This is a genomic window from Leptospira tipperaryensis (genome assembly GCF_001729245.1).
GTDB classification, from domain to species: Bacteria; Spirochaetota; Leptospiria; order Leptospirales; family Leptospiraceae; genus Leptospira; species Leptospira tipperaryensis.
Map to the genome: position 1 here is coordinate 2,275,344 of NZ_CP015217.1, position 57,004 is coordinate 2,332,347.

A 57,004-nucleotide genomic window follows, 5' to 3' on the forward strand; every position below is an offset into this window, starting at 1 on the left:
GGATTGGATCGAGATTCATAAAAATAGAATTCGATTCTTAAATTTAGAAGCCCTTCGAGGAATTTCAAACTTAGAAACAAAAACCCATTCCTGATGGATTCTGAGAAAGAATCTCAAAACCTTTTCTCATTGGAATAACCAGAATCCTCCGATCCCTTTTTCCCTCAACTCCAAGCGGATCTTCAAAGCTTGACAATTATCATGCCTTAGATCAGGGAAACCCCGCTGGGATTTCTTTTCTTTCCAAGTCGGTTTTCATATAAGGTAAAATTATAAATCTCTAAATTAAAAAGAATATTCTATTTTTCTAAAATAGTATATAATCTTTTGACTTTGAGAGTTTAGACCGAAGGAATAATCGAATCAGGAGACAAAATCTCATGAGCCAAACGAACGCCAAATACAACGATTCAATCGTAAAAGGGTTCATCATATCGGCTATGGTTTGGGGAGTCGCATCCATGTCAGTGGGTGTCCTCGCCGCATTTCAAATGGTTTATCCGGAACTGAATTTCACGCAGTATTTCAGTTTTGGTAGAATCAGACCCTTGCACACAAACGCAGCCATCTTCGGATTTGCATTGAGCATCATCTTTGCAACCGCGTATCACCTGATCCAAAGACTCTGTAGAGTCAGAATCTGGAGCGACTCTCTGGCAAAGATTCATTTTGTTTTATACAATCTGACAATCATCCTCGCCGCGATCACTCTTCCTTTAGGACTCAATCAATCTAAGGAATACGCAGAGCTGGAATGGCCTCTGGATCTTTTGATCGTTGTCTGGTTCGTGATCTTTATCGTGAACTTCTTCGCAACAATCTTTACAAGAGAGGAAAAACAACTCTACGCGGCGATCTGGTTTTACATCGCTTCATTCGTAACGGTTCCGATTCTTTTTATCGTGAACAACCTTTCCGTTCCCGTAGGACTTACCAAGTCTTACTCGATCTTCTCCGGTGTTTACGATGCGAACATTCAGTGGTGGTATGGACACAACGCGGTAGCGTTTGTTTTAACTACACCATTCTTAGGTTTGATGTATTACTACTTTCCAAAACATATCAAACAACCCATCTACAGCCATAGATTGTCTATCATTCACTTCTGGTCTTTGATCTTCATCTATATCTGGGCGGGTCCTCACCATTTGTTAAACACTCCGCTTCCGGAATGGCTTCAAACGACAGGGATGGCGTTTTCGATCATGTTGTGGATGCCCTCTTGGGGAGGAATGCTCAACGGTTTTCTTACCTTAACCCAAGCCAAAGAAAAAATCAAAACGGACGCTCTTCTTAAAATGATGCTCGTCGGGATTACCTTCTACGGTATGTCGACTTTCGAAGGGCCGCTTCTTTCGATTCGTTCCATCAGCGCTCTCGGTCACAACACGGACTGGATCGTCGGTCACGTTCACTCCGGAACCCTAGGTTGGGTGGGAATGATGTCTTTCGCGGCCATCTACTATCTCGTTCCAAGAATGTGGGATACGAACCTCTATTCCGAAAAACTCGCGAACACTCACTTCTGGTTGGCGACTCTCGGGATTCTTCTTTATATCGTTTCGATGTGGGTTTCCGGAATCACGGAAGGTTCTATGTGGAGAGCCGTGGATTCTAAAGGATTTCTTCAGTATCCGAACTGGGTACAAATCACCGAGGTTCTCAAACCTTTCCGCTTCGCAAGAGGTGTGGCCGGCGCTCTCTACTTGAGCGGAGTTTTTGTTATGATCTATAACGTGATCAAAACGATTCAAACATCCGGTTCCGGCTTTCAAGAAGTGGACCTGAGAGTGAAAGAACAAGGAGGAAACGTATGAAATTATTCGACATACTTCTGGATTGGTTCTCTGGTTTCACCGATCAGTGGGAAAAACAAGGAGTTAAGTTTACGGTTTATACTACGATCGCGGTTTTGATCGGCGGTATCTTCGAGTTGATTCCTCCCTTTTTCATTTCCAGAACCGCGGTTCCGATTCAAGGAGTAAAACCGTTCTCCGCTCTGGAACTCGCAGGAAGAGACATCTATCAGAAAGAAGGATGTAACAACTGTCATACGCAGATGATTCGTCCTTTTAAATGGGAAGTGGATCGTTTTGATCCTTCTAAGTCTTACGGAAGAGACGGTTATTCCAAGGCTGGAGAATTCGTCTACGACCATCCGTTTCTCTGGGGATCCAAAAGAACCGGACCCGATCTGGCTCACGAATCTCAGATTCAACCTTCTTACGCTTGGCATAAGACTCACTTGATCAATCCAAGAGATACTTCTCCGGGTTCCGTTATGCCCGCTTATCCTTGGTTATTCGAAGAAGGAGCTAAGGTCAACGCGGAAGAAATCGTGAACCACATGAAAGGTCTTTCCAAAGTGGGAGTTCCTTATACGGACGCGGATTATCTTTCTGCTGCTAAAGAATTGGAAGGTAAAACCGAAGGAGACGCGCTCATCGCTTATCTTCTTAAATTAGGCAAGGACACAGCCGAGTTGTCCAAGTCGATTCAGTGAGGCAATTATGGAACTGGAACTGATTCAAATCTACAAGTTTGCAAGACTACCAGTTCTTGTTTTAGCGATCGGTCTCATCACCGCATACGTTTACAACAAGAAACGCAAGGTACAAATGGAAGATCCAAAGTATAGAATGCTGGAGGAGGACTGATCCATGACGCACGATTCAAATAAAGATTTCGACGGTATCAAACAATCGGACAATCCGATGCCGGAATGGTGGAAATGGATCTTCGTGATCTGCATCGTCGTCGCAGTCGGATATTCGATTTACTTTCACAAATTCTCAAGTTGGGAACAAGACGTCGCCTACGAAAACGAGGTGAAAGAATACGAAGCGAAGTATCCGAAAGCGGTCGCGGTGGCGACTAACGATGGTAGCAATCCTCTTCGCGGTAATGCCGAAGCGATCGCAGAAGGTGAAAAAACTTTCAAAACGGTTTGCGCGGCTTGCCACGGTCCGACCGGACAAGGTTTGGTTGGTCCGAATCTAATCGATGCGGAATGGATTCACGGATCCTTGGATTCGGAAGTCTATGCGACGATCATGAAAGGGATCGCCGTAGACAAAACAAAACTGGGAAGAGGACCTATGCCTCCGCATGAGAATTCTCTCGGTTCCGAAAAAGTATATCAGGTGATGGCTTGGCTTGCGACTCAGAACGCAAGCTTAAAGGCGTCGAAGTAATTTATGAAATTCTTGGATGACTCTTTGCAAAGAATGTCATCCAAGTTTTGGATTGTATTAACTCCGGAGAGAATGTAGAATGCAAATCGTGTTTTGTTTCTCATTCTTTCCAGAGACCACTAAGGAGGACTTTTGTGGTCATCTCCAGGCACATTACTGGTAAGATTCGTTCGGCGAGATACATAGTAGAGGCGATCTTACTTCCCATTTATTTTCTTCTTCCCTGGCTTCGTTGGGGAGAACATCCCTTCATCCGACTCGACATTCCAAACCGAAAGTTTTATCTTCTTGGAAATATTTTTACTCCGCAAGAAGGATACTACCTTCACCTTTTCCTGATCGGAATGGGACTTTCCTTATTTTTCTTTACGACTCTGATCGGAAGAGTCTGGTGCGGATGGGCTTGTCCACAGACCGTTTTCACCGATGTCTTTGACTGGATCGGAAGAACGATCCTCGGTTCCAAATACGGAAAAAAAGACGCACCTACTTTCGGAAAAATCCTTGTACACTTTCTCTGGATTCTCGTGAGCGTTCTCGGTGCACTCGCCTGGGTTTCGTATTTCGCGGATCCGTACGAAATGTTAAGCGAAGTCCGATCTTCCGCGTTTCTGTCAAGTCCGCCGGTATGGACCTACTTCACCGCATTCTTCACGGCTACCTTGTATCTGGACATGGCTTTTGTTAGAGAACAGTTTTGCAAATACGCATGTCCTTATGCGAGATTCCAAACGGTCATGATGGATGCACATTCCGTAAATGTAACTTACGATCTAAAACGCGGAGAACCCAGACGAAAAGCAGGAGTTCAGGAAGGAGATTGCACGGCGTGTAATCTTTGTTTGGTGGTCTGTCCGACTGGAATCGATATCCGTGAAGGCACCAACGTCGGTTGTATTGCTTGCGGAAAATGTGTGGATGCTTGTACAAAAACCATGGGAAAAGAAGGGAAAAAAACTCTTATCGGATACATGTCCGAAACCCAGGCGAATCAACCCGGCGCCAAGGTAAATTGGATCCGTCCAAGAAGTTTGGTCTATGGAACTCTCCTACTTTGTGTGTTGGCGGCGGCGGGAACGCTCCTTTACAATCGGGTTCCTCTCTACGCAAACATACTTCCGGATCGAATCATCCAACCGATGGAAGTTCCCGGAGGTTTGGTAAGAAATTTTTACAACGGACATCTCTTGAATCTAACGTTTGAAGAGCGGGAACTCAAAGTTGAAATCGCAAACAGCACCCTCAGCTCTCCCGTACATATATTGTTAGGCGGAACGGAAAAGCCTGCGATTCAAGTTTTAGGAAACGATTCACAGGATTTTAGAATCATCTTAGAAACGGTGGCTCTTCCACAAGACCAGTCTAAACCGACACATCAAATTTCTCTAAGAATCACCGATTTAAAAAATCCGAACTTTCAGTTACAAAAGACGATTCCCTTTCGAATCCCGATCAAATAAGGTCAAAATCAGGAAAACTAAAATGGCATTACACAAAAGTATGAAACTCGCCTTTGTTTGGATCGGGGTCGCATTTGTTGCCTTGATCGCCGCGACCGTAGTCACGATACGATACGCAAGCGAAGGATATACCGGACCGATCGAAAAAGGATATTATGAAAAAGGATTGAATTACGAAAAGTCGATCCTCGAACAAAGAAAGATGATCGCCGAAGGATATTCGTACGAGAGTAAACTTTTTACGTCTTCTCCGGACTTAAAAAAAGGAAAAAACTTAGTTTCGATTCAATTCCGAAAATCCGGAGCGCCGATCACCGGAGCCAAACTTCAGATTTTGATCGAAAGATCCGCGACGGATGAGTGGAATCGATCTCTGAGTATGATCGAAGATCCAAAGAACAAGGGAAACTACCAAGGATCGATCGACATTCCGGAAGAAGGACTTTGGATTCTCAGTCTTCAAGGTGAGACCGAAGGAAGAATTCTTCAAAAAACCGTGGAAGTAAAAATTCAATAGAACTTATGGAAACGTTGTTTCAAGTTACAAACTGCTATCATTGCAATACTCCGATCCGTACGGAAAAAGAGCTGATCCGAGGAGAACTGGGTGGCCGTACGGAATCGTTTTGTTGCAGCGGATGCAGAAGCCTCGCGACCCTTTTGGTAAACAACGGTCTCACTCAGTTTTATACTCTGAGAGGTTCTGAAAAACTCGAATCCGTAAATACCGAAAGAAAAAACCGAGAAAACTTGGAAACCGAATCCATATATCAAGAATATGTAATACAAAAAAAAGAAGGCATCTGCGAAACGTTCATTACCATCGGAAAAATTCACTGTTCCGCCTGTGTCTGGTTAAACGAAAAGGTTCTCGGCGATCACAAAGGAATTCTCGAAGCCAGAATCAATTTTGCGACCGGAAGAATGAAACTCGTTTACGATCGAAGTTTAGTCGACCTCAATGAGATATTTTCGGTTATCACGAGCATAGGCTACGAACCTTCTCTTTATTCTCCTCTCAAGGCGGAAACAGGAGTTTCTCGATTTTCTAAAGATTTATTTTACCGCATGGCCCTCGCCGGTTTTTCTTGGGGCAACATTATGCTCTTTAGCATCGGATTGTATGCGGGTTATTTTTCGGGAATCGAAATCGAATTCAAACGACTCTTCCATTACGTTTCTTGGATATTCGCGACGCCGGTTTATCTCTACTCGGGTTATCCTTTTTTCAAAGGCGCGAAGGAATCGATCAAAAGAAGAATGCTTACGATGGACACTCTTCTTTTTTCCGGGGTTTCTCTCGCCTATTTCTACAGCATCTACGTGACGTTAACCGATCATGGAGAAGTCTATTTTGATTCCGTCTGTACGATTTATTTCTTTATTCTGATCGGAAAGTTTTTAGAATCCGCGATCCGTTTGAAAGCGGGAAGAAAGGTCGGAGAACTTTTGTCCACCCTTCCTCAAGAATATACGGTCCTACGCAACTCCGTCGAAACTCAGATTGCACCGAGCGCGATTCAAGTGGAGGAAAGAATTCTTCTTAAAAACGGAAACAGAGTTCCCGTGGACGGTATTCTACAATCCGCTACCGCCTACTTTGACGAATCCTTTTTAACGGGAGAATCCAAGCCGGTCACGCATAAAATCGGAGATATGATCCTTTCGGGTTCTTTGTGTCTTAGTACAAACGCGGAGCTCCTCGCGACTACGACCGCAAAGGAAAGCACGCTTTCAAGAATCTCAGCGCTCATCGAATCCTCGCTTCAGGCAAAACCCGGAATCCAAAGAACCACGGATCGATTTTCAACTTATTTTATACAGATCGTTTTAGGAATCGCAGTTGCAACTTTTTGCATATACGGATTCTATTTTCAAAACTGGGAAGCCGCGGTGCTCAATACGATCAGCGTCCTGATCGTCGCGTGTCCTTGCGCGCTCGGGCTCGCCGTTCCAGCGGCTTACGTGGTGAGCAACTTACTCCACAGTTCGAAAGGAATCCTCGTAAAAAATCCGGATTCTTTGGAAATCCTGAGCCGAGCGGACCAGATCTATTTTGATAAGACTGGAACTTTGACAACGGGAAAACTTTCCATCCAAGAAGAACGTTTTTTAAGTCAGGACGAAAGACTTCGAATCTATTCCCTCATCCTTTCTTTGGAATCCGGTTCCACACATCCACTCGCGGAAAGTTTAAAAAAAGAGATCGGAAAAAAATTAAAAAACCAAAATCAAGAACCGATCCAATACACTTGGAAGGAAATTTTAGAAATCCCAGGATCCGGAATGGAAGGCAGACTGATCGGAGAAAACGTTTCGTATCGAATCGGAAATCTTCATTTCGTATCGCAAGGATATCTCAAACAAGACGGTAAGATTTATCTGGGCAAAGAAGGAAATCTTCTCGCGAGTTTTGTATTGGAAGATTCGGTTCGTCCGGAAACAAAAAGTACGGTCGAAAGATTAAAACATACTTTTGGTTATCTCGGAATTCTTTCAGGAGATTCCAAATCCAAAGTAGAATCCTTGGCGACCGCCGTGGGAATCGATCATCCTCTTTTCGAACTCAAGCCCGAAGAAAAACTTAAGGTGATTCAAAAAGCTCAAAACGAAGGAAAAACCGTCGTCATGGTAGGAGACGGAATCAACGATTCCGCGTGTTTGGCTGCGGCCAATCTCGGAATTTCCATGGGAATCGCCTCGGATCTTTCCATCGATAAATCCGATCTGGTTCTGATCAGCAATCAATTGGATTCGATCATTTCGGCCGTGAAAATTTCCAAAAAAACAAGAAATATCGTATTTCAGAATATTCTAATTTCATTAATTTACAATTCGATCATGTTGCCCCTGGCCGCTTTCGGCTTTATGCTTCCGGTTATCTGCGCCGGTTTTATGACCTTGAGCTCCCTTTCCGTAGTTTTGAATTCGATCTCGTTACAGTGGAGAACCAAATTATGAACGCACTCTATCTTACGATTCCACTCGCTATGCTCATCGCACTCGGGGCCTTGGTAGTATTCTTCTGGTCCTTAAAATCCGGTCAGTATGAAGACATCGAAGGTCCGAAATACAGAATGTTATTTGACGACGACGATGAAAAAAAACCGGTTTTGAAAGAGGGAGAACACAAACATGCAGAATGAATTGTTTTTAACCACACTCTCCATCGCCTTTATCCATGGAATCACGAGTTCGTTACACTGTCTCGGAATGTGCGGTCCTTTTGCGGGAACTCTAAACCTCGCCAACCGGGATCAAAAATACAAAACTAATCTTTTTTACAATCTGGGAAGATGGATCTCCTATTCTACGTTAGGCGCCATCTTTGGAATTTTAGGCTCTGGTTTAAACCTCGCCGGAAAGTTGATCTCTCTACAGGAATTTGCCGCCGTGATCTCCGGAATCTTTATCATCGGATTCGGGCTCAGTCTGATTCAAAACGGAACTCCGGAACGATCCGGCTTCTATCAGAAAATTCTAAATCGATTTGCGGGACCGTTACTCGCTTCTCTAAAACAAGGAAAGAACCTTCCCACGACTTCGATGGCTTTCGGAATGGTAACCGGGCTTTTGCCTTGTGCGGTTTTGTATCCGGCGTTTAGTCTTGCATTGGCGACCGGAAGCGCGAGCTCAGGTTGGCTTGTGATGTCGATTTTTTTCTTAGGAACGTTTCCCGCTCTTTTTTTGTTCGGAGTCGGTTTTCGAAACCTGCTCGTTAATCTTCCGCAGAGTATCATTCGTTACGGAGGGATCGTCATCGTCTTTGTCGGAATTTCGATGATTTTCTTTAGACTCGGACATTCGCACTCCGAACACGAACATTCTCCGAATTCTCACTCGATGGAAGAACATTCTTCTCCGAAAGAGGATCATTCTCATCATCATTAGAAGAAATTTCTTTCCAAACATTCAAGTTTTTCCGGGAGATTTCGATTGTAAAAAGGAAGATGATTTCTATACTGAAACCCCGGATGAGCGACTCTCTCAAGAATTTCACGGATTTTCTCTTAAAGGATCTGGAAGAAAACGAAAACGCATTCTTCAAAATTGAAAATGAAGACGGACTCGCCTATCTCTCCGTCTTTCCGGCGGGGAAAAAAGGGAAATCCCTCGATTCTAAAGAGATTCTAAGAAGAATCGAACTCTTTCGGATTTCGGAAATCTCTCATACCATCATCAAAGACCTAGTCCTCAAATCCGACGGACTTCCTCATCTCATCGGAAAATGGCCCGGAAAACCGGAAAGTTCCCGAATTGAGATCGATATCTCAGAAGATAAGATGAAAGCTTTCATCACCTTTCATCCTCCGAAATACGGCGGAAAACTTTTGAGCTCCGAGCAGATCCAAGAATCCATTCATCTGAGAGGAATTTCTTACGGTGTTTTGCAAGAAACCATCGATCGTCTTTCCGCGGAACCCGAATACGGAAAAAAAATACAGATCGCGGAAGGCTCGGCTCCAATCCCGGGTAAGAATGGAGATCTCAGAATTCTTTTCATACATCCGGCGATTCCTCATCTCGAAGAAGACGAGTTTGGAAGAGTCGATTTTAAAAATATTCAAATTATCCAAAGCGTAGCCAAGGATCAGAAGCTCGCCGAAAAAATATCACCGACTCCCGGAAAGGAAGGCAAGAATGTCTTTGGAGAAATTCTTCCTTACGAACCCGGAAAAGAAGCGGATTGGAAACTCGGAGCAAACGTTAGACTCTCATTGGATGAAACCACAGTTCATTCGCTCATCAGCGGAAGACCGATCCTTGATCGACAAGGAACGATCCGCGTAGACGAGGTCTGTCATTTAGAGAACGTAGATTTTTCCACCGGAAACGTGAGCTTCCCCGGAACGATCATCGTGGAAGGTTCGATCGCAGACGGATTTACGCTGGAAACCGAAGGTTCCATCATCGTAAAAAAATCGGTAGGCAAGGTTTTTCTCAAGGCAGCCGGGGACATCGTTTTGTCTGGCGGTTTTATGGGAAGAAACGGTGGTTTGATAGAATCCGGAGCCGATATCTACACTCGCTTCGTGGAACAAGGAAAACTCATTTCTAAAAATACGATCTTTATCGAAGAGGCTTCCATGCACTCCGAACTCGTCGCAGGAGAATCCGTAGTTATTCGAGGTGGAAGAGGAGAATTGATCGGAGGAACCTGCGTCGCCGGAAAAGCGGTCATCTGTACCAAGTTAGGCGCCATCGCGGAAACTAAAACTTCAGTATCCGTCGGGATCCGTCCCGAACTTTTGGAAGATTTGGAAAAACTACGCTCCGAAGTTCAGAAGAATCAGGAGATTCTTAAAAAAGTGGAACTGAGTCTTGTAAAACTCAACGAAGATTCTCAGAGAAGACAACTCACTGCGGAAGAAAAGGAAAGTCTTCCCAAACTCACTGCGATCAAACTGAAATATTCAGGAATTCTAAATAACTTACTCGGCCAAGAACAATCCATGATTATGGGTTTTGAACCCGACAAGGATTCTTACGTCGAGGTGGAACAGGAAATATTTCCGGGTGTGGACATCTACCCTGGAAAGGGAAAAAATTTCAAGGTTCGTCTCAAAGAAATTCCGGGCCCCTCCTTTGTATTTCTTGGAAACGACGGAAATCCTCAGATCACAAAGGTAAGACCAAAACGTCTTGGAATTCTCCAAGAAGATCCCTGAATTTATTTTTGGGGAATCAATCCCACATAACGCGCCCTCGGTCGGATCAACTGATCAGTCTGATACTGTTCCATCGCGTGAGCAATCCAGCCTGCGCACCTTCCGATGGCGAACAACGCAAGTCCCGCTCCTTTCGGCAAACGTAACGTATAACTTACCGCCGCGAGTCCCATATCAATCGTGGGATAGTCCCCTAAAAGATGAATCGCTTCTTGTATTAGATTTTTTGCAAATAAGAATTCTTTGTTTTTTGGAAAAAGCCTCTCCGTCATTTCGAGCAATTTTTTTCCTCTTGGATCTCCGTTTTGATAAAACGGGTGCCCAAATCCAGGAATTTTTTCTCCCCTTCTCAAACGTTCCGTAAGAAACGATCTTTCTTCCTTTTTTCGGAGGCTCGCGCTCTCAATCAGCTCGATCGCTTTTTCGGTCAGAAGCCCGTGTCGATTTCCGGAAAGAGCCGCGAGCCCCGCGATCACAGCCTGATAGAGACTTGCGTCGGTCGATGCTACACAACGTGTCGTAAACGAAGATGCGTTGAGTTCGTGATCGGCTGAAAGAATAAGGGAAGCATCGATCAAACGAATCGCTTTTTTGTCCTCGTTCGAAAGGATTCGATTCTTTTTAGAATCGGAAATAAAATGAGAATTCTTTTTTCCAAAAGAAATCTCTTTCCAAGAAAACCAAAGAGTCTCCGCAATAGTGCCTGCTCCTCGTTTGGACTTCGATGCAAAAAGAGACAACAAACGTATAATTTTCGTTCCGGTTTTACTCAAGGCTTCCGGAGTTTTTAGGAGCGCTCTCGTGTCCTCATATTCGGCGACACCCAATAGGATTCTACAAAGATCGATCAAAGGGCGGTTGGAAATTACCGGAAGAATTTGGAGAGAATCCTTGTCCAAGGTCGGCCATTCCTCTTCAAACGAAAAAGAATTCTCGGAGTCCCAGAGAATCTTGGCGACGGATTCAAAATTAGAATTTTCTGATAGATCGGTAGCATTCCGACCACGGTAATATATCGCGTTTTCTTCGATCAAACTGATCGAAGACTCGAGGACCGGTTGACCAAAACTCAAAGCCGCCCTCGCGGTTTTTCCCGGATTTTGTTTTTCCTCTCTTTGAAGTAAAATACGATCGATCTCTTCTCTTCTATACCGTTTGCTACGATCCTTTGAACCGCTCGATTCTGAATGAAGGATTCCGCGACTGACATAGGCGTAGATCGTTTCGACTTCCACACCCAATTCCTGGGCCGCCTCAAACGCTGATAAAAACGATTTTTTTGAGGAAGGTTTCATACATTGACTATGAAATCAATATTGATTAATTTTTGTCAATCCTGTAAACTCAAGGTCGTAAGGAATTCAATATGAATACAATGGATCTTTTCGAAGAAAGTAAATACAGCCCCGGCCTGGAAGGAATTCCCGCCGTAAAGACTCGAATTTCCAAGGTGGACGGAATCCACGGTAAACTCGTAATCGCGGGATATCCCATAGAGGAATTCGCGGAAAAAATCGATTTTGAAGAAACGTTTTTTCTTCTCTTAGAAGACAAACTTCCAAACGCCGAACAAAAAAAAAGGATCATAGACGATCTTATTAACGCGAGAAGATTTTCTCATGTTCAGAGAAACATCTTAGAAAGTGCCGTTTCCGAAAACGCATCCATCATAGAATGTCTCCGAATCGGAGCCGCGTCTTTATCCTTAGGAAAACCCTTCACTTCGAGTGAAGAGGAAAGTTATGCGGTCGTTGCTACCTTACCCTTAATCGTCGCCTGGGTATATCGTCTCAAAAAAGGATTGAATCCGATTCTTCCCAATCCGGAGCTAAGTCTTGCAGCCAACTTTCTTTCTATGCTAGGAATTACTCCGAATCCTAAAAAGATAAAGGCTCTCAATACATACTGGAACACCGTAGCCGATCACGGACTCAATGCGTCCACGTTTACGGCAAGAGTGATCGCTTCCACTCAGTCGGATATGATTTCCGCTGCGACCGGCGCGATCGGAGCTCTAAAAGGACCGCTTCACGGAGGTGCTCCGGGACCTGCCTTAGATATGGTCTTTGAAATTGGAACCCCCACCGCAGCCGAAGAATACCTCAGACATAAAATGGAAAAGGGAGAAAGGCTGATGGGCTTTGGTCATCGTATCTATAAGGTGCGGGATCCAAGAGCGGACGTCTTAGCCTCCGCATCAAAAGAACTCTACGAACTTCCGGAATTGATAAACTTTTATTCTTTGGCGATGTATGTCGAAAAAACTGCACTTCGTTTATTAAAAGAATACAAACCCGATCGAACTCTGCATACAAACGTGGAATTTTATACCGCGCTTTTACTACACGGCCTCGATCTTCCAACGGATCTTTTCACTCCCGTTTTTGCGATCGGAAGAGCTTCGGGATGGATGGCACATTGTCTGGAACAAAAAAAGGAAAGAATTTTAAGACCGGATGCGATTTATATCGGCGCCGAAGACAAACACTGGAGATAACTTGTTTCCAAAACTTGAAAAGAAAGGAATATAATACAAAATGCAAGTTCCCTATTCTATCATCCATTTAGATCGATCTCAAAAAATGAGAAACTTGAAAAACTGAATCTATGAGCCTAATCCAAGTTGCAATTCTGATTTGTCTGATCGAAGCGGGGATCGCTTTTGTTTCTTTTTTTCTCCACGGTTTCACCGCGGAAGGATTTCAAATTCTTGCTCGTTTCTCGGGAAGGTATTCTCTTTTGACGTTTTTATTCTGGATGGCTTTTGCAAACGAAAAGGTCTTACGGAGAATTCTTTCCAAAAGGCCTTTCTGTGCATTTGCGATCGTTCATGGAATCCACTTGATGTTCGTTTTCGCGTATCTTTCTGTTTCCGGAAAAACGCCCGTGTTTTCCCGTCTGATCCTGGGAATGATCACCTATGGGATTATCTTTCTCGGACCGTGGTTGGAAACTTTTCTTTTGCGAAAAGAAAATCGTAAATTCATACTATTAAAACGAATCTACTTTTTGTATCTTTGGATTTTCTTTTTATTTTTTCTGCTTCCAAAGACGTTAAAAGCGAGTGGAATTCTGGAAGCATACGACCTGTATATTTTAATGGCTTTGATTCTTTTGACGCTTCCGCTTTGGATCTTGAGGGAGTTCAAAGTCAAAAAGGCAATCTGATTCGTAAATTCTATTTTTAGAATATTCGAAAGACTGTATTCTTTGTGAATGATTAGAATTAAAATCTCACCTCAAGAATGTTATACTTTCCTGAACGGTAAAAAAGCTTCAAACAAGAAAGATCAACCTTCCTACGTTTATCGGACCAAAGGTTTCAACGTATTATGAAAAGCACGGATCGACCAATTTTCATCGGAGTTTGTGAGTATCATAGAAATGGTCGAATCGGTTTTCCCTACCAAGGGGCCGCTGGGACAATCTAAGCTCGCCTTAGCGTGAACCAAAATCGTATTCAAGTCGATTTGATTGGCTTGGAGCAATTCCAATTTAATTTTACTGTCTTTATAGATCGTATCGAAGATTGCCTGATGTCCGTTGGCAACCGCCGCATCGGAATAATGTAAATCGCCACGAATGTCCACATAGTCGGAATTTTTTGCGAATGGTTTTCCAAACTCTTCGCCGTTTGCACGATTCCATGCAGATTCTAAGGTTCGGATGATGTTTGTGGTGATTTCTTTGATTTCCATTTTCCGAATGAAAACAAAAGAAAACTCGTTTGCAAGAAGAATTCAAAAGATGCAAAGACTGATTCCAACAAATCAAATTTCTCTATTATAATATAGCTTCTGATTCTTCTTTAGCAACTTCTAGATGATAGCGTTCCAATTTCGAATCTATTCAGAATGAAAGAGAAGACTGGAAATTTCTTTTTCGGAAAGAACGCGTTATTCGTCTTTAGAGGACTGAAAGAGTTCCTGACAAGAAGGAATCCCTCCTCCTTCCATTTCCTCACAGGGGACCTTGAGAAGATCTTCCATACATATCTTTACCTTAGCGATCTGCTTATCGGTCACCTTCTCGTATTCGTCCGGAAGAATGTTCTGGTCTTTTTGTTCTTCCATACACTGATCCACGGAGTAAGCTGAATTCTCCGAAGTCTTTTCGGAAGCGGGCAGAGTTTCGAGATAACGACTCGCGCATTCCGCAGTTTTAGTACAAAGACGTGTGAAGTAGTCCTTACTGAGCTTTTGGACTTCTTCCTTGGAAATGGACGGACCTTTTCTGCAAGTCCAGAGGATCAGAGGAATCGATACGAGGATAAGAAAAGTTCTCAAACGAGATAGGTTCATTTTAGTTTTGTAAGAATCAGTCGGTTTCCCTCTGGCAGAGATTGGTCCAAGTAAAAATGATCCGTAAGTTTTTTTACGAGATAAAGACCGATTCCTTCCTCCCTATAATCATTGGGTTCATAACCTCTGATTTCGGAAAGATTTTTCTGACTTCCAAAGTCACGAATTCGAATTTCCATTCGATTGTCGTAAAGATTGATTTCTAAAAAGATAGGGAGATTTTTTTTTCCGCCGTAGGAATGTTTGATGACATTGAGTAGGCATTCCCCTACCGCGAGTTTTAAGTCCGCGGAATCGCTCGCCGTAAACCCATTCTCAAAAGCTAAATTATAAACTAAACTTCGGATGATCGAAAGATAACGTGGATGAGAAGGAATCTGCATTCGAAACAGATTCTCATATTCTTTCTTTTTGCCTGAGTCCATTTCGATTTGATTTCAACGGAAAGAAGAATCGGTTCCGATTTCTAAAAACCGGAACCTCGACTTTTATCCTCTCGGGTGAAATTTTTTATGAACTTCTTTCAGGGTCTTATTCGCCATGTGCGTATAAATCTGAGTGGTCGAAATATCGATGTGACCCAAAAGTTCCTGAACGGATTTGAGATCCGCGTGATTTTCCAAAAGGTGAGTCGCAAAGGAGTGTCTCAGCGTATGAGGAGTCACCTTTTTTGCAATAGTCGTACGTTTGATATAGTGATTGAGAAGTCTCCAGACTGATTTGCGATTGATATAAGAACCTTTTTTAGAAACAAAAAGGTATTCGCAGTTTCTGGCTTTTAATATAAAAGGTCGGCTTTGTTTTAGATAACGATTCAGGATGTCCAAGGACTTTTCGCCGAAAGGAACCAGTCTTTGGCGACCGCCCTTCCCTTCCACCGTGAGGGTCATTCCTTCGAGATCCATATCCGTGAGTTTTAGATTGCAGGCTTCCGAAATTCGAAGTCCGGAAGAATAGAGTAATTCAAAAATGCACTTGTCTCGAAGTTCGTAGAGATTGTCTTCTCGGATGGTATCAAAGAGTTCGTCGATTTCTTCCTGAGTCAGATAATCAGGAATGCTGCGCATTACTTCGGGAGTTTCAATTTTTTCAGTCGGGTTGGTATCGAGTTTTTTTTCGTCCTTTAGGAACTTGTAAAACTGTCGAATCGCGACCACTTCTCTTGCAATCGTTTTGGAGCTGATCTTACGATCCTTTTCCTCGTTTAAAAACCGCATGATGTCATTCGCCTGAACTTCAAGGAAATCGATGTGTTCCTTTTCCAGAAAGTTCTTAAACTTATTCAAATCGTAACCATAGGAGTAGATCGAGTTGTCGCTTAATCCTTTTTCTACGGAGAGATATTCCTGGAAATTTTGAAGTAGGTTGTTATGTGAAGATGTCACTGTTTTTAGTCCCGTCTGAAATGTTTAACAAGTACTAAATCCTTCGGACGTTTCCTCTCAGGAGAATTAAACTTTTTTATGTTGCCTTAAGGGTTTATTGGAAAATTCTAAACGAAACCCCGGACAAAACCGGTCTAAAGATTCTTTTTTTCTAAACGTGAGAGTAAAAACTTCTGTATTTATGAGACTAAATATCCGATACGTTTCATTCTCTTTTTTCCTCTTCTCTTTTCTTTTCTGCTCTTCCAGCGAGGATATGATCTGGGACGCAAGAGATTCCCTTTCTAAGGGAAATACGGCCGAGGCGATGCGCCTCTACGAACTCGTTCTAAAAAAAAATCCGAGTCATCTTGAGGCAAATCGCACTCTGGGAATGATTCTCGCGGACAGCGGCCTTGCTCTCAATTCGGCGGCATTTTATCTGGAAAAAGCCGAGGCCGTTCTACCGGGAGATTCTTCCCTATTACTCTATCTCTTAGAAATCCATTTACAAGAAAAAGATAAGGATAAGGTGAAGGGAATCCTGGAAAAATTCTCAAAAGCAAAAGATAGGGACATGGAAGCTTATGCAATATTTTTAAAAGATTGCCTTTTGGATCGAAAAAAAAATCTCTCGGAGTTCAACCGACTTCGAAACAGCGGAATTCCGGCCCTTCTTCCACCCGCGAGAAGAATGTTTTTAAAATGTGAAGTTTCAGTTTATACGATTCCCTCTCCATGAAATCATTTCCGTATCTTAAAATAGTTATTCTTCTGATCGTCTGTGTATTGTTAGGTGAAGTTCTCATGAGAATGTTTCCTCCGTCCGGTCTCGTCTATAGACTCAGGGACAAACAGGTGCATTGTATCGAAGAAAGGGAGATTCCCGAAATTCTTCTCTGTAGGAATTCGGATACGATTCTTCCCCATCCGGCGGGTTTTACGTTTCGTGTTCGTGTAAACTCGGACGCGGAAAGAATCGTCTCGGAAGAAAAAATCATCCCTGGATCCAAACCCGAAGTCTGGTTGATGGGTGATTCGATTGCTTACGGCTTTGGACAAAACGATGAAGATACAATCGCTTGGAAATTGCAAGGCGCTCTGAAAGAAAAAGGAATCCAGGTGAGAAATCTGGGAGTTGATTCTCTCGGCACCGGAGGAATCCAAAGAAGAATGGAGAGAACTCTCGGCTGCGAGGATTCTTCCTTGGAAAAAGGTTGTCATCCTCCGAAGGCCGCGTTCTGGATCTATCACCCTTCCGATTTACAGGACGTTCACAGAGAATTCTATCTTCGAAATTCCTTTTCCGGAAGAATGTTATTTCGAGGTTCGGTTTTTTTATCCAGATACAGCGCACTCTACAATTATTCTAAGATTCAGAGCGAGAATCGAAGACTGGAGAAGTTACGCGCTCTTGGTCCCGAGGTTATTCCCGAAACGCTTTCCGATTATTCGGACGATCATCCTTCCTTCAAAGAGATGCGAAAGTTTTTCGAGGCCTGTAAGAAGGAAAAAATTCTTCTCACCGTTTTACTTTATCCGAATGGAACACATTCTCTGACTCCTCTTCCATCTACGCCGCTTTTAGATCAGATCGGTAGGATCGCGAAAGAAGAAGGGATTCCCGTTTTGGACACAAGGCCCGATTTTTTAAGATCTTACAACGAGAAGAAAACGGACTTCTATCTCAAAAACGACGGTCATCCGAACGCGGTAGCCGCTGAGTTGATCGCAAAGCGGATCTTAGAAAGAATCAAATAAGAAAGTTTTTTGGATTTTTTTATTAGAAACTGATGTTTCTGAAATCTGCCCTGGAACCGTTTTAGGTATGGGCGTATTATTGATCCATTCCGGACCTCCTATCCAATCGACTCTTCAAGAAAATCAAACGAACGTCGTCACTCTGTTGATACCGGAATCGACTTTGTTACTTTATTCCGAAAAAGAGGGACGAAACCTTCCCAAAAGAATACCTTATCTTTTAAGACGTTATGCGAAATTCTTAACCGCCAGCCCAAGGCTGGGTAAGAATGCAGGTAATACGTTGTATCAGAATGCCTGCGGTTTGAAAAAGATGAAAAGAAGGAATGTCCGGATAGGCACTGGGAGCTGGGCTTTGCTAGGAGCTCTTGCACAAGCCCATGGAGTATCCCGTTGTTTTCTTTTTAATTATCTGCTGTGGTTGGATCGGGCCGAAGTTGGGGATTCTATTGTGAGAACGATGAATGAGGGAGGTCCTACATTTCACGAGAATTACAGTTATATCCTCCACCTCGATCTTCTCAAAAATAAAATTTCACGCATACTCAAATGCGTTCCCGAAGACTATTTTTATGTTTTAGATTATCGAGACTGGTTTCCTTCCTAAATTCATATAAAAAAAATTGAATATTATCTTAGATCCGATTCATCCTTAAACACAAGGAGGGAATCTTACGCCTATTCATCTCGATTTCTTTTGAAAGAAACGAGATCGGGTTAGAATTGAAAGTAAAGGAAAGGTTGGCTCACCGTAACGCTATAAAGAATAAACCCGACCAACACCATCATCCCCGAAAGAGGATAGACGACCCAAGGTTCGTCTTGGATTTTTTCCATCCAAGCCTGTCTCTTCTCTTGTAGATAGTCCGAGCCAAACAAAACCAGAACCGCCAGTAAAACCGCAACCGGGATTCTCAAACTCTGGCCGCTCTCAAAAGAGAAACTCCGCTTCACGATCGCAAAGGCAAGATCCAAACTAGTCTCATATCCGTATTCAGGTGAAGGTTTTGCCCGAAAGAAAAACATAGAAAAGGAAAAGATAAAGAACGGATACGCATACTTGATCCATTCCGGAATCTTATCCCAACCTCGTTTGAGAATCGAAAAAGAAAAGATAAATCTTTCAAAGACCATCACGCTTGCGTGACAAGCTCCCCAAATAATAAAATTCCAATCGGCTCCGTGCCAGAGTCCGCTCACAAACGTCGTGATAAATACATTGAAATACGCACGAAGAACACTCACTCGATTTCCGCCGAGAGAAATGTAAATATAATCGCGAAGCCAAGAAGAAAAGGATATATGCCATCTCCTCCAAAACTCGGTTACTGTCTGAGAAAGAAAGGGTCTCGTAAAGTTTTCCGGAATTCTATAACCCATAATTCTTCCGGTTCCGATCGCGACATCCGAATAGCCGGAGAAGTCACAATAGATCTGAAAGGAAAACAGGAAAGAAGTGATCAATAAAGAAAGTGAATCGTAAGCTCCTGGATTTGTAAAAACGGGATCGACCGTCAAAGAAATCGGATCGGCCACAAAGGTTTTTTTAAAAAGTCCCCAGGCAAGTTGACGCACACCCGGAAGAAGATTTTCCTTTCTATAAGTATAATTCTCCAAAAACTGATGGAGCATATCCTGAGCGCGAATGATCGGACCAGCCACAAGCTGAGGAAAAAAGGAAAGAAAGAGCGCGAACTGAAAAAGACTTCTCGCTTGTGGAACCGTTCCGCGATAGACGTCCACCGCATAAGAAATCGCTTGCAGAGTAAAAAATGAAATTCCCATCGGAAGCATCGCCCCCGTAAGAGAAACATACATCGGATCGCAAGGCGCGGAGTTCGTAAATACGTTCCAAGCGTGCAAAGAGAAATCCATGTATTTGAACATATACAATAAGAGCAGGTTTCCCCAAACCGCGACGTTCAAATAGGTAAGTTTCCAAAACTTGGAAGTTGTAGATTCCATTCCCTTTACGGCAAAGTATGTTAAAACAATCGAATATATTAAAAGTAGAATGAATGGAATCTTAAAGATCGCGTAAAAATACAAACTCGCGACCAAAAGCCAAAATCTCTGAAATCTAGCGGGAAGCCAAAAATATACAAGAATGACTACGGGAGCAAAAATGAGATATTGAACCGAGTTAAAGAGCATTCTTTTCTAATTCCTTGAGTTGTTTTACAACCGCTCTTTTCGCCCAGTTGTTCCCCGGAACGGTTAGATGCCCGTCTTCCGGAATAAAATAATCGCGGATCCCGGAGAATTTTTTTCCTCTCGGAGTATCGATCACTTCTCCGCACATCTCGGAAGTTTCTCTCCGAAGTTTGAGTGTGGGAACTCCTCTTTTTTCGAAATAACCGGCCGCGCGAAGCGCGTAGTTTTCCAGAGGATGATACTTCCCTTGATTTCTACAAAAAATCTCTTCCACCTGTATCGGCATCAAAACTACGATCAAACGAATTCCCTGAGAGCGGGTATATTCAATCATTTCATCATAGGCTCTTTGTGTAATCTTAGGAAGTGGTTCTAAAGAATTTAGAGCAGGTTCCCCGTCCTGACAGGAAAAATAATCCGGGATCGCTTCGGGACAAAATTGTTTTTTGTATTCTTCCTGCGACATCGTTCCCGGCGTAGGAACTACAACTACTACATTCTTCTTTTCTAATGTTTCTAAAGAAGAATCGGGAGCGCAGTTTTCTTTTGGCGAAGTTCGAAAAAAAGAATACTTCATGTAACGGACCGGAGTTTGATCCGGAGTTGATTCCGAAGAAAGTCCTGTGGAATTCCATTCCGTCCTTAACTTAAAGGAAGTAAATGCGTATTGAACCTTGAGCTGTTCAAGCGCGAGTTTTAACGCCTGTAAGGTGTAGGAAGCACGGGAAAGTTCGAACTGAATCTGAAAGTTTCTATTGAAAGACGGATCCTTATCTCGGATCTCATCCACTTCGTCGTCGGAAAGCATTCCTTTCGCTCGAAGTTCTTCCGGAATCGTAAAGTCGTTTGCGGAAACAAAGAAAAGAACCTCTTTGAGATTCTTTAACTTCGGTGCCATGTCCTTCAATCTTCGAACCGCGCCCAAAGAACCGTAGGCATCTACCGCCAAATTCATCGATTGTCTTGGGCCGCCTCTTAGTTCGATTCCATTCAATTGATTGCAAAACGTATCCTCGTCTCCGACTCCAAAACCCATCACAAGACTGTCTCCAAGACAAGCGAGCTTTGATTTTTCCGGGTCCGGTTCTTCTAAACCTCTCATTCCCAGAGAATTGGTTCGAAACCTTCCCTCCCATTTCCCCGCAAAGTGACGGATGTAAATGTCTTTGTTCGGAGCAAGATCCACGTAATAAATCGGATTGTATCGGTGTAAGACCTTTTGATCTCGATAATACTGAAGAGAAGGAGCTTGGAGAACATTGAGAAGAATCTCGGTTCCTAAAAAGATGATGACGAAGAAGGCAAGCACGCGTCCTGCCAAGGAGAAGGATCCTTTCATGGATAGAGGAAAGGTTGGAATATAAGGGTTCACTGGCAAGCGAATTCTCCCTTTTTCACCTCCTTCGCGAAGTTCGAATCTTCTTCCTTGGTTGAAAAATACAGAAAATTCTCTGTCAAAAAGAGGACCTACTTTACAACATGGGAGTCTAAAAAAAGATCAAGTTTAGAATCATTCTAATTCGAGGAAATCATGGCCCACAAAATCGTCATCATTGGATCCGGACCCGCAGGTCACACAGCAGCAATCTACGCCGCAAGAGCAAATCTAAACCCCGTTATGTACGAAGGTTTTATGGCCGGGGGAATCGCGGCCGGAGGACAACTTACGACAACGACCGAAGTGGAAAACTTTCCGGGTTTTCCGGAAGGAATCGACGGGACAAAGTTGACTGAGCTCTTTCGAGAACAATCCGTTAAATACGGAACGAAAATTTTTACGCAGACGATCACGAAAGTGGATTTCTCTTCCCGACCTTTCAAACTTTGGTCCGACGACGAACTGATCGAAGCGGAAGCCGTGATCATCGCAACGGGCGCGACCGCAAAAAGAATGCACGTGAACGGAGAAGACACCTATTGGCAGAGAGGAATTTCTGCGTGCGCCGTCTGCGACGGCGCCCTTCCGATTTATAGAAACAAGGAACTCGTCGTTGTCGGCGGCGGAGATTCTGCGGTGGAAGAAGCTTCGCATCTAACCAAGTTTGCTTCCAAGGTTTATCTGGTTCACAGAAGAGATTCTTTACGCGCTTCTAAGATCATGCAAAAAAGAGCGACCACGCACCCGAAGATCGAAATCCTCTGGAATTCTCAAGTGGAAGAAGCCAAAGGTGATGGTAAGAATCTAACGTCTCTTACTTTGCAAGATACCGTGAATGGACAAAAAAAAGAACTCGCGGTCGGTGGTCTTTTTTACGCAATCGGACACAAACCGAATACGGACATCTTTGAAGGGATCTTAGATCTCGACGAAAGCGGTTATATCAAAACCGTTCCGGGAACTACTAAGACGAGCATCGAAGGCGTCTTTGCTGCAGGTGACGTTCAAGACAAAGTCTATCGTCAAGCGGTCTCTGCGGCTGGTTCCGGTTGTATGGCGGCCCTCGACGCAGAACGTTGGCTGGAATCCAGGGAAGAATAAAACCTCGACTCGCATCTTCGATGTTAGCCGGGTAAACTCGTAAATTTTATTAGGCAGGGCTCAATGGATTGCATTTTGCAATCTTGCGAGAAACGATAGATCAGGGATTCTCTACGAGAGTCCCTCTTCCATTTCGAATATCATAAATATAGAATGTAGTTTCCGGAAGTTTAACGGTTGAGGATTTCTTCTTTTTAGGTTCTTCTTTTTCTTCTTCCAAGGAAACAATCATCACCAATCTTTCTTTACCGGAAGAAGGAAGAATTTTTTGCAAAGAATATTTTCGAGGAAGAACTCCTACGAGAGTCGCACCATTCGGATTGTAGACAAAGACCTGCTTACGGTCTCTCTGATTTAAGAAGCCGTCTTTATTTGTATCTTCCGTCATCCCGATCAAAATCAAATTTTTTCCGGTCGTGATTCCCGAAGCGAGAACGGAATCCAATTCCGATTCTTCCGTTGTTTCTCCGGCTCCGACTTCTTTTTCTTTGTCAGTTCCGGTAAAATAATCCCAAATATAAACGTTTCGATTGAAGAGTTTACGGGGTTTTCCAGATTCTAAATCGATCACCGTAAGATTGCGCGCGTGGTTGAGGGTCTTTCTGTGACCGGCAACGGTTTCTCTGGAAAGTTCAAATGGATAGAATAAAAAACGATCCCAAAGTACAACCGAATGATTTAAGAGATCGGGGCTCCGATCGGCGGGAGTCAAAGGTTCTTCTTTGGTGGAACCCGGTTCCACCAATTCCACGCCTCGATCTAAAATGAACCAGCTCTTTGACAGTGTAAAAACGAGAATCCCAACGACGATGATTCCAAACGCATATACACCCAGCCGGATTTTTTCCATGAGTAGAAAAAAGCCCGGGAAAAGACGAGGTCAATGAAAAAAAGAAATCATATTGGAACAATCAAAGATTACGCTCTGCATCTTTGGCGCATTTCGCTCTCTATGGATCGCGAAATAGGTCAATGAAAAAAAGAAATCATTTTGCTTCCAGAGCGTAGGATCGTTCCGGAACGATCAGATACGAAGAAATTTCTCCTGTGTCGACTCTGAGACGAGTGTTCTGGTTAAACGTATCCAAAATCATCTTTCCGTCCCGAACAAAGTTGTAGAGATAATTTCCGGATTTCATCTTCTTGATCAGAGTAAAGACCCCGTCCCTTTCTTTTTTGAGAATATCCTGCTCCGGATCCCAATGATTGAAATCTCCTACAAGAGTAATCATCTCAGCCTCGGGAGCGTAGATTCTAAACTCAACGGTTCTGTATTCCAATTCTTCATAGGGAGAATCTTCTAAAATTCTCGTGGTCACGTGTTTGTCCGGTCCGGAAGGGATCGCGATGAGTCTCGAAACCAACGAGCCATCTCCGTCTTCCGTCGAATCGGGGTTAGACGGATCATGAGTAAAAAGACCGTCCACTCTGAATTTGTATTCTAAGACCTTGAGTTCTTCTCGAATCGTGTCTTTGCTTTCTGGATCGTAGACTGTGTAAAAAATTCCGTGATCGTTCTTTTTGAGAGGAAGACATCTCCAAAGAGAAAAGTTTCCACAAACGGAAACGTCTTCGTTTTCGATTCCTTCAAAGGTAAAAAGAATACCTCGATTGAGAAGTCTTCCCGTTTCCAAGGAAAGAGAAGAATCGATATAACGGATATATCTCGGCGCCACCGGCCTTTTTAGTTTTTCCATCTGCCAGTAATAGTAGATCTTTTCTTTTTCCACCGGTTCTAAAAAGTCTTCGTAGTCCTCGGAAGAAAAAGAGCCAATCCAATTTCCGGCGTCATCGGCGCCGATCGCAACGGTAATAGTAAGAAGTAGAGCAAGGAGGAATATTTTTGTCTTAGGAAATGATTTCATTCTGAATAAAGATTCGATCGGTTTCGCGAAAAGCATAAGGCAAATCTGGAAATTCGCTTCCAAAGAGAAGAATGGAGTATGGAATCGGACATAAGTCCGAAATGAAGCTCGAAAGAAGATCTCTTTTCGAGAGTGGAAACCCGATTCTTCCCGAAACGAAAGTTCCGTTGTGAGAACAAGAACGTGTCTTTGTAGGAGCTCTAACAAAATCGGATTCGATAAAGGTGGGATTCTCATCTCAAGAAGGCACCCAATTCTTCGTCCAAAAAGAGGAGGAAAGAAAATCGAACTCGTTTTTATCGTTACCTTTCCTTTTTCCTCTTTGCCCGGAAGAGTTTTTTCATTGGAGAATTTCGAAGGATTCCGATAGTATTTAGCAGGATATCATGGCAGAGGCGAATTCTACCCCACTCAAGGAAGCAGAATTAGAACAAATACGTTCTATTCTCCAACCTCTTTCCAAGAATCCGGATATCTCGGAAGAGCTCAATCCTATGCTCTCCGTCTTTCGTGAAAAGATGGGTTACGGAAGTCCAGTTTCCTCCGACGACGAGGAAGAAGATACAACCCCAGCACCTTCCTCCGACTCCGAAAATTTTGACGATGACGACGAAGACGGTGTAGAACCTCCTACACTGGAAAGACCCAAATCCAAGATCATCGAAGACGATGATATCGATTTAGACGAACTCTTATCAGAACCTTCTCAAACTCCTCCTCCTCCTACAGACGACGACTTTGACGTCGCTCCTTCTTCCGATTCGGGAGAAGCCGATCCATTTGCTGATTTTGGAATGGATTCCGAACCGACTCCGGCTGCAAGTTCGGACGAAGAGGATCCGTTTGGCGACTTAGGGCTTCCTCCGGAAACGACACCTTCTTCGAGCGACGATTTTTCCTTTGGAGAAGAGGAAACTCCGACAAGCCCAGATTCTGCCGATCCGTTCGCCGACCTCGATGAGATGACTAGCGAGACTACCCCCGAAGCAGATCCATTTGCCGGGTTGGGTGGTGATACTTCGGAAGCGGATCCATTTGGTGAAAGCGATTTTGGAGCTCCTCCCGTTTCCGACGACGCGGATCCTTTTGCAGGAATGGACTCTTTTACTTCCACACCGGAATCGGGCACTGAAGAAGTCGATCCCTTTGCGGATCTCGGCGGCTCTGGTTTAGAAACTCCGGACGCGGGTGATGATTTTGGACTGTCCTCACCGGAACCCGCTGGAAGCGGAGATTCTTTTGACGATTTTATGTCCTCCTCTCCGGAGCAGAGCGGAGGAGACGATGATTTCTTTAGCCAACCCGCGGATGCGGGACCGTCCGCAGCGGAATCCGATCCATTCTCCGATTTCGGCGATTTAGGTTCTCCGGGACAAGACCCCTTCTCCGATCTCACTTCTTCGGCGACCGCATCCGAAGATCCTTTTGCGGATTTTGTGCCTTCCTCGGAAGAAGACACGTTATCCGACATCCCTGGTGGAGCGGACGCTTCTTTCGATTCGTTTAGTCCTGATCTGGATAGCGATTCCGGAAGCGAGGACTATGACTCCGGAAGTTCTTTCGGACTCGAAGCGGATCTCCAAGGACTGGCGAGCGAAGAAAAACAGGAAATCGATAAGGGACTCAAAGACGAAGAACTCGCCATCATTCAAAAAGAAATTCTTCGTTACCCGCCGGTTCTTCGCCGTGCGGTGATCGACGCGATCGTTCAGGATCGACTTACTCCGAGAGATCAAAAAGGTCTCTTAGAACTCATCAAGATCGAAAGTTCTCCCGATGAGATCGCGGACTTTCTTTCGGGAGTTTTGGGAGAAACGATTTCTCTTTCTCAGAGAGGAAGCGGTTTCTCTCGAGACGGGGTTCCGATCATCTCCACCGACCCTCTTTATACAAAAGAAGGTTTGCAGAGACAAAAAAAAGCGATTCGAAGAACCGTCTTCGGAATCGCGGCCGCAATTTTTCTCATTGTAGGCGGAACGTTTCTCTATAGAAATTTTATCATTCCGAATCAAGCCGCTCAGTATTACGAACAAGGTCTGACTCTTATCCGAGAAGCGGGCGCGTATCCAAAAAACAGCGACGTTCGCAAAAAGAAATTCTTCGAAGCGGAGGAAGCCTTTGCAAGAGGAGAAAACATTCTTCCGAACCATCTCAAATATTTGAATCTCTACGGAGTCGAATACACTCGAGTGGAAGAATACGATCGCGGTTTTGAAAAACTTTTTGGAAAGGTCAGTCCCGACTTCGGCGCGGGCGGAGAAGAATCCGCTTCCAACGCTTGGGACAAAAGAGAAAAAGTTCCGATCATCACTTTAGCGAAAGGCCAAGTCTGGGACAACGGAAAACTTCCGATCGCCGGAAAGATCGGCAATGAGAATCGGATGATTCTTCTCGCACAAGACGGAATTCAAAGAAAAATTCAGAAAGCCGGCGCTTATATCGTGATGCGTTTGGAAAAACAAATTCACGACAATGCTACTTATAAGAATTTAGGAAGATTTCATTCTTCCATCATGCCTTCTTTCACCGAATCGTCGTTAGGCGGTGGAAGATACAAAAACGACCAACTCGCGATCAATTTTTACAAACAAGTCTATACGGACGGAAACGAACCCTACGACGAAGAATCCACGGCGGGAATCGCAAAAATTTATTACAATCGAAGAGAATTTGGAAAGGCGGCTTCGTTTTACAACAAGATCGTGGAAATCGATCCTTCCAGCCCGGTCGGCGAAGGCGGCCTACTCTCCACTTATATCGAAATGTGGAAAGAAGACGGAAATCCTCAGTTCGTGATCAATCACCACAGACAGATCAAAAACAATTTAGACATAGAGAAAAAACTTTCTCTCTATGTTCTTTCCAAACTCGCTTCCTTTTACACTGATTTGAATAAGAAAGAATTAAGAATTCGTTATAATATCAATCCTGTTGATCAGGTTTCCGGAATGGAAGTAAACGACAACGCACTTGAAATCTTAGATCTGATCTATCACAAGACCGAAGAAGATTCCGTAACGGGAACAGAAAGAGACGGAGCCGACTACGCGGAAGGATACTATCAAAGGGGAAGATACTTTGCTTCCATTAAAGAATCGATTCAAGCGAGAAGATTTTTTGAAAAAGCCGCAACCCTCGATCCTGCTCACTACTTGGCCGCGACCGAACTTGCAGAGAACGCGATCCGTCTCGCAAACTTCGGAGAAGCCGACAAATTGTTAAACGAAGCGATCCATCGTTTTGAAAACTACAAACAAAGTTATGGAGCCAGAGAAGAAGACGAAACGCTGATCCAAGGAAACGTAGGAAGAATCTATTTCGACAAGGCGAGAATCCAATATCTCTCGGCCGCCGGAATCAATGAAAAAGATAAGATCACTGAATTCCCTGGAAGAAAGATCTATCCTTTCCGTGCAAGAACCGCAATGGATTCGGTTGCAAAGACAAGATCCATGGAATTGAAAAATTCTCTGGAAGGATTCTCCAAAGCGGAAGCCGTACAAACAGATGAAAACGAATTCACACTCATTCGAAGATGGAGAACCCCTCTTCCTGCGGGAATCCAAAGAGAACTTCGTTACTTCAAGGGCTGGGTGGATTATATGAGCGGCGACTTTGCGGCTTCTCTAAACGAATGGTCCGGGTTTGAAGACGAAGACGAATACAATCATTCTACCCTTCTCATGGGAAAAGCGAACGCGTTTTATTATACGGGTCAATACAAAGCAAGTCTTGGAAATTATCTGAAGGTTCAAGACGATATGGAAGAAAAACTTCTGAACATGGGACTTCCAAAACCGGATGATCCATATCACCAAGAAGTCTACCAGACCCTCGTCGCTGCTTATAACAATATCGGCGCGGTTTATGAAAAACAAGGAAACACGGCAGAAGCCCTGAAACACTACTGGAAGGCGATTGAAACCGCAAGAAAGATCAGCGAAGTTTCGGAAATCGCAATGTCCAATAAAGATCTTATGTTTAAAAAAGAAGCCATTGGACAAGATCCGCTCTTGGAAGACTGGCTCTCTCCCACCTTGGACAGCGTCAAAAAGTTAGTCAGAGAGTAAGAGTTCCTACACAAAACGAGTTTGTCTTATCAAGAACTCGGACCGAGAAAGTCATTTGAGTCCTTTGGAAAAGAAGAAGGCAATGACGTTCTCAATTCTGTTCTGTCAGATCGATTTTTGCCGAAAAAATTCAGAAATCGGAATCCAAATCCGCATCGAACAAAACGAACGAAAAAACATTAAGGATTAAGAATATTCAATTTTGACTGAGTATCCACTTTTTCCCGAATATTCTTTAGGAGCGTTTGGAAGCGGGAAGCGTCGCCGGAAGAAAAGAGCTGATTGGTAGTTTTTTCCCGGGAAGAAAAACTAAATGTAATTTCTTTCGCATTCAAAATTCGATCCACGAGCTCCGTAGGAATCAAAGAAGAAATCCGCATCGAATCCGAATAATCCGTTCCGACCTTGCGTAAGTTGTACCAAGTCCCATCCAACTTGAGAGAAACTCCGATCGGAAAACTGACCTCGAAAGAACTGAGATAATAATCTAAAAAAAGAGATTTCTCTCCGCTGGAATTCTTAAAAACTCCCCGAAAGTTCATCGATTTGGTGTCGCCTTGAGAACAAAAAAGATGAAAACCCGGACAGAGAGGCTCCGAATGAAAAAGGACCTGTTCAAGCGCCGGCTCCGGGGTCTGAAGAACGCTCGTAGAAGAACAAGAAATACCAGTGAACAATATGACGCAGAAAATAAAAGAAGAGATTTGAATCTTCAAAGGGGCCCCCGAGGGAATTTTCCCCAGTTTTTCTTAGGGAGCTACGTTTTGAAAGAAAATTCCAGAAGAATCCCAGACTCCCGCTCGTTGTAAGACATCCTACAAACCCCGAAAAAATCCCTTCCAATCGAGGAAAACCCGAAAAAGGCTTCCTAGGTTTGTGGAGGAAAAATTCAATTTTCAGAGAAGCGCACCCTTGAAACCCTGGTAGGTACTTATGATTTCATTTCCAAAAGATAAGATCAATGTCCTCCTCCTCGAAAACGTCCATCAAGACGCTTTCAATATGTTCAAAAATGACGGCTTTAACGTCCGTCTCCTTCCCGGGGCCTTTACGGAAAAGGAACTCTTAAACGAAATCGAAAACATCCACGTCCTCGGAATTCGAAGTAAAACTAACGTGACCGCGCCGGTGCTCGAAAAAGCAAAACGCCTTCTTACGATCGGCTGTTTTTGCATCGGGACCAATCAGGTCGATCTCCTCGGAGCGGAAAAAAAAGGGATCCCTGTTTTCAACGCCCCGTATTCCAACACAAGGTCCGTGGCGGAACTCGTGATCTCCGAAGTGATCATGCTCGCGAGAAGAATTCCCGATCATATTCGCAATACTCATTCCGGAATCTGGAACAAAATTTCTAAGAATTGTTTCGAGGTCCGAGGTAAAACCTTGGGAATCGTAGGATACGGACATATCGGAAGTCAGGTTTCAGTCCTCGCGGAAGCGATGGGAATGAAGGTGATCTACTATGATATTCAGACGGTTCTTCCTCTTGGAAACGCGATGCCGGCCAACAGTTATCAAGAACTTCTGAGAAACTCGGACTTTATCTCTTTCCACGTTCCGGAAACGGCGGAGACCACAAATCTCTATGGAAAAAAAGAAATCGAAGTAACAAAGAAAGGCGCTTATATGATCAATCTTTCCCGAGGAAAGGTTGTGGATTTAGAAGCCCTCGCGGAAGCGATCAAGGCCGGACATATCGCCGGAGCCGGAATCGACGTCTTCCCGGAAGAACCCGAGTCCAATAACGATCCATTCCTAACTCCGATGCAAAACCTGCCTAACGTGATCTTAACTCCTCATATCGGCGGAAGCACGGAAGAAGCTCAAAGAAATATCGGTTCCGAAGTTGCAAGCAAGCTCGTGAAATTTGTAAACAACGGTTCTACGACATTCTCCGTAAATTTTCCGAATCTGGAAATCACGTCTCTTCCTTCCGGACAATATAGAATTTTAAACGTTCACAAAAACCAACCCGGGTTTTTGAAAGATATCAACTCCATGGTTTCCGAAATCGGAGCCAATATCAGTTCTCAACACTTAGGTACCAGCGCCGAGATCGGATATCTTTCCATGGTAATAGACAAATCCGTCGGAGACGAACTGAAAGAAAAAATCGAAAAACACCCTTTTTCGATCAAAACCCGGATTCTTTACTGAACAAAATGCCTTACGTAAAAGCAATTTGCCAGAAAGAAAATATAATGGAAATGTAATATAAAATTCATAGTCCCTAAGAAAGAATTTTTTGAATTTTACTTGCTTTAATTTGGAGGGATTCCTTACTATTGTGCTATGCACTATAACAGAATTCCCAACACGATTACCGTATATCTGAGCGAACTGGCCGATCAGAGTCTTCGGCTGGCTGAGAATATTCTGAAAGGTCTGCTTCATAGAACCGATTCTCCAATTGAACCGGGAACGGTTTTAGAACTCAAACTCGGAACAATCAGTCTTTCCGGAGCGATTCAGATTCCTGTAAAGGTCATTCGTTGCGAAAAGATTTCCGGATCGGAATACGATCTCTATATGAACTATACGGAAAGAGATTTTAATAAGGTTCAAGAAATCGAAGACCTGATTCGAGATCTTTCTTAATCTTAAGAATCAAGAGCGTATAATGTTCTACAGAGAAAATCCTATCCACTTCAGGGAAAGTTTCTTTCTCTGAAGAATTTCATATGGAACATACGTATTCCTCGCGTTTTTTTCGAGAGTCCCGATCGTAAAGGCCGCTCCGTTAGAAATCACTGCTGAACTTCTTAGCCAAGGAAAAAATCCACCACTGATTGGAGAATGTCAGGTTTCAAACTTTCTTATCCGTAAGAGCTCCTACAAATCGATTTTTCCAATGACCGATCTTTCTTTTATCGTTTGTCCCGGCATCTCGAATCTTAGAATCACTACAATGACTTTAGGCTATTCGGTAAAATCCTCTGGTTTAAAAATCCAATTTCCCATTCTTAATAAAACTTACAGATTGAATTCTTTATAGAGGCGCGTTTACGATCCTTTCTTCCGATCCCTTTTTTATTTCCTCATAAGAACATGCAAAGAAACAAATATTCTATTTTGCTATTCCATTCGCACCGACGGTAGAATTCATTGGGAAACGTTCTCTTTTTAATCAATTTATTAATAGAACGAAGCTCCACTCGATTCTAAAAAGATTCGTTCGACGCTTGGGCTTCCAATTCATTCTTAGAAATCCTGTCAAAGAAGTTGTAAACTCTTACACTGCTCTTTTATAAAAACAAAATCAGAAGAGACAAGATTGCGAAAAAAATAAATCCTATAATCAAAATCGATATCGCCTAACACCTGATAGTTTTCATTTTCTTGCGTTCAAAAGGATTGCGATAATTTGAATTTCAAATTATTAAAAGTTTATAAAATGAAAGAATTCATCGGTCAGCGTTGACAAAACTTCGGTTTCCAAAGAAGTTATCAACTAAGATGAATCCCTTTCAATCCATGCCGGAAGTCAATTCTCCGGAATTCATACAGTATTTTCAGAGTCAGGATACATTCTCACGGAAACTTGGTTACAAAGCGCTGCAAGCAAGTCCCGGTAAGAGTGAATATGAAATCGAAGTAGACGAAACGTTTCACAATCCGGTCAAAATCGTTCACGGGGCCGCACTTTTTGCTGCGATGGATAGTTCCGCCGGAGCGGCGATGGCCGCCTGGATTAAGTCTTCCGGAAGAAAATGTAAGTTTATGGCGACTGGAACCGCCGAAATCAAATATCGAAAGAGCGTAACATCGGGAAAAATTAAGATTCTTAGCGAAATCACGGAACAAAAACGTTCCACGGTTCGTTTGATCTCGAAGTCGATCGATCAGGACGGTGACTTGGTAGCCGAGCTACTTTCTATCTGGGTCGTAAAGTTCGAAGACTAAAAAGCGAGTTCTTTTTAACAAAGATATTAAGCGAAGGAGGTATTTTTAAACCTCCTGCTCTCTTGTTACTTTAGAATTTTTGAATTTTCTAAAATTCTAAGCTACGAAAAACTCTGCACGGCTGATGCTCGCGAGTTCGACGGCGCTCGTGAGATTTTTTGTGGGAAAATAAACGATCTGTTCTCCGACCAATTTACGATTACGATCCAATTCCACGCGAGACCCGTCTTTCAGATGCAGGACGATGTCGATCCCGCGATAGTTAATGTATCTTTCTAACTGGCTCTTAAACTTTGCAGCTTGTTCTTGCATGGAAACTTCCTTAAAATTGTTGAAAGGATGTTCTAGGCCATGCAGGAAAGTACAAGCTTTTTTTTCTAAAGAGACAGAATTTTTTTATTCGGCACTGGGGGAAATCGTTTCCTGCAACGTCCAAGTAGTTCCGTTGTCCGCAGAAACGTATCGACGCATTGCATCACCTTCCTTGTTGCTAAACAAATGAAGTTTTTCTCCTCCCGCCATAGTTACAAAATGACCGAGAGAGGCCGTAAAACTCGGAGTCGGATCGGTATCGTAGTCCGGACTCGGAAGCGGGAAAGTACTTTGATCCACCTGAACCCAGTTTACTCCAAAGTCCATAGTCTTAAAAAGAAAATGTTTATAAAGACCCAGATTTGAAGTCGCGACTAAGGATAAATAAGAACCGTTGTTTCCGCGAACCAGAAATACTACGTCCGTATCCGCAATGCCCGAAGTCGAAATCACTTGTTGATTGGAATTTCCGGGAGAAACAAGGGATCCAAAGGACGTTAGATCACCCACAGTCGAGGTGATTCTAACCGAATTGTTCGTATGCTCTGTATAATGGGATATCGTTAAGTCCTGTTCGATATAGAAGTTTGAATTTCCTAAAAACGTATTGTAGGGCGCAGCCTTATAGTTCGACACAAGAGTAACCGGTGATACTCCAAAGGTCGCAATGGTTCCGTTTGTAGAATTGAACGAATAACTCGAGCCGGTGATCGTATCCAGACAATTTCCCACACTTCCATTGTTAACGACTAAAGAACAAAGAGTATTGATGGGAGCGGCGATCGTAACACGATTCGTAAAATCGCTATCCATGTTGTAACAAGTCGTAGTGCTCGCGCTAATCGGTTGTTCGCAAAAGACGATTTTTTCCGCGGCGCCAACGTTATAACTTCCCATTCCCACTATCTTTTCCCCCGCGATTACCGGAGAAAACTTAATGAAAGTTAGACGATTCCCCGCAATCGGCAAAACGGATCCAACCCAGTAGTAATAGTCCGGAGGGGTCGTCGGGTTCAAAACTTCGAAAAGGATAAAATACTTGTTACTCGTATTTGACGGAATGTATCCGAAACCGATCATATTCGCGTATTGATCTCCTACCATCGGCACATTTGTAGGAATGATATCCGTAGCACTTTCTTTCGCGATGATCAAATCGACGCGGTTTCTCGGATCATCGGTTCCGTCAAACGTCCGGCGAGAATAAGAAATATAAGTATCTAGATTAGCTTTTTTGAAAGCGTGATACTTACTTTGCATAAAATTCGTATAACCGAAAAGATTCACTCCCAAAAGACTTCGTACAATCCCGAGAATTCCATTCGGATCCAGAGCGTTCTCCTCGAACTTATAACACTGAGATTGAATGAGAATTAAAAGAATCAAAAGGAATCGTTTCATGATTTTACCCTATTAAAAAAACCAATTGTATTTTGCTTCGGCTCTCCAGCCGAAGGTTGAGTTGGAACTCGATTGCAAAGAGTTGAATTCTCTCATCGATTCCATCTGAAGCCCCTTTTTAAGAATGGAACCTTGCGGAGTCAGAGCCACCTCTTCCTCTTCCCAAGAAATTCCCGTATAATAAACGTGAGCGAGCTGAATCAGATAAAGGATCGCAGTCGCAGCTGAGATTTTTTGATAATCGTCTATTGCTTTCTTATAATCATCTCTTTTCCCGTTTGTAAGAATCTGACCCGCTAAAAGAGGACTGCTTCCTCCGAGGATCTGCGCGTTCAAACTTGCCTGGTCGTAATCCGCCTTGGTCTGGGTCACTTTTTGAGCGGAGCTATAAGTCGCGACGATCCCCGTCCAAAAAAGAGCCCCGTAAACATAGGCGGTTTTCTTTCTTTCCGCTTTGTAGTGCCCCCAACCGGGCAACAAAGCCGATCGCCAAACAAGACTCCAACGACTGCGATCTCCGGAATGAGGAACCTTGAAATCGGGCTTGGCAACAATCGCTTCCTCTTCGATTTGTTTTTTTTCATCGGCCGACTTGGCTTCTTTTAGTTTTTTTTCCTCTTCTTGACGAATCCGTTTCGCCTCTTCTTCGTTCACGTCCCGATAGACCACTTTTAAAATCGTCTTCTTTGAGATCGTCTTCACCGATCCGTCCGTTAGGCGAACCGTGATGTTCTTCTCGTTTTGCCCCGTCACATCCCCTTTGAGCGCGGTTCCGTTTTTGAGGAGAATCGTCTGGGCGCTCCAGAGAGACTGAGAAAAGAAAAAAAGAAATAAGAGAAGAAATGGGGAGTATATTAATTTTTTCAAAAGGATCTCCATTTTTTATAAAGGGAAAAAACGTATGATTTCACTGGTTAGAATTCAATTCTTGAAATCATATACGATTTTGATGTTTGATATCAATAACTTTTTGGAATTCTCCCGAGGATAATGCTCTGGCTCTAAAAAACGGTCGTGATCAAAGGTAAAGCAACCTGAAGAGCGACGATACAATTCCGTTGAAAATTAAACGAATCGTAATTTGAATCTTTTCGGGTCCTTGGAAAGAATCTTCTTTAGGAAACGACCCCATAACGGAAATAAAATCGGAACTTTTGTTGTAACCCTTCAATCAAAATACAAATCAAAGAATCTACGAATTGGAAATCAAACCGTGCTTTTTGTAGAATTCGTTTAACAATCTTTCTAAAACGTCCGGCTGGTCGTGATGCATATTGTGACCCGCGTTTTCCATCTCTATATATTCCAGATGTCTAAAGTGGGAAAGAATCTCTTCCCGATTCTCAGGCATTAGATGGGTTTCCTTTCCATAGATAATCAGGGTTGGAGAATCAATCGATTCCCAGAGATGGCGCGTCAGATACGGAGAAAAAACAAAAGGAAATCCACGTTTGTACAATGGATCGTTTTTCCATTGATAGCCGTTTTCCGTTTTTTTTGTTAGATACTCCGAAAGATCTCGGATCTTAGAAGAATCCAATTTGGGATAGACGGGTTTGAGTCGAGACGCGACTTCGTCGATGCTTGAAAAGGTTTTATTCTTTCGGTCTTTCGTTCCGACTTCGTTGTTTTCAATCGTATCGAGCCAGGCCTTCAGACGTTTTTTTTCAAATTCGGGGGTTTGGATGGACATAAATCCTTCCAGACAAACAAGACTTTGGATTCTTTCGGGATAAATTCCGGCAAAACGAGCTCCGATTCCGCCGCCCATGGAATGTCCGAGGATATGAAATTTTTCGGGAAGAAACGTGGAGATAAACGTTTTTACGTCCACGAGGGTTTGGATAAAATGATAGTTCCCTTCTCGAAGCCAGTCGGAATCCCCGTGTCCTCTATAATCAAAACGATATATATCGAAATGTTGGGATAAGAATGGGAATTGATAGAGAAAGGTGTCTGACGCGTCTTGAAATCCATGAAATAACAGAAGAGCATTGTCTTTTCCGTTTTTATGAATTTTATAAGAGAGATTGTAACCGCCTGATTGAAAAAAGCCGCTTTCGATTTCGCTCATGCATGCCCCTTAAATAATTCTCGCCAGTCTTTCGGAATGGTCGGAATGCTGAAAGTAGAAACTTTTTCAAGAAGAAGTTCGTCTCCGTCATAGAGATCCAAAAGTTTATCCAAGGAGGAAAGCAGGTCTAACGTTTCCCGTTTTCCAACTTCGCTGAGAGAGGGAGAATGTAGGATCGATTCCAACTTTTCCTTCGCCTTTGTAGCCTGCATTCGCGAACCGCGTCCGTTGGGTTTGACAAAAATTTTATGAAGAGAAACCGAGAGTTGTATGATTCCCTGCAAAAAAATTTTCCTAGGCCCGAAATCCTTTTTCCATTGAAATTCAAAAACCTCGTGAGCCTCAAAGTATTTCCCTTCTCTAAAAAGCCTTTCGCCGTTTTGATAAGCGAAGTCGACGGTTTTTTCCGGATCCGAAGTCGCGGTGATCACGTCGAAAAGAGCAACAATTTCGGGATCAAATTTCAAACTGTTTCCAGTCCTTTTCCTGGATCGCAGATAACGGAGCTGCAAAAGAACCTTCTGCGTCTTTTACATAGGACTCCTTTCTCATTCCCAAAAGCACAACTCCTTCTTTTAGAGAAGAATGCAGTAAGTGAAGCGCCGTTCCGGAAAGATTCCAGCCCTTATACTGAGGATAGAATGTTACGATTTTTTCATACAGTAAGTTTGAATTTTGTATATTATGAAAATGAACGTATCGTTCCAAAAGAGGAAGTGCGTCGTTGAGTTTTTCTATGTATTCGGTTTGTTTGTCAGTCCCCACGATTTTCTCGATCTGAACGATCAACTGTTGCATGATCGGAATCACAGTTCTTTCCAGAAATTGGGCGAGGTGATCCTGGTTTTGAAACTGATCCAAGTAAGGTTCCGTCACCGTTCGAAACGTATATTTGTAAGAACCCGGAGGAAGGATCTGCAAAAATTCTTCTTCCCAGGAATAGACAACATTCAGTTTTTCTTTTATGTTTTTTAATACTTCTCCCTGACTTTCTTTTGGATCGTAAGAAAGACGGAAGATACTTCCTTGATTTGAGATCGCATTGAGAGGTCGATTGACTAAGGGCAGGAGTTGATTTGCTTCTATAATATCGATCAAAGACTTTCCATCGAACTTCCTTTCTAAAAATCCGCTTTCTAAAAGATTGGCGGGAAACTGAACGACCGCAAAACCGGATTCTTTCAGACCAAGTTCCGTTTGTACTTCTTTTGCAAGTTCCAGAACTTTTAGTAAGGAAGTCGCCGTATATTTTTCTGGATTTTCGGGAAAAGTATTGGAGGATATTCCATAGAATTGAATTTTCCCTTCCTTTCTTTTGTGTTCCAGAAACACAAAGGAGTTCTTAATTCTTTTGTAATATTCTTCTTTCGCCTTGGTTTCTAAAACGTTATGCTTCTCTCTGTCCATAAGAAAGTATTCCGGGTTGTGAAGAAGAAATACGTCCACCGATTCCAAACCAAGTCGTTTTAAAGAACGTTCGAGCTGATCTTCCAAAAATGCGGGATGAATACAGTGATAACATCCTTCCTGGTAGTATGTGATCTCCGGAAATTCTTGATTCTTCTTTTCAAGTTCGGAAACGATCTGGAGATTTCTTCCCTGGATATAACCGGATTTCGTGATGATAAAAACGTTTTCCCGTTTCAATTCTCCGCTTTCAACCTTCGCGGCAAGCACACGACCTACGAGACTTTCACTTTCTCCGTTTCCATAATTGGATGAAGTATCGACGACGTTAAATCCTTCTTGAAAGGAAAGTTCGAGCGCCTTTTTGTGATCGGGAGATTCGAGCCCGACACGATAACATCCAAAGGCGATCCTGGAAAGAGTTCTTCCACGAAAGGAAAAATACGGATTCAGAAAATTCTCCCCCGCCTTATATTTTTTATGAAGAAAAGAATTTTCAGAATATTCTTTCGTAGATTCGGAAGTCGCACTTCCCTTTAGCATGGATTTCTGATAGAGAGTTTGAAATGGATCGGATGAATTCATCGTTTTTTCCCCGTTTGTTTCGGTTCACTTTTCGTTACGCATTGCACCAAATAATAAGAAGGAGCGAATGTTCGTAAATCGAATCCTAATTGAGAAAGGATCTTAATTACTTTCGATTCGAGTATCAATTTTTCACCTTCAAAATAAAAATGCTTTTCGTCATAACTCGCTTTTTTACCCTAATTTAAGAGAAGTTGAGCCTCGGCCCATCTTTTTCGAATCATACAAATTTTTCGATGAATTCTTTCCACCAATCAAACAGGAGAAAATGAAATGGATTTAAAGGCTGGATATCTCCGGTCTTCCATCGGGAGAAAAACTCTCGTGGCAGTAACCGGACTTGTTTATTTCGGCTTTGTTGTTGTTCATATGCTGGGGAATCTTCAGATCTTCCTCGGACAAGAAAAAATCAACGCATATGGCCAATCGCTTAGGGACATCGCCCCCCTTCTCTGGGTAGCCAGAATCATTCTGATCGTAAGCTTTATCATTCACGTTTACTACGCGATAACGCTCTCAATTGAAAACAAAAAGGCTCGTCCCGTTCCCTACTCAAAACAGAATACGGTTCAGGCGACGCTCGCTTCTCGAACCATGGCGCTTACGGGCCTTTTGATTTTTTCCTTTATCACCTATCACCTTCTTCACTTCACGTTAGGCGTAACCAACCCGGATCATTTTGCGATGACCGATTCTAAAGGAAGACACGACGTCTTCACGATGGTGATTCTCGGTTTTCAAAATCCGATCGTTGCGGGTTCTTACATCTTCGCGATGTTCTTACTCGCGTCTCATATCAGTCACGGCGTTGCGAGTGTTTTTCAAACCCTCGGACTTACCACTCCGGAGCTGAATGGAAAGATCAAAGCGGGAGCGATTCTATTTGCTCTGCTCATCTTCGTCGGCAATACTTCTATCCCGCTTTCGATTTTGCTGGGATACGTTCATCCGTAATCTTTTGGAGAAACTTTCATGAGTTTAGATTCTAAAATTCCAAGCGGCTCCATTGAACAAAAATGGTCCAATCACAAAGCCGATATCAAATTAGTAAACCCTGCTAATAAGAGAAAATTCAATATCATCGTAGTGGGTTCCGGTCTTGCGGGAGCTTCGGCTTCGGCGACTCTCGCGGAACTCGGTTACAACGTAAAAACTTTTTGCTTCCAAGACAGCCCTCGTAGAGCTCACAGTATCGCAGCTCAGGGTGGAATCAACGCGGCGAAGAACTACCAAAACGACGGAGACTCCGTTCACAGATTGTTCTACGACACCGTAAAAGGTGGAGACTTCCGAGCAAGAGAAGCTAACGTGCATCGTCTCGCAGAAGTTTCCGTAAACATCATCGACCAGTGTGTAGCACAAGGTGTTCCTTTTGCGAGAGAATACGGCGGTCACTTGGCAAACCGTTCTTTCGGTGGAGCTCAAGTTTCCAGAACCTTCTACGCAAAAGGTCAAACCGGACAACAACTTCTTTTAGGAGCTTACTCCGCACTTTCTCGTCAGATCGGACTCGGAGCCGTGAAGATGTATCCAAGAACCGAAATGGTAGAACTGATCGTCGTAGACGGTCACGCAAAAGGAATCGTGGTTCGTGACTTGGTTACAGGAAAACTTTCCACTCATATGGCGGACGCGGTTGTTCTTGGAAGCGGCGGATACGGAAACGTATTCTTTCTTTCCACAAACGCGAAAGGTTGTAACGTGACTGCGACTTGGAAGGCCCACAAAAAGGGAGCATTCTTCGCTAACCCGTGTTATACGCAAATTCACCCGACTTGTATTCCGGTTTCCGGAGATCATCAGTCCAAGTTGACTCTGATGTCCGAGTCTCTCCGAAACGACGGAAGAATCTGGGTTCCAAAAAACAAAGGCGATAAAAGAAACCCTGCTGATATCCCTGAAGGTGAAAGAGATTATTATTTAGAAAGAAAGTATCCGAGTTACGGAAACCTTTCTCCAAGAGACATCGCGTCTCGCGCTGCGAAAGAAGCCTGCGACGCGGGACTCGGAGTGGGAGAATCCGGACAAGGTGTTTATCTGGATTTCGCGGATTCGATCAAAAGACTTGGAGAACCGAAGATCCGAGATCGTTACGAAAACCTTTTCCAGATGTATGAACAAATCACCGGCGAGAACCCTTACAAACAACCGATGAGAATTTATCCTGCGGTTCACTATACGATGGGCGGACTCTGGGTGGACTACAATCTTATGAGTAACCTTCCCGGGCTTTTTGTAATCGGAGAAGCGAACTTCTCGGATCACGGAGCAAACCGTCTTGGAGCTTCCGCTCTGATGCAAGGACTCGCTGACGGATATTTTATTCTTCCTTATACGATCGGAAATTATCTCGCGGGAGCGGGATTCAATTCTCATCCGAAAGAAGATCACCCGGAAGCAAAAAAAGCTCTTTCCGACGCGGAAGAAACTACGAAAAAATTTCTTTCGATCAAAGGAAAAAGAACCGTGGATTCTTTTCATAGAGAACTCGGAAAACTCATGTGGGACAAGTGCGGAATGGCGCGTAACGACAAGGGTTTAAAAGAAGCGATCGCAAAAATTCCTCAGATCCGTGAAGAATTCTGGCAAAACGTAAACGTTCCGGGAAGTGGAAACGACCTCAATCAGTCTCTTGAAAAAGCGGGAAGAGTCGCCGACTTCTTAGAATTCGGAGAACTCCTCTGCCTCGACGCACTCACAAGAGAAGAATCTTGCGGTGGTCACTTCCGAGAAGAATACCAAGAAGAAGGAGAAGCAAAACGGAACGACGATAAGTTCTGCCACGCGACTGCTTGGGAATTCAACGGAGTCGGAAAAAAACCAACCGAACACAGAGAAAAGCTGGAGTTCGAAAACGTTCACCTCGCAACAAGGAGTTATAAATAATGGATCTGAAACTCAAAGTCTGGAGACAAAAGAGCGGAGAAGAAAAGGGAAAGATCGTCGACTACGACGCAAAAGACGTTTCCCCGAACATGTCTTTCTTGGAGATGTTGGACGTTGTCAACGAAGAACTCATCGTAAAGGGAGAGGAACCGATCGCTTTCGAACACGACTGTCGGGAAGGAATCTGCGGTTCCTGTAACCTGATGATCAACGGACAAGCTCACGGTCCTCACCAGGGCGTGACCACTTGCCAGCTTCATATGCGTTCCTTCAAAGACGGAGATACCGTTTACGTGGAACCTTGGAGAGCGAAGGCATTCCCTGTTCTCAAAGATCTCATTGTAGACAGAAGTGCATTTGATAGAATCATTCAGTCCGGCGGATTTGTGAGTATCAACACAGGGGGAGCTCCGGACGCAAACGCATTACCGATTCCTAAAGTAGATGCTGACATCGCGATGGATGCGGCGACTTGTATCGGTTGCGGGGCTTGTGTCGCTTCTTGTAAGAATGCAAGCGCGATGCTCTTTGTTTCGGCGAAGATCACTCACCTCGGTCTTTTACCACAAGGAAAAGTGGAACAAAAAGAACGTGTGAAAAAGATGATCAACGCGATGGACAAAGAAGGTTTTGGAAACTGCACAAACCAATACGAGTGCGAGGCAGTTTGTCCAAAATCGATCAAGAGAGATTTTATCCGGACGATGAACAAGGATTTTATCCTTTCTTAAACTTTTTTTCTTATCAAAAGAAGAATTCCAAGCCGCCCTTAATACAGGCGGCTTTTTTGTGGGTTTTCATTCCAATCGATTTTCGAATACTCGTTGAAAAGAGAAATTTTTTAAAAAATCTTTCACAAAAATTTAGAATCGAACCTGAAGGATTGTTTCTGAGGGGTTTGATTTCAAAGGAAGAAAATTCTCCCCTATTTTCTTTTAGAAGGGACTTAAAGTCCGCTTCAGGCATTTTTTCTTGAAAAGCTTTATAGGATCAAATGCATTTAGAAAGAATCATTTGAAATCCATGGTAAAAGTTCGTTTTAAGAAGTTAAGGAAGAGCGTCTGAAAACAGTACGAATTTATATTTTGATTCGAGTTTAAATCGGGAAGAGATTGCAAAATGAAACCTCTTTTTGAGATTTCTCGTATGACATCCTACAAAAAAATCATAGAGACCTATCTCAAGCTCCTTTCCAACTTCCATTTGGAACGAAAGGAATTTGAAGCCATCCTCCCTCCGGAAATAGAACAAATCGAATATCCAAATGCGTCTACAAAATCGATCACGGTCAGCCGATTCGAAGACTTGATGAGAAGAATGCCGGCTGGAAAAAATCTACTCAAAGAACAAACCTTTTACATTGTATGGTTTCTTCTTCACAAAAAAAGGATCACGACGAATTCCAATGATTCGTTTGAATCGGCATTGAAAATTTCAAAATCCGTTTCTTCATTCCGCTTTCCTTTTGGAAGGCAGAAAAAGATCCAAAAAATTCCAGAGACCGCCCTGATGCAGATACAAAACCTTACCCTTGAGTTCTCCGGATTCGCACCTTCTCTGAATTTCAAATAAAGATTTTCCCGAATAGATCGGTTCGACCGGAATTTGATATTCCGAGTAGAATTTTTTACAATATTCTAAAATGCTTATGTCCTTGGAACCAAAACCTTGAAAGTTTCGAAACTCTAAAATCCGCTCCTCTGCAATCTTATATTCGGTATGTTCCAAAGATTCCTTCTTCTCTTCCAACCAGGAAATCATCTTTCTCTTCGGAAGACCTACGGAGATTCCAAGGATCGGAATGGAATTTTGGAAAAATCGATTCGCTGACAACCAAGTTAACCCCGAACCGATGTCCAAGACCAAAAAATCAAATTGCGAAAAGGAAATCCCCTCCCAAAGAATATCGAGAGAATTCGAAGCTTCCGATGAAAATCCGTATTCCGGAACTAAATAGATTCCTTCTTTTTTTGGGTGGATCGTACCCACCTTCTCCTTCCATTCCGTTCGAGAATTACAAACCTCTAAAGAATGAGAATTCCTTTTTACAAATAGGGAATTAGCGGTTGTCCTTTCTCGATTTCTCGCGTAGGCAATCGTTTCGATCCGATACCCGAAATTTCGAAAGAGAAACGCGAAAGCGGACAACGCGTTACTATGCAATTCACCTTGTAGAATCACATTCTTGATTTTATTTTTTTCTAATGTGGAATGAATTCCAAAAAACTTACGAAACTTCGTCCCCACGCCCAAAGCAAGACGATCATCCCGCGCAATAAAAAGTTCAGCGTTTCCCATTCTCCAGATCCTTTGAATCGGCGGCGAAGAAAATTGAAAGCTGAGCTGATTTTGAAAATAATACAAAGGAAAGGATTTTAGATTTTAATGATAAAGATCAAACTTGTTTTTTGGGTTCGCCAAAGAAATTAGAAGAGAGAAAGCGTAAGGCTAAACTGTCGACGAGCACATCCATTCTCTTTCGAAGATAAAAAATGTTTCTATCAATTCTTTGAATATCGTTCTTCACTTCTTTACGAAGTTCAGAGATATCGGATTTTACTTCGGCTCGAAGTTCAGAGATATCGGATTTTACCTCGGCTCGAAGATCGGATACTTCCACACGAAGTTCAGAGATATCGGATTTTACCTCGGCTCGAAGATCGGATACTTCCACACGAAGTTCAGAGATATTGGATTTTAATTCGGAATAAGAATTCAGGAATTCCGATCTTAAACTTTGATTATCTGCTTTGGATTCCAAACGAACTTCCCGAATTTCGGATTTCAACTCGGTACTAAGTTCTTTAAATTCAACTTTGATATCCTTCCAGAAGAGACGAAGGAAACCAAAAAGAGTACCAAAACCAACGAACATCGACAAAAGAAGAGAATATACAGGAAGGGTGGAGAGATCCATAGCGGGATTCTCTAAAAAATAAAAAAAGGAATCAAGCTTTTTTTGAGAGAGTAAATTAGAAAAGCTTAATTGCTTGTCTTCAAAACAGCCAAGAAAGCTTCTTGAGGGATTTCCACGTTACCGATTTGTTTCATCCTCTTCTTACCTTCTTTTTGTTTCTCTAAGAGTTTTTTCTTTCGAGTAATATCCCCACCGTAACACTTCGCGGTTACGTTTTTGCGGAGCGCGGAAATACTTTCTCTCGCGAGAATTTTTCCACCGACGGCGGCTTGAATCGGAATCATAAACTGATGTCTAGGAATGAGGTCTTTTAGTTTTTCGATGATCTCCCTTCCTCTTTGTTCAGCCTTTGTTCTGTGAACGATCATCGAAAGCGCGTCCACGGGCTCGGCGTTTACGAGAATGTCCATCTTTACGAGTTGAGACACCTTATAACCGGAAGGTTCATAGTCCAAAGAGGCGTAACCTCTCGTAAAAGACTTGAGTTTATCATAAAATTCGAATATAAGTTCCGCAAGAGGAAGTTCGTAAGTCAACTGAACCTTGTCTTGAGTTAGATAGACCGTATCCAACTGAATTCCTCGTTTGTCGTTGGCGAGAGCCATGATATTTCCGACATATTCGTTCGGGGTTATGATCGTAGCCTTGACATAGGGTTCTTCCGTAGATTCCATCGCGATCGGATCCGGAAAACGAGAAGGATTGTCCACCTCTTCCACTTCTCCGTTCTTTTTTCGAATGATATATTTTACGGAAGGAGCCGTTGTAATCAGGTCGAGATTGAATTCTCTCTCTAAACGTTCCTGAACGATTTCCATGTGAAGAAGTCCAAGATATCCCACGCGAAATCCGAAACCGAGTGCCATCGAACTTTCTTTTTCAAATACAAGGGCTGCGTCATTCAGTTTCAGTTTTTCGATCGCGTCTACGAGTTCGTCGAACTGTTCTCCGTTGATCGGATAAAGTCCGGAGAAAACCATCGGCTTTGCTTCTTTGTAACCAGGGATCGATTCTTTTGTCGGATTGGAGAATAGTGTAATCGTATCTCCCGTCTTTGCATCGGAAACTTTTTTGATCCCGGCAATGAGGTAACCGACTTCTCCAGCGCCTAAACTTTCGGTAGGAGTCATCGTGATTCGATTGATCCCCACTTCGTTGACGGTAAAGTCTTTTCCCGTACTCATGATGAGAAAACGATCGCCTTTCTTAATTCTCCCGTCAAAAACTCGGATCTTGATGACAACTCCCATATAAGGATCAAAGTAAGAATCGTAGATCAGAGCTTTAAGAGGTCCGTCCGGATCCCCTTGAGGAGCCGGGATTTGTCTTGTGATTTCTTCCAGAACCGCTTTTACGTTGAGTCCTGTCTTTGCTGATATCGCAACCGCTTTGTCCGCGTCCAGACCCAAACTTTCTTCGATTTGAACTTTGGTTTTTTCCACATCCGCCGCGGGAAGATCGATCTTGTTCATGACAGGAACGATCGCAAGATCTTGTTCCATTGCGAGATAGAGGTTTGCGAGAGTCTGAGCTTCCACTCCCTGACTTGCGTCCACGATCAAAAGAACTCCTTCGCAGGCTTTGAGAGAACGAGAAACTTCATAGGTAAAGTCTACGTGTCCCGGAGTATCGAGGAGATTCATCGTATAAGTATTTCCGTCTTCTGCGAGATAATCAAAGGTAGCGTTGTTTGCTTTGATCGTGATTCCCCTTTCTCTTTCGATATCCATGGAATCTAAGATCTGGTCTTTTTTGGTTCTGTCATTTGTAACGTGACCAATCTCTAAAAGTCTGTCAGCCAGAGTGGATTTCCCATGATCGATATGGGCTATGATGGAGAAGTTACGAATAAATTTCTGTTGGACATTCATGGGAGGGGCTCACTTCCGATGATTTCCTGCAAAGGCCTCCCCTGAAAAGCAAAATACGGCTCGTTTTCAGGCCGCGGACAATAGAATTTGAAAGGCTTCTTCGCGTTCCTTTCGGTCTTTTTTTTGAAGTCGGATAAAAAGGAGTTCTTGAATGGAGAATTTTTTCTTTTTACAAAAGTAGGAACTCATACGTTTTAGAAACGAGCTCTTTCAAGGACGAAAGATTCGAAATCTACAAAATCTTAGAATCAAACCCTCTTTTGTAGGAACTCACACGTTTCAAAAGAATCTTCTTGCAATGAATTTTTTGAAAACGTCTTCGATTCTTCTTAAATCGGAATCGGAATCTTAGAACTTCCTTCGATTAACAAAAAGAAGAAAGCAAGAGCACCCAAATAAACGAGCATCGTCAAAAAAGCCCAGAGAACTTTTTCCGGTAAAGAAGCGTATTCCGAAACGTGATAGGCATACGCAGCAAAAGCTCCAAGAATGAATTCCGGAATCAGGACGTAAACGGCGACGTGTCCAACCGTAAAAACATTCTTCGCAAACCAGACTGGAATGAGATAAGAAAATTCTTCCGAACCTAAGAAGATCAAAAACGCGACCGAGCCTCCGATCAAGTAACTCTGGATCGCCGGGGCTTGGGAAACTCGTTTCCGATAACGGATCGAGATAAACGTGGAAAGAAACAAGGGGATCACCCAAAGACCCGCCATATAACCGGAGACGGTTCCGATCTTTGGAAATCCATCCGCAGGAAATTCCACAGAGCCGATCACCTTGGATAAAAACCAATCGGGGAACACTTGAAAAAAACTCAAAGGTAAAAGAAAGAACCAGAGATCCATCCAGCGTTCGTGAGTCCAGATGCTGGAAAAAAGAGGAAGTCCGGCGTTGTAGAGGAGAACGATGCAGAACATTCTCCAGCCGGTGGAAAGACTTCCGGGACTAAAAAGAATCAGAGCCGCAAGGATAGTAAAGACGGCGTGAAAACCTAAGACGTGTTTTTCGGAGAATTTCATTTCGAGCGATCCAATCGTTTCCTTTCGGGGTTTAGCTATAAGAAATCAGACAGAAGCGGGCAATCCATTTTTTCGTTTCCCGCTTGATTTATTCGATATGGACCGTTTAATAACCCTGACTCTGACTCGGAAGCTGGAAAACGAAGGCTCCAATTCAAAACAAAAACCGATTCTTTCGATTTTAGTTTTTGAGAAATCAAAATCGGGTTTCGTTTTGCTTTTGCGGTCTCTTCCAATTTCTGACGGGCACAAACATAGAGAATCTCAGGAAGTAAAATGTCTCATAACTCTCAAATTCAAAAAATACACGCTCGGGAAATCATAGACTCCCGCGGAAATCCGACCGTAGAAGTGGATGTTACCTTAGTAGACGGCTCCTTTGGTAGAGCCGCGGTTCCTTCCGGCGCTTCGACCGGAGAATACGAGGCCGTAGAACTCAGAGACGGCGACAAACACCGCTATCTCGGAAAAGGAGTTCTCAAAGCGGTCGAACACGTAAACATAAAGATCCAGGAAGTTCTCAAAGGCGAAGACGCACTCGATCAAAATAGAATCGATCAGTTGATGCTCGACGCGGACGGAACCAAAAACAAAGGAAAACTCGGAGCCAACGCGATCCTCGGAACGTCACTCGCCGTTGCCAAGGCGTCTGCGGCTTATTCCAAACTTCCATTATACCGTTATATTGGAGGAAACTTTGCGAGAGAACTTCCGGTTCCGATGATGAACATCATCAACGGAGGAGCTCACGCGGACAACAACGTGGACTTTCAAGAATTTATGATTCTTCCCGTGGGAGCCAAAAGTTTCCGGGAAGGACTCCGAATGGGAGCCGAAGTATTCCATTCCTTAAAAGGCGTTCTCAAAAGTAAGAATCTGAACACGGCCGTGGGTGACGAAGGCGGTTTTGCTCCGAACCTCACGAGCAACGTGGAAGCGATCGAAGTCATTCTTCAGGCGATCGAAAAGGCCGGTTATAAACCGGAAAAAGACGTTTTATTAGGTTTGGATGCGGCTTCTTCCGAGTTTTACGACAAAAGCAAAAAGAAATACGTACTCGGTGCCGAAAATAATAAAGAGTTCTCCAGTTCCGAATTGGTAGATTATTATGCGAATTTGGTCTCCAAATATCCGATCATTACGATCGAAGACGGTTTGGACGAAAACGACTGGGACGGCTGGAAACTTCTTTCCGAAAAATTAGGAAAGAAAATTCAGCTTGTAGGAGACGATCTCTTTGTTACAAACATTGAGAAACTTTCCAAAGGAATCGCTTCCGGAGTCGGTAACTCGATCCTGATCAAAGTAAATCAGATCGGTTCCCTTTCCGAAACTCTCGCGTCGATTGAAATGGCGAAAAAAGCCAAATACACGAACGTGGTGAGTCACCGAAGCGGGGAAACCGAAGACGTTACGATCTCTCATATCGCAGTTGCGACTAACGCGGGACAGATCAAGACGGGTTCTCTTTCCAGAACGGATCGAATTGCAAAATACAACGAGCTTCTTAGAATCGAAGAGGAACTCGGAAAATCGGCGATTTACAAAGGTAGGGAGACTTTTTATAATCTTTAATCTATGACTTCTCTTTCGACAAAAGTCTTTTGGTTCTCTTGTTTTCTCTCAGGACTCTTCTACTTCGTAGTCCTGGGAGAATCCGGGATCGTAGTACGTTCCCAACTCGAAGAATCCCTCGCTTCGCTCCAGTTGGACGTGGAAAGACTTTCCTATGAGAATAGACAGTTGGAAGAGAAACAAAGGATTCTAAAAAACGATCAAGTGGCCCTCGAAAGAGAGGCCCGAAGATTCTATCTTTTGAGCGAAAATGCACAGATTATAAAATTCAGAGAAACAGAGAACGTTGGAGAGTTAAAACCCATTCTCGCGTCCAGACTCAATGCGTTCCGTCCCGGGAAACAATTTCCGGTTCCACCGATACAATTTATTCGGATTTTCTACGCAATCTTTGCTAGTTTTACTTGTATTGGAGTTTTCATAAAAATGAGGAAGAAGAAACTGGACTTTAGCAACAACTAAAGGAAAGGTTCAGGAATGCCAGAAACAGAAAAAATCCAGGAAGTATTCGAAGAACTCACAGGAAGTAAAATTTCTAAAAATTTCCTCGACCACAGAAAGATTTTTCTCTGGGGTCCGGTAACCGACGAATCGTCTAAGGACTTGGTCGGCAAACTCCTCTTCTTGGAAATGAAAGATCCAGGAAAACCAATCACGTTTTTTATCAATAGCCCCGGCGGTGTCGTTACTTCCGGAATGACCGTATTCGATACGATTCAGATGATCACTTCACCGGTTCACACGGTTTGTATGGGAATGGCCGCCTCTATGGGTTCCGTTCTTCTCGCGGCCGGAAAAAAAGGAGAACGTTCGATTTGGCCGAATGGAAAAGTGATGATTCACCAACCAAGCATCGGCGGACAAATCGTAGCTCCCGCGACGGATTTAAAAATCCACGCGGAGGAAATTCTCAAAACAAAAGCCAAATTGAATCAGATTCTCGCGGACGCTTGCGGACATCCCGTTTCTAAACTCGAAGAAGATACGGATCGCGACTATTATATGGACGCTGAAGAAGCGCTCAAATACGGAATCGTAGATAAGCTCGCGACAACAATCGACTTTAGCTGATTGGATTTTCTCTTGTCCAAATCCATCTCTTTAGAAGATTTTTTAAAAGAATTTTTAGCCGCTCCCCAAAAGGGAAGAAACGCGGAAGAAGATCAGAAATTAAACGAACTCTTCCTGGAATTTTCATCGCTTCTTTTTTTAGAAGGAGAAGACGAAGAAGAAACCAAGGAAGAGGTTTTGTTAAAAGACATCGGTTCCTTTGAACTTGACGAGTTCGTAAACTTTTATCTTTCCGATATGCATCCGGAAGACGCGGGAATCGTAAAAAGAGGAATCGATTTTTTAAAAAGAATGCATAAATTCTTAAAAAAATCGCCTCACGTAAACAAAGAACAACTCGCTGATTGGGACGAATTCTTTCAAGAACTCTAATGGTCTAAGTAAGGATCTTTCCTGAAATGAGTTCGCAACCCTTCAAACCAAAACGATTTCTCAAAGGCAAACACCTCCAGACCGTATACAGTACGTTCTTCCCTCCGCCGAATCATCTCAGAACAACGTATTACGTAGAAGACATTTTACTCCAGTTGGGAGACGGATCCGGAGACGCGGTCTGGCTCGAACACAACCCTCCTCTTCAAAATTATTCTTCTTCGGCTCCGAAATGGAACAGAACTTATATCGTGATGATTCACGGAATGGAAGGAACTTCGGACAGTTCTTATCTTGTAACGCTCGCGCAGAATGCTCTGCAAAGGGGCTACGGATGTGTTCGGATGAATCTAAGAAACTGCGGACGAGGCCAGGGATTTTCAAAGGGAACGTATAACATCGGTCAGACGAAAGACGTTCAAGACGTGATCGACTTTGTTTGGGAAAAACTTTCTCACAGAATTTTTCTCTCCGGATTCTCCCTTTCTGCGAGTTTGGTTTTAAAGTATTTAGGAGAAAGACGCAATCATAAGGTGGAAGCCTTTTCTTCCACAAATCCCCCGTTGGATCTTTTGAAAGGTTGCGAGTTTATCGACTCCGCTGAAGGAAGATTTTATAGAGATCGTTTCGTTTCCGAATTCCGGAAAAAAATTAAAAGTAAAATCATACAACTTCCTCCGGAACTCGAGAAGAATGCTTTTGAAACAAAGACGTTCTTTGACTTCGACGATCTTGTAACGGCTCCTTTTTTTGGCTACCGAGGCGCTTTGGATTATTACCAAGATTGTTCTAGTAAACACTATATTCCCTTGATTCGTCATCCGGGAATTGTAATTCATTCCGAGGATGATCCGGTTGTTCCTCCCTTTGATTGGGAGAAAATCGGATGGGAGAATTTGCCGCATATCCAGACGATCCTCACTCCCAAAGGGGGACACGTTGGATTCTTAACCGATCCTACTCCGGAAATTCCGGACGGGAGATGGTTGAATAAAATTATTCTGGATTATTTCGATTCGAAAGTAGAATCTGGAAGCTGATTTTCCAAGCACAATGAATTCCCCCAAAAAGAAACCTCTTGAAAAGGAAAAGTTGACCCGACCACCCGGAGCTTCCTTCTTCATCGTAATCGCTTATGAAGACGCGGAAATGTTTTATTCGATCAAGGCGAGGACTGAAAAAAAATTCTCAGCCACGTTGTATGAAAGCAATCCGATGCCCACTTGGAAGGATCCCGAGGCGGATCTCTGGAATCAATTCCCGGGAAGACATACGAAAATTCTTTCTTTTAAAAGAAGAATTCATAGAGAAGAACTTCCTTCGATTCAGAAAGAATGTCTGGCGATTCAGAATGCGGCTCTTGAAAAAGACAGCGGGATTCGAATTTTTCCCGGTTATCTTTGCAGCCATTCCGTAGTGATGGCATCCGTTCGGGACGATTTTCATAGAATTTATCTTTTCAACGGAGTCTATGCAGAAACGGTTTATAACTATCAAAAGCAGAAGATGGTGAGCAGAGAGACGGCTCCTCCTTTTTTCAAAACCCCGGAAGCGGTTTACTTTTTCACAAGTCTGAGAGAATCCTATGTACAAAACATTACAAAAAACTAATTCACTACTCGTTCTTTTATTCGCTATTTGGATTATAAATTGCGCACCTTCGAAATTGGAAATCGTTTCGATCACTCTCTGCGATCATTTCAACCGAGCCGGAGAATGTCTGGAACCCGTTGAAAAAAATCATCACTACAAAGTGGAGATTCCCAACGTCAAAAAGCCCGATACCTGGGAAAAATTTGCGAATTATCTTTACTTCCATGCGAGGGAAACTCCCGGTTTTATTCTTAGATTCAATCGCAAATTCCTTCCTTCCGAAGCAAAAGCGATCAAGGATTCTTACTTCGCAACGATGAATCTTTCCGGAACCGTAGAAAGAATGGAAGGTTTTGAGATGGGAGAAGATTGGATCGGATCCTTTCAATATTTGGGATCAATGATCAAGGACAAACTTAAAAAAGAAAATCGATTGGGGTCCTTTCCTTATACGAATACGATTTTTCCTGCGGAAGTGGAATTCAAATTCAATTCTTCTCTTTTTGAAGGAGAAGAAAAAACAAAGATCAATCTGAGTTTTACCGTTTTACCTCCGGAGAAGTAAAGGTGATGTCGGAGTTCCGACAAAAACGGGGAAAAGAAATTCTTCTTGCGGATATTCAGTTTTTCTGATATATGCAAACTCACCGATTTTTCCCCGCCACCTCACCCCTCCACCCAAGATCAGGGTGGGGCCCGCGACTTTCACGGAAAAAACCTGTCGGAGTTCCGACAAAAACGGAAAGAAGAAATTCTTCTTGCGAATATTCTGTTTTTCTGATATAAGCAAACTCACTGATTTTTCCCCGCCACCTCACCCCTCCACCCAAGATCAGGGCGGGGCCCGCGACTTTCACGGAAAAAAACCTGTCGGAGTTCCGACAAAAACGTCCGAGAGAAATTCTTCTTGCGAATATTCTGTTTTTCTGATATAAGCAAACTCACCGATTTTTCCCCGCCACCTCACCCCTCCACCCAAGATCAGGGCGGGGCCCGCGACTTTCACGGAAAAAAACCGTCGGAGTTCCGACAAAAGCGGGGAAAAGAAATTCTTCTTGCGAATATTCTGTTTTTCTGATATATGCAAACTCACCGATTTTTCCCCGCCACCTCACCCCTCCACCCAAGATCAGGGCGGGGCCCGCGACTTTCACGGAAAAAACCTGTCGGAGTTCCGACAAAAGCTTCCTAATGCTTCAACCCTTCAAAAACAATTCAGCCGGATTTAAAAAAATAGTAGAAGGTTCGACTCCTAACACCAACCAAGCGGTTAACCCCAAAACCACGGCCGAAACCGTTGGAATCAAAAGGTTATCGTCGATAAGCCCGTTCCAATACGTTCCACAGTAGAGTTCGGTAACGGCAGAAATCAAAATTGCAGGAATTAAGAATATAAAGTTATTATAAAATACGAAACCTTCAGCCTTTAGAAAATTTTGTTTTCCGTAGGTATCGGAAATAAACATAAATAAAAAGCCGACGATCGTGCACGCCACGATAAAAGCCACAATCCCTTCCACCGATTTTCCGTTGGAAAATCTTCTCCTTCCGTAAAACGTTCCAACCCAAGCCGCGGTCGGATCTCCGATCACGAGAAAGAGCATGGAAAGAATCGAAATCTCGGGAGGAAAAAGAAAAACTACAAACGTACAAGAAAGAAAATAAGGAAGAGTTCCGTTGAGTCTTGTTTTTTCCTCTTCCTTCATCAAAACCCCCGCAATCGAAAGAAAAAATTTCTGAAAACCGGGAAAACGAAATCGAAGATATTCGAGAAGAAGAATGATCGCGAGGCAAACAACAAGAGTCACCGAGATCACGGCGCGGGTGGCATTCAAAAGACTCCAGGCTCCGGAAAAAACATCCTGATAATAACAGACGGGAACAATCAATCCAAGGAGATGCCAGAGTTTACGTGCGTAATTGAATCGAACCGAATTTGTCACTTGTTTCCTACCTATTTTTCATCGTCATTTTCAAGGCCGACTCTTCATCGGGAGCAATTAAAAAGAGGCCGTTCAGGGCCGCCATCTTGATCGCATTCTTAACGGAATCGGTCGGATGAATCAGAACCAATTTATTCCGGGATGTAAAACTCAACTGATTCATTTCTTTCAAAGATTGAATCCCTCGAGAAGAAATCAAACTCACCTCTTCCAAATCCAAAATTACAGGCCCGGACCGGATCGAATCAGAAAGTTGATCTCTGAATTTTTTTTCAGTAAATGAGTTGATGGAACCTTGGAGCTTCATAACCTGAACGTTGTCGATTTTTTCCGTAGAAATGATGATTTCATTCAGGATCATAGTGGCTCGGAAAGACAGTCTATAAGCATTTCTTCCCTACGACAAATGGTTTTTCACCTCTTAGCGATCCTATTTCTCATTTTGAGATCTTATTCTTTCCTTTCTCCGGGCGCGGTCGTCTTGGGATTTGCAGTATTATTCTATCGTAAAAAAGGAATCACAAGCGGGTCTCAGAATTTTGAACTTCCAGCCGTGCTCACTCTTATCCTTCTCGCTATCTCCGGGTTAGACGGTTCCACGCCGGGTGACATCTTGGACTTAGTCTGCATCCACTGCGTAGGAATTCTCTCACTCAAAGAAGAATGGAGACGGAAAAGAATCGTAGAATTCCCGGATCTCAATGGGGACTCGATTCCGACCCGAATTCTTCGCAAACAAATTCTCCCGGTTTCCCTTCTCCTCATCGCCGGATTTAGAATCTGGTATCAAGGGGATTTCGAATTTTGGAACGGACTCGGCTTCTTCTACATTCTCAAGGCAGGAATTCTCGGCTTTGTTCTGGCGTTTCTCTACTTTCGTTCCGGAGAATCGGGAAGAAAGACCGGATTCTTCCTCTTTCTGATTCTTACGATCTTACTCGTTCATCCTTCTCAAGGAATATTGAATTTTTCGTACTTTCTTATATTTTCATTCTTGCAAACCGACGTAGAATCAAAAAAGATCAACGCTGGGATTGAAGTATGAAGGTAAAGGTAGCACATCTTTTTCGTAAGATTGAAGAAGTAGACCGAGACATACTTGAATTGGGAAAAATTCAGGAGAGAATTTCCTCAGACCGAGACTATTCCGGGATTCTTAAGGACTCCATTCAAAAAGAAATGGCGAATTTAGAAGCCGGAAAGAACGAGATTCTTTCTTTAAAGATAAAAGAAGAACCCGGCAAAACGGGCCTAGTTAAGAACTCCGGAAAATCACCCGCTGAAATGAAGAATTTATACAGCTCCCGAGAAAAGAACCTGACCCGGGAAATTTCGGTGGAAATCCCGGATCGACCATCCTCCCCAACACGTAAAACAATTCACAAATACTAAGATTCAAGACACAACTTCATGAAAAAAAAGACCCTATCTCTAACTATCCTTACCCTGATCGTACTGTTTGCATTCAATTGTAGCAGGGACTCCGATGTTCTCGCCTCTTTTAAAAACGGAACCGTAACAAGAGAAGAATTAAGAGCCTATTATAAACTCCGCGGCGTGGAACCCGATGCAAATAACGCGTCGATCGCCACTCAGGCTAAAATTGTAGAAGAACTCGGAATCCAAAAGATCGCCGAAGTGCAAAACAACGCTTCGAACGTAGTCACAAAAGACGAATACTCAAGAATTATGGGATTCGTAGAACCTCAGATCCTTTTTAACGACTACAGAAAACAATTCTCCGAAAAACTTCTGACATCCGGAATGCTTGAGTTAGCGTTTGGAAGAATTCTTTTTATCAAAGCTGCGCCCGACGCTGCGGTGAAAGCCAACTCCATTCTTCAGGAAATTTCAGCGATCAAATCCGATAAGGACATCGCGGAATTCATCGCTAAGAATACAAACGAAGTTCAGAGAAAGGCCGTCGGAGGAAGACTGGAGCCTCATTGTATCAACTGCGGAGACGATCCTTTCACCGCCATCTTGAAAGAAGCTTCCGATAAAAAAGGGACTTTTATTCTCAAGGAAGCACAAGGAAATTATTATATTCTCAGAGTGGAAAGAATCGAAAAAATCTATCCGAAAAAAATCGATAAATTCTTCCAAAACGAATTGGATAAACTCAAGTCCCTTGCTACAAAATATGTAAACAAGGAAGGAATTACGGAAGAGGAAAAAAGAGAAGCCGCTTTCTATTCCGAATTGGCAGTCAACGAAAAGGCGAATCAAACCGCCGAACACTACGGAAACCGTTTTCTCAAAGAAGCTTGGAAAAAGGAAATGGACGCTCTTCGTGTTCAGAGCGGACTAAAAATCGTAGACCTAACTCCTGAATTTATCAAAGGATTAAAGTCTGAAACGGTTCTTTTCGAAGACAAAACAGGAAATAAATTTTTATTCAAAGATCTTCTGGTGGAATTTAATAAGATCGCTCCGATTCTTCAAAAACGAAAAACAAATCCGGAAGAAGAAAAGAACGACCAACTTTCTTTTTACACTCAGATCTATCTTCCGATCCGAATCTCCGCTGAATCAAAAGAAGTACAAGCTCTGAAGGATACAAAAGAATTTAAGAAAACTCTTCCTCTGCTAGGAAGATCGGTTCTTTTTATGTTGATTCGCAATCGTTCCACGGAGGCAAATATCGACGTGACGGAAAAAGAAATCAGAGATACCTATGAAGCCGGAAAACTCTACGCTTATTCCAAACCTTCTCCATCGAATCCGAACGAAAGGCTTCCTGAAGATTTCGGAAAGGTAAGAGATCGAATCAAACAAGAACTCGTAGAATCCAAAAAACAATCCGTCTTCCAAGACTATCTCTCCAAATTGAAATCGGAGAATGAATTCAAAATTTCGTCGGAAAGTCTGAAAGCCGGCCAAATCTAAAAACGTTTTCAATCCCGGTGAGCAAAAACGCCGGGATTTTTCCGAATTCTTAGACATCCCTTCCGCTTCTACTCAAAAAACCGACTTCCTTCCCCTAAAACTCCTAAATCATAATTTTGGAACTTTCCATTTATCTTCCCCGAAGTTAGATTTTGGAAATAAATTATTTCCGGATTCCATAAAGGACCCAATTATTTTGTCCTAAATTATAGTTAGTTACAATAATCCTTTTGGCTTAATTAACATACTTACAGAAAATCCGTGGCAAGAGTGTTGGAAATTTTTTCTTGAATTTTTGTCTTATAAAATTACGTTGGTTCTTTGAGAGGGGAATTGAATGAAAAACCACATCTACATGCTTCGTAAAAAACGAGGTATAAAACAATACGATATGGCAAGAGCGCTTGGAGTATCTCCTAGCTACCTTTCTAAAATCGAAACAGGAAGCCAGGATCCTACAGAAAAGTTCAAAATTTCCTGTGCAAAATATTTGAAAACCACTCTTGATAAATTGTTTAACGAGCAGGTAGTAGAGGATGTTTATCCCGAATTTACCGAAGGGCTCACCAATCGACTCTGGGCAAAACGCAGAGAATTGGGAATCAAACAATATGATATGGCAAAAAAACTGAAGGTATCCACGCCGTTCCTTTCTAAAGTAGAACTCGGCCTTTTGGAACCGCCTGAAGATTTTAAAAACCTTGCTTCGAAAGCGCTTAAAATGAAAAAAGAAGAACTCTTCCTTCAAAAAGTTGAATATTAAAAAAGGGTTAAATTCCTAAAGAGAAAGGGAAGCGTTCGCTTCCCTTTTTTGTGTACAAATACAATCAACGAACGCAACGAACTCGAACCGAAGAAGTTGC

The 57,004-nt window shown here is 43.0% G+C and carries 57 protein-coding genes and 1 pseudogene (2 of these 58 only partly in view); 35 read left to right on the forward strand and 23 right to left on the reverse strand.

What is annotated here, in order from left to right:
- The 11 genes from A0128_RS10750 to A0128_RS10800 all read left to right on the forward strand — a co-directional run.
- Positions 1–94, forward strand: partial view of a Crp/Fnr family transcriptional regulator gene (locus tag A0128_RS10750; RefSeq protein WP_069609244.1) — the end only. 638 nt of this gene lie to the left of the window's left edge; 94 of the gene's 732 nt are visible here — the last part of the coding sequence; the start codon falls outside the window, past its left edge; the stop codon is at positions 92–94.
- Positions 95–380: 286 nt separating this feature from the next.
- Positions 381–1,817, forward strand: a complete 1,437-nt coding sequence (gene ccoN / locus A0128_RS10755) for a cytochrome-c oxidase, cbb3-type subunit I (RefSeq protein WP_069607512.1) — start codon at positions 381–383, stop codon at positions 1,815–1,817.
- Positions 1,814–2,503 (forward strand): cytochrome-c oxidase, cbb3-type subunit II, encoded by a 690-nt coding sequence (gene ccoO / locus A0128_RS10760; RefSeq protein ID WP_069607513.1) that lies wholly within the window; start codon positions 1,814–1,816, stop codon positions 2,501–2,503. Before ccoN ends, ccoO begins: the two co-directional genes overlap by 4 nt.
- Positions 2,504–2,510: 7 nt before the next feature.
- Positions 2,511–2,657 (forward strand): cytochrome oxidase maturation protein, encoded by a 147-nt coding sequence (locus A0128_RS10765; RefSeq protein ID WP_069607514.1) that lies wholly within the window; start codon positions 2,511–2,513, stop codon positions 2,655–2,657.
- Between the two features lie 3 nt (positions 2,658–2,660).
- Positions 2,661–3,194: a cbb3-type cytochrome c oxidase N-terminal domain-containing protein gene (locus A0128_RS10770; protein ID WP_069607515.1), complete on the forward strand. Its 534-nt coding sequence runs from the start codon at positions 2,661–2,663 to the stop codon at positions 3,192–3,194.
- Positions 3,195–3,328: 134 nt separating this feature from the next.
- Positions 3,329–4,654, forward strand: coding sequence for a cytochrome c oxidase accessory protein CcoG (gene ccoG / locus A0128_RS10775; RefSeq protein ID WP_069607516.1), 1,326 nt, complete (start codon positions 3,329–3,331; stop codon positions 4,652–4,654).
- A gap of 22 nt (positions 4,655–4,676) precedes the next feature.
- On the forward strand, positions 4,677–5,171 hold the full coding sequence (locus A0128_RS10780) for a FixH family protein (RefSeq protein WP_069607517.1): 495 nt from the start codon (positions 4,677–4,679) through the stop codon (positions 5,169–5,171).
- A gap of 5 nt (positions 5,172–5,176) precedes the next feature.
- Positions 5,177–7,615: a heavy metal translocating P-type ATPase gene (locus A0128_RS10785; protein WP_069607518.1), complete on the forward strand. Its 2,439-nt coding sequence runs from the start codon at positions 5,177–5,179 to the stop codon at positions 7,613–7,615.
- Positions 7,612–7,800: a cbb3-type cytochrome oxidase assembly protein CcoS gene (ccoS, locus tag A0128_RS10790; RefSeq protein ID WP_069607519.1), complete on the forward strand. Its 189-nt coding sequence runs from the start codon at positions 7,612–7,614 to the stop codon at positions 7,798–7,800. Before A0128_RS10785 ends, ccoS begins: the two co-directional genes overlap by 4 nt.
- Positions 7,790–8,545 carry a sulfite exporter TauE/SafE family protein gene (locus A0128_RS10795; protein WP_069607520.1) on the forward strand — a complete coding sequence of 252 codons (756 nt, stop codon included), beginning with the start codon at positions 7,790–7,792 and terminating at the stop codon, positions 8,543–8,545. The genes ccoS and A0128_RS10795 overlap by 11 nt, the downstream gene beginning before the upstream one ends.
- Before the next feature lie 83 nt (positions 8,546–8,628).
- A complete protein-coding gene (locus tag A0128_RS10800; RefSeq protein WP_069607521.1) occupies positions 8,629–10,323 on the forward strand; it encodes a flagellar assembly protein A in 1,695 nt (564 codons plus the stop codon).
- 2 nt (positions 10,324–10,325) lie between these two features.
- Here A0128_RS10800 and A0128_RS10805 read toward each other — a convergent pair whose 3' ends face one another.
- Positions 10,326–11,618, reverse strand: a complete 1,293-nt coding sequence (locus tag A0128_RS10805; protein ID WP_069607522.1) for a citrate synthase family protein — start codon at positions 11,616–11,618, stop codon at positions 10,326–10,328.
- 71 nt (positions 11,619–11,689) lie between these two features.
- Between A0128_RS10805 and A0128_RS10810 the strand changes: the two genes are divergently transcribed.
- Positions 11,690–12,820: a citrate synthase/methylcitrate synthase gene (locus A0128_RS10810; protein WP_069607523.1), complete on the forward strand. Its 1,131-nt coding sequence runs from the start codon at positions 11,690–11,692 to the stop codon at positions 12,818–12,820.
- Positions 12,821–12,930: 110 nt separating this feature from the next.
- On the forward strand, positions 12,931–13,491 hold the full coding sequence (locus A0128_RS10815; RefSeq protein WP_069607524.1) for a hypothetical protein: 561 nt from the start codon (positions 12,931–12,933) through the stop codon (positions 13,489–13,491).
- A 137-nt stretch (positions 13,492–13,628) separates the two neighbouring features.
- Here A0128_RS10815 and A0128_RS10820 read toward each other — a convergent pair whose 3' ends face one another.
- The 4 genes from A0128_RS10820 to xerD all read right to left on the reverse strand — a co-directional run bounded on the left by A0128_RS10820 (position 13,629) and on the right by xerD (position 16,009).
- Positions 13,629–14,021, reverse strand: coding sequence for an SgcJ/EcaC family oxidoreductase (locus A0128_RS10820; protein ID WP_069607525.1), 393 nt, complete (start codon positions 14,019–14,021; stop codon positions 13,629–13,631).
- 198 nt (positions 14,022–14,219) lie between these two features.
- Positions 14,220–14,624 carry an LA_2478/LA_2722/LA_4182 family protein gene (locus A0128_RS10825; protein ID WP_069607526.1) on the reverse strand — a complete coding sequence of 135 codons (405 nt, stop codon included), beginning with the start codon at positions 14,622–14,624 and terminating at the stop codon, positions 14,220–14,222.
- Positions 14,621–15,049: an ATP-binding protein gene (locus A0128_RS10830; protein ID WP_069607527.1), complete on the reverse strand. Its 429-nt coding sequence runs from the start codon at positions 15,047–15,049 to the stop codon at positions 14,621–14,623. Before A0128_RS10830 ends, A0128_RS10825 begins: the two co-directional genes overlap by 4 nt.
- A gap of 63 nt (positions 15,050–15,112) precedes the next feature.
- On the reverse strand, positions 15,113–16,009 hold the full coding sequence (gene xerD, locus A0128_RS10835) for a site-specific tyrosine recombinase XerD (RefSeq protein WP_069607528.1): 897 nt from the start codon (positions 16,007–16,009) through the stop codon (positions 15,113–15,115).
- A gap of 97 nt (positions 16,010–16,106) precedes the next feature.
- Between xerD and A0128_RS10840 the strand changes: the two are divergent.
- From A0128_RS10840 to A0128_RS10850, 3 genes and pseudogenes are all read left to right on the forward strand, one after another.
- Positions 16,107–16,718, forward strand: a pseudogene (locus A0128_RS10840) (tetratricopeptide repeat protein); the annotation flags it as partial.
- A gap of 8 nt (positions 16,719–16,726) precedes the next feature.
- Complete coding sequence (locus A0128_RS10845) at positions 16,727–17,749, forward strand: LA_2486 family SGNH/GDSL-type esterase (protein ID WP_069607529.1); 1,023 nt, start codon at positions 16,727–16,729, stop codon at positions 17,747–17,749.
- A 67-nt stretch (positions 17,750–17,816) separates the two neighbouring features.
- The gene (locus A0128_RS10850; RefSeq protein ID WP_069607530.1) at positions 17,817–18,356 is read left to right on the forward strand and encodes a DUF1564 domain-containing protein; all 540 of its coding nucleotides are present in this window, start codon (positions 17,817–17,819) and stop codon (positions 18,354–18,356) included.
- A 110-nt stretch (positions 18,357–18,466) separates the two neighbouring features.
- Here A0128_RS10850 and A0128_RS10855 read toward each other — a convergent pair whose 3' ends face one another.
- Together A0128_RS10855 and A0128_RS10860 are read right to left on the reverse strand one after the other, a co-directional pair.
- Positions 18,467–19,903, reverse strand: a complete 1,437-nt coding sequence (locus A0128_RS10855; RefSeq protein WP_069607531.1) for an MBOAT family O-acyltransferase — start codon at positions 19,901–19,903, stop codon at positions 18,467–18,469.
- A complete protein-coding gene (locus A0128_RS10860) occupies positions 19,893–21,242 on the reverse strand; it encodes an LA_2490 family SGNH/GDSL-type esterase (protein ID WP_069609245.1) in 1,350 nt (449 codons plus the stop codon). The genes A0128_RS10855 and A0128_RS10860 overlap by 11 nt, the downstream gene beginning before the upstream one ends.
- Positions 21,243–21,434: 192 nt before the next feature.
- On the opposite strand from A0128_RS10860, the gene trxB reads away from it, so the two are divergent.
- On the forward strand, positions 21,435–22,382 hold the full coding sequence (gene trxB, locus A0128_RS10865; RefSeq protein ID WP_069607532.1) for a thioredoxin-disulfide reductase: 948 nt from the start codon (positions 21,435–21,437) through the stop codon (positions 22,380–22,382).
- Between the two features lie 100 nt (positions 22,383–22,482).
- Here the strand turns inward: trxB and A0128_RS10870 are convergent, their stop codons facing one another.
- Positions 22,483–23,232 carry a hypothetical protein gene (locus tag A0128_RS10870; protein WP_069607533.1) on the reverse strand — a complete coding sequence of 250 codons (750 nt, stop codon included), beginning with the start codon at positions 23,230–23,232 and terminating at the stop codon, positions 22,483–22,485.
- Positions 23,233–23,368: 136 nt separating this feature from the next.
- Positions 23,369–24,283 carry an early set domain-containing protein gene (locus A0128_RS10875; RefSeq protein ID WP_069607534.1) on the reverse strand — a complete coding sequence of 305 codons (915 nt, stop codon included), beginning with the start codon at positions 24,281–24,283 and terminating at the stop codon, positions 23,369–23,371.
- 350 nt (positions 24,284–24,633) lie between these two features.
- On the opposite strand from A0128_RS10875, the gene A0128_RS10885 reads away from it, so the two are divergent.
- Positions 24,634–28,317 carry a hypothetical protein gene (locus A0128_RS10885; protein WP_069607536.1) on the forward strand — a complete coding sequence of 1,228 codons (3,684 nt, stop codon included), beginning with the start codon at positions 24,634–24,636 and terminating at the stop codon, positions 28,315–28,317.
- A 179-nt stretch (positions 28,318–28,496) separates the two neighbouring features.
- Here the strand turns inward: A0128_RS10885 and A0128_RS10890 are convergent, their stop codons facing one another.
- Positions 28,497–29,051: a hypothetical protein gene (locus A0128_RS10890; protein WP_427854349.1), complete on the reverse strand. Its 555-nt coding sequence runs from the start codon at positions 29,049–29,051 to the stop codon at positions 28,497–28,499.
- A gap of 199 nt (positions 29,052–29,250) precedes the next feature.
- Between A0128_RS10890 and serA the strand changes: the two genes are divergently transcribed.
- From serA to A0128_RS10905, 3 genes are all read left to right on the forward strand, one after another.
- Complete coding sequence (gene serA, locus A0128_RS10895; RefSeq protein WP_069607538.1) at positions 29,251–30,474, forward strand: phosphoglycerate dehydrogenase; 1,224 nt, start codon at positions 29,251–29,253, stop codon at positions 30,472–30,474.
- 135 nt (positions 30,475–30,609) lie between these two features.
- Positions 30,610–30,915 (forward strand): hypothetical protein, encoded by a 306-nt coding sequence (locus tag A0128_RS10900; RefSeq protein WP_069607539.1) that lies wholly within the window; start codon positions 30,610–30,612, stop codon positions 30,913–30,915.
- An 858-nt stretch (positions 30,916–31,773) separates the two neighbouring features.
- The gene (locus A0128_RS10905; protein ID WP_069607540.1) at positions 31,774–32,220 is read left to right on the forward strand and encodes a PaaI family thioesterase; all 447 of its coding nucleotides are present in this window, start codon (positions 31,774–31,776) and stop codon (positions 32,218–32,220) included.
- Positions 32,221–32,316: 96 nt separating this feature from the next.
- Here A0128_RS10905 and A0128_RS10910 read toward each other — a convergent pair whose 3' ends face one another.
- From A0128_RS10910 to A0128_RS10935, 6 genes are all read right to left on the reverse strand, one after another.
- Positions 32,317–32,532 carry a hypothetical protein gene (locus A0128_RS10910; RefSeq protein WP_069607541.1) on the reverse strand — a complete coding sequence of 72 codons (216 nt, stop codon included), beginning with the start codon at positions 32,530–32,532 and terminating at the stop codon, positions 32,317–32,319.
- An 84-nt stretch (positions 32,533–32,616) separates the two neighbouring features.
- On the reverse strand, positions 32,617–33,933 hold the full coding sequence (locus A0128_RS10915) for an LIC11996 family lipoprotein (protein WP_069607542.1): 1,317 nt from the start codon (positions 33,931–33,933) through the stop codon (positions 32,617–32,619).
- Between the two features lie 12 nt (positions 33,934–33,945).
- Positions 33,946–34,812 carry an LA_0442/LA_0875 N-terminal domain-containing protein gene (locus A0128_RS10920; protein WP_069607543.1) on the reverse strand — a complete coding sequence of 289 codons (867 nt, stop codon included), beginning with the start codon at positions 34,810–34,812 and terminating at the stop codon, positions 33,946–33,948.
- Positions 34,813–35,125: 313 nt separating this feature from the next.
- On the reverse strand, positions 35,126–36,007 hold the full coding sequence (locus tag A0128_RS10925) for an alpha/beta fold hydrolase (protein WP_069607544.1): 882 nt from the start codon (positions 36,005–36,007) through the stop codon (positions 35,126–35,128).
- Positions 36,004–36,474: a DUF309 domain-containing protein gene (locus A0128_RS10930; protein ID WP_069607545.1), complete on the reverse strand. Its 471-nt coding sequence runs from the start codon at positions 36,472–36,474 to the stop codon at positions 36,004–36,006. The genes A0128_RS10925 and A0128_RS10930 overlap by 4 nt, the downstream gene beginning before the upstream one ends.
- Positions 36,464–37,999 (reverse strand): aldo/keto reductase, encoded by a 1,536-nt coding sequence (locus tag A0128_RS10935; protein ID WP_069607546.1) that lies wholly within the window; start codon positions 37,997–37,999, stop codon positions 36,464–36,466. The genes A0128_RS10930 and A0128_RS10935 overlap by 11 nt, the downstream gene beginning before the upstream one ends.
- Before the next feature lie 273 nt (positions 38,000–38,272).
- Here A0128_RS10935 and A0128_RS10940 point away from each other — a divergent pair, with 273 nt between their 5' ends.
- Genes A0128_RS10940 through A0128_RS10950 form a run of 3 tightly spaced genes read left to right on the forward strand, consistent with a single transcriptional unit; the run spans position 38,273 to position 41,616 of the window.
- Positions 38,273–38,953 carry a succinate:quinone oxidoreductase gene (locus tag A0128_RS10940; RefSeq protein ID WP_069607547.1) on the forward strand — a complete coding sequence of 227 codons (681 nt, stop codon included), beginning with the start codon at positions 38,273–38,275 and terminating at the stop codon, positions 38,951–38,953.
- An 18-nt stretch (positions 38,954–38,971) separates the two neighbouring features.
- A complete protein-coding gene (locus A0128_RS10945) occupies positions 38,972–40,885 on the forward strand; it encodes a fumarate reductase/succinate dehydrogenase flavoprotein subunit (RefSeq protein ID WP_069607548.1) in 1,914 nt (637 codons plus the stop codon).
- Positions 40,885–41,616 carry a succinate dehydrogenase/fumarate reductase iron-sulfur subunit gene (locus A0128_RS10950; RefSeq protein WP_069607549.1) on the forward strand — a complete coding sequence of 244 codons (732 nt, stop codon included), beginning with the start codon at positions 40,885–40,887 and terminating at the stop codon, positions 41,614–41,616. The genes A0128_RS10945 and A0128_RS10950 overlap by 1 nt, the downstream gene beginning before the upstream one ends.
- Before the next feature lie 718 nt (positions 41,617–42,334).
- Here A0128_RS10950 and A0128_RS10960 read toward each other — a convergent pair.
- The 4 genes from A0128_RS10960 to A0128_RS10975 all read right to left on the reverse strand — a co-directional run bounded on the left by A0128_RS10960 (position 42,335) and on the right by A0128_RS10975 (position 46,698).
- Complete coding sequence (locus A0128_RS10960) at positions 42,335–43,183, reverse strand: 1-aminocyclopropane-1-carboxylate deaminase (protein WP_245667145.1); 849 nt, start codon at positions 43,181–43,183, stop codon at positions 42,335–42,337.
- A 97-nt stretch (positions 43,184–43,280) separates the two neighbouring features.
- Positions 43,281–43,802 carry a DUF1640 domain-containing protein gene (locus A0128_RS10965; RefSeq protein WP_069607552.1) on the reverse strand — a complete coding sequence of 174 codons (522 nt, stop codon included), beginning with the start codon at positions 43,800–43,802 and terminating at the stop codon, positions 43,281–43,283.
- 65 nt (positions 43,803–43,867) lie between these two features.
- The gene (gene lepA, locus A0128_RS10970; protein WP_069607553.1) at positions 43,868–45,673 is read right to left on the reverse strand and encodes a translation elongation factor 4; all 1,806 of its coding nucleotides are present in this window, start codon (positions 45,671–45,673) and stop codon (positions 43,868–43,870) included.
- A 329-nt stretch (positions 45,674–46,002) separates the two neighbouring features.
- Positions 46,003–46,698, reverse strand: a complete 696-nt coding sequence (locus A0128_RS10975) for a DUF6989 domain-containing protein (protein WP_069607554.1) — start codon at positions 46,696–46,698, stop codon at positions 46,003–46,005.
- A gap of 276 nt (positions 46,699–46,974) precedes the next feature.
- Here A0128_RS10975 and eno point away from each other — a divergent pair, with 276 nt between their 5' ends.
- The 7 genes from eno to lcpA are packed head-to-tail and all read left to right on the forward strand — an operon-like array spanning position 46,975 to position 51,874.
- A complete protein-coding gene (eno, locus tag A0128_RS10985; RefSeq protein WP_069607556.1) occupies positions 46,975–48,273 on the forward strand; it encodes a phosphopyruvate hydratase in 1,299 nt (432 codons plus the stop codon).
- 3 nt (positions 48,274–48,276) lie between these two features.
- Positions 48,277–48,735, forward strand: coding sequence for a septum formation initiator family protein (locus A0128_RS10990; protein ID WP_069607557.1), 459 nt, complete (start codon positions 48,277–48,279; stop codon positions 48,733–48,735).
- A 15-nt stretch (positions 48,736–48,750) separates the two neighbouring features.
- The gene (locus tag A0128_RS10995; protein ID WP_069607558.1) at positions 48,751–49,344 is read left to right on the forward strand and encodes an ATP-dependent Clp protease proteolytic subunit; all 594 of its coding nucleotides are present in this window, start codon (positions 48,751–48,753) and stop codon (positions 49,342–49,344) included.
- A gap of 12 nt (positions 49,345–49,356) precedes the next feature.
- Positions 49,357–49,716: a hypothetical protein gene (locus tag A0128_RS11000; RefSeq protein ID WP_069609246.1), complete on the forward strand. Its 360-nt coding sequence runs from the start codon at positions 49,357–49,359 to the stop codon at positions 49,714–49,716.
- A gap of 26 nt (positions 49,717–49,742) precedes the next feature.
- The gene (locus A0128_RS11005) at positions 49,743–50,756 is read left to right on the forward strand and encodes a YheT family hydrolase (protein ID WP_069607559.1); all 1,014 of its coding nucleotides are present in this window, start codon (positions 49,743–49,745) and stop codon (positions 50,754–50,756) included.
- A gap of 13 nt (positions 50,757–50,769) precedes the next feature.
- Entirely contained in the window at positions 50,770–51,327 is a 558-nt protein-coding gene (locus tag A0128_RS11010; RefSeq protein ID WP_069607560.1) for a DUF4416 family protein, read from the forward strand.
- Complete coding sequence (gene lcpA / locus A0128_RS11015; RefSeq protein ID WP_069607561.1) at positions 51,302–51,874, forward strand: complement regulator-acquiring protein LcpA; 573 nt, start codon at positions 51,302–51,304, stop codon at positions 51,872–51,874. The genes A0128_RS11010 and lcpA overlap by 26 nt, the downstream gene beginning before the upstream one ends.
- Positions 51,875–52,505: 631 nt before the next feature.
- On the opposite strand, the gene A0128_RS11030 is transcribed toward lcpA, so the two are convergent.
- Both A0128_RS11030 and A0128_RS11035 read right to left on the reverse strand, forming a co-directional pair.
- The gene (locus tag A0128_RS11030; RefSeq protein ID WP_069607564.1) at positions 52,506–53,252 is read right to left on the reverse strand and encodes a diacylglycerol/polyprenol kinase family protein; all 747 of its coding nucleotides are present in this window, start codon (positions 53,250–53,252) and stop codon (positions 52,506–52,508) included.
- A 7-nt stretch (positions 53,253–53,259) separates the two neighbouring features.
- Positions 53,260–53,613: an STAS domain-containing protein gene (locus tag A0128_RS11035; protein ID WP_069607565.1), complete on the reverse strand. Its 354-nt coding sequence runs from the start codon at positions 53,611–53,613 to the stop codon at positions 53,260–53,262.
- A 45-nt stretch (positions 53,614–53,658) separates the two neighbouring features.
- On the opposite strand from A0128_RS11035, the gene A0128_RS11040 reads away from it, so the two are divergent.
- From A0128_RS11040 to A0128_RS11055, 4 genes are all read left to right on the forward strand, one after another.
- Positions 53,659–54,297 (forward strand): hypothetical protein, encoded by a 639-nt coding sequence (locus A0128_RS11040; protein WP_069607566.1) that lies wholly within the window; start codon positions 53,659–53,661, stop codon positions 54,295–54,297.
- Complete coding sequence (locus tag A0128_RS11045; protein ID WP_069607567.1) at positions 54,294–54,644, forward strand: hypothetical protein; 351 nt, start codon at positions 54,294–54,296, stop codon at positions 54,642–54,644. Before A0128_RS11040 ends, A0128_RS11045 begins: the two co-directional genes overlap by 4 nt.
- A gap of 18 nt (positions 54,645–54,662) precedes the next feature.
- On the forward strand, positions 54,663–56,141 hold the full coding sequence (locus tag A0128_RS11050) for an LIC12015 family putative lipoprotein (protein WP_069607568.1): 1,479 nt from the start codon (positions 54,663–54,665) through the stop codon (positions 56,139–56,141).
- Positions 56,142–56,496: 355 nt separating this feature from the next.
- Entirely contained in the window at positions 56,497–56,904 is a 408-nt protein-coding gene (locus A0128_RS11055) for a helix-turn-helix domain-containing protein (protein WP_069609247.1), read from the forward strand.
- Between the two features lie 64 nt (positions 56,905–56,968).
- Here the strand turns inward: A0128_RS11055 and A0128_RS11060 are convergent, their stop codons facing one another.
- Positions 56,969–57,004, reverse strand: the final stretch of a protein-coding gene (locus tag A0128_RS11060; RefSeq protein ID WP_162274103.1) for an Lcl C-terminal domain-containing protein. It continues 453 nt past the right edge of the window; 36 of the gene's 489 nt are visible here — the last part of the coding sequence; its start codon lies off the right edge, out of view; its stop codon occupies positions 56,969–56,971.

Bases quoted from the DNA above. Each gene is read 5' to 3' on its own strand.
- A0128_RS10940 (WP_069607547.1), top strand. From the start codon at position 38,273: ATGGATTTAAAGGCTGGATATCTCCGGTCTTCCATCGGGAGAAAAACT.
- A0128_RS10885 (WP_069607536.1), top strand. From the start codon at position 24,634: ATGGCAGAGGCGAATTCTACCCCACTCAAGGAAGCAGAATTAGAACAA.
- A0128_RS10925 (WP_069607544.1), bottom strand. From the start codon at position 36,007: ATGAGCGAAATCGAAAGCGGCTTTTTTCAATCAGGCGGTTACAATCTC.
- A0128_RS11010 (WP_069607560.1), top strand. From the start codon at position 50,770: ATGAATTCCCCCAAAAAGAAACCTCTTGAAAAGGAAAAGTTGACCCGA.
- ccoS (WP_069607519.1), top strand. From the start codon at position 7,612: ATGAACGCACTCTATCTTACGATTCCACTCGCTATGCTCATCGCACTC.
- A0128_RS11035 (WP_069607565.1), bottom strand. From the start codon at position 53,613: ATGATCCTGAATGAAATCATCATTTCTACGGAAAAAATCGACAACGTT.
- A0128_RS10875 (WP_069607534.1), bottom strand. From the start codon at position 24,283: ATGCTTTTCGCGAAACCGATCGAATCTTTATTCAGAATGAAATCATTT.
- A0128_RS10805 (WP_069607522.1), bottom strand. From the start codon at position 11,618: ATGAAACCTTCCTCAAAAAAATCGTTTTTATCAGCGTTTGAGGCGGCC.
- A0128_RS10900 (WP_069607539.1), top strand. From the start codon at position 30,610: ATGCACTATAACAGAATTCCCAACACGATTACCGTATATCTGAGCGAA.
- A0128_RS10910 (WP_069607541.1), bottom strand. From the start codon at position 32,532: ATGCAAGAACAAGCTGCAAAGTTTAAGAGCCAGTTAGAAAGATACATT.
- A0128_RS10965 (WP_069607552.1), bottom strand. From the start codon at position 43,802: ATGGATCTCTCCACCCTTCCTGTATATTCTCTTCTTTTGTCGATGTTC.
- A0128_RS10950 (WP_069607549.1), top strand. From the start codon at position 40,885: ATGGATCTGAAACTCAAAGTCTGGAGACAAAAGAGCGGAGAAGAAAAG.
- A0128_RS10815 (WP_069607524.1), top strand. From the start codon at position 12,931: ATGAGCCTAATCCAAGTTGCAATTCTGATTTGTCTGATCGAAGCGGGG.
- serA (WP_069607538.1), top strand. From the start codon at position 29,251: ATGATTTCATTTCCAAAAGATAAGATCAATGTCCTCCTCCTCGAAAAC.
- A0128_RS10765 (WP_069607514.1), top strand. From the start codon at position 2,511: ATGGAACTGGAACTGATTCAAATCTACAAGTTTGCAAGACTACCAGTT.
- A0128_RS11040 (WP_069607566.1), top strand. From the start codon at position 53,659: ATGGTTTTTCACCTCTTAGCGATCCTATTTCTCATTTTGAGATCTTAT.
- A0128_RS10920 (WP_069607543.1), bottom strand. From the start codon at position 34,812: ATGGAGATCCTTTTGAAAAAATTAATATACTCCCCATTTCTTCTCTTA.
- A0128_RS10770 (WP_069607515.1), top strand. From the start codon at position 2,661: ATGACGCACGATTCAAATAAAGATTTCGACGGTATCAAACAATCGGAC.
- A0128_RS10945 (WP_069607548.1), top strand. From the start codon at position 38,972: ATGAGTTTAGATTCTAAAATTCCAAGCGGCTCCATTGAACAAAAATGG.
- A0128_RS10800 (WP_069607521.1), top strand. From the start codon at position 8,629: ATGAGCGACTCTCTCAAGAATTTCACGGATTTTCTCTTAAAGGATCTG.
- A0128_RS11045 (WP_069607567.1), top strand. From the start codon at position 54,294: ATGAAGGTAAAGGTAGCACATCTTTTTCGTAAGATTGAAGAAGTAGAC.
- eno (WP_069607556.1), top strand. From the start codon at position 46,975: ATGTCTCATAACTCTCAAATTCAAAAAATACACGCTCGGGAAATCATA.
- A0128_RS10780 (WP_069607517.1), top strand. From the start codon at position 4,677: ATGGCATTACACAAAAGTATGAAACTCGCCTTTGTTTGGATCGGGGTC.
- A0128_RS10820 (WP_069607525.1), bottom strand. From the start codon at position 14,021: ATGGAAATCAAAGAAATCACCACAAACATCATCCGAACCTTAGAATCT.
- lcpA (WP_069607561.1), top strand. From the start codon at position 51,302: ATGTACAAAACATTACAAAAAACTAATTCACTACTCGTTCTTTTATTC.
- A0128_RS10995 (WP_069607558.1), top strand. From the start codon at position 48,751: ATGCCAGAAACAGAAAAAATCCAGGAAGTATTCGAAGAACTCACAGGA.
- A0128_RS10810 (WP_069607523.1), top strand. From the start codon at position 11,690: ATGAATACAATGGATCTTTTCGAAGAAAGTAAATACAGCCCCGGCCTG.
- A0128_RS10795 (WP_069607520.1), top strand. From the start codon at position 7,790: ATGCAGAATGAATTGTTTTTAACCACACTCTCCATCGCCTTTATCCAT.
- A0128_RS11050 (WP_069607568.1), top strand. From the start codon at position 54,663: ATGAAAAAAAAGACCCTATCTCTAACTATCCTTACCCTGATCGTACTG.
- trxB (WP_069607532.1), top strand. From the start codon at position 21,435: ATGGCCCACAAAATCGTCATCATTGGATCCGGACCCGCAGGTCACACA.
- A0128_RS10825 (WP_069607526.1), bottom strand. From the start codon at position 14,624: ATGAACCTATCTCGTTTGAGAACTTTTCTTATCCTCGTATCGATTCCT.
- A0128_RS10860 (WP_069609245.1), bottom strand. From the start codon at position 21,242: ATGAAAGGATCCTTCTCCTTGGCAGGACGCGTGCTTGCCTTCTTCGTC.
- lepA (WP_069607553.1), bottom strand. From the start codon at position 45,673: ATGAATGTCCAACAGAAATTTATTCGTAACTTCTCCATCATAGCCCAT.
- ccoN (WP_069607512.1), top strand. From the start codon at position 381: ATGAGCCAAACGAACGCCAAATACAACGATTCAATCGTAAAAGGGTTC.
- A0128_RS10855 (WP_069607531.1), bottom strand. From the start codon at position 19,903: ATGCTCTTTAACTCGGTTCAATATCTCATTTTTGCTCCCGTAGTCATT.
- A0128_RS10785 (WP_069607518.1), top strand. From the start codon at position 5,177: ATGGAAACGTTGTTTCAAGTTACAAACTGCTATCATTGCAATACTCCG.
- A0128_RS10905 (WP_069607540.1), top strand. From the start codon at position 31,774: ATGAATCCCTTTCAATCCATGCCGGAAGTCAATTCTCCGGAATTCATA.
- A0128_RS10830 (WP_069607527.1), bottom strand. From the start codon at position 15,049: ATGGACTCAGGCAAAAAGAAAGAATATGAGAATCTGTTTCGAATGCAG.
- A0128_RS10870 (WP_069607533.1), bottom strand. From the start codon at position 23,232: ATGGAAAAAATCCGGCTGGGTGTATATGCGTTTGGAATCATCGTCGTT.
- ccoO (WP_069607513.1), top strand. From the start codon at position 1,814: ATGAAATTATTCGACATACTTCTGGATTGGTTCTCTGGTTTCACCGAT.
- A0128_RS10915 (WP_069607542.1), bottom strand. From the start codon at position 33,933: ATGAAACGATTCCTTTTGATTCTTTTAATTCTCATTCAATCTCAGTGT.
- A0128_RS10975 (WP_069607554.1), bottom strand. From the start codon at position 46,698: ATGAAATTCTCCGAAAAACACGTCTTAGGTTTTCACGCCGTCTTTACT.
- A0128_RS11055 (WP_069609247.1), top strand. From the start codon at position 56,497: ATGCTTCGTAAAAAACGAGGTATAAAACAATACGATATGGCAAGAGCG.
- A0128_RS10845 (WP_069607529.1), top strand. From the start codon at position 16,727: ATGAAATCATTTCCGTATCTTAAAATAGTTATTCTTCTGATCGTCTGT.
- A0128_RS10935 (WP_069607546.1), bottom strand. From the start codon at position 37,999: ATGAATTCATCCGATCCATTTCAAACTCTCTATCAGAAATCCATGCTA.
- A0128_RS11005 (WP_069607559.1), top strand. From the start codon at position 49,743: ATGAGTTCGCAACCCTTCAAACCAAAACGATTTCTCAAAGGCAAACAC.
- A0128_RS10990 (WP_069607557.1), top strand. From the start codon at position 48,277: ATGACTTCTCTTTCGACAAAAGTCTTTTGGTTCTCTTGTTTTCTCTCA.
- A0128_RS10960 (WP_245667145.1), bottom strand. From the start codon at position 43,183: ATGGGAAACGCTGAACTTTTTATTGCGCGGGATGATCGTCTTGCTTTG.
- A0128_RS10850 (WP_069607530.1), top strand. From the start codon at position 17,817: ATGGGCGTATTATTGATCCATTCCGGACCTCCTATCCAATCGACTCTT.